56 protein-coding genes and 1 rRNA gene (1 of these 57 running past the window's edge) are annotated in these 57671 nt (G+C 43.1%); 30 read left to right on the top strand and 27 right to left on the bottom strand.

Annotated features, from left to right (window positions below; all coding sequences use genetic code 11):
- The 3 genes in view from WC715_02630 to pyrH are tightly spaced (at most 57 nt apart) and all read left to right on the top strand, a layout consistent with a single transcriptional unit that may run on beyond the window.
- Nucleotides 1-421 carry the final stretch of a RecQ family ATP-dependent DNA helicase gene (locus WC715_02630; protein ID MFA6171331.1) on the top strand. 1715 nt of this gene lie to the left of the window's left edge, so 421 of the gene's 2136 nt are visible here — the last part of the coding sequence; its start codon lies beyond the left edge, outside the window; its stop codon occupies nt 419-421.
- On the top strand, nt 414-1139 hold the full coding sequence (locus WC715_02625; GenBank protein ID MFA6171330.1) for a methyltransferase domain-containing protein: 726 nt from the start codon (nt 414-416) through the stop codon (nt 1137-1139). The genes WC715_02630 and WC715_02625 overlap by 8 nt, the downstream gene beginning before the upstream one ends.
- A 57-nt stretch (nt 1140-1196) precedes the next feature.
- Nucleotides 1197-1904: a UMP kinase gene (gene pyrH / locus WC715_02620; GenBank protein MFA6171329.1), complete on the top strand. Its 708-nt coding sequence runs from the start codon at nt 1197-1199 to the stop codon at nt 1902-1904.
- A gap of 66 nt (nt 1905-1970) precedes the next feature.
- Here the strand turns inward: pyrH and WC715_02615 are convergent, their stop codons facing one another.
- Genes WC715_02615 through WC715_02600 form a run of 4 tightly spaced genes read right to left on the bottom strand, consistent with a single transcriptional unit; the run spans nt 1971 to nt 5047 of the window.
- On the bottom strand, nt 1971-3197 hold the full coding sequence (locus WC715_02615) for a lyase family protein (GenBank protein ID MFA6171328.1): 1227 nt from the start codon (nt 3195-3197) through the stop codon (nt 1971-1973).
- A 15-nt stretch (nt 3198-3212) separates the two neighbouring features.
- Complete coding sequence (locus tag WC715_02610) at nt 3213-4478, bottom strand: argininosuccinate synthase (GenBank protein ID MFA6171327.1); 1266 nt, start codon at nt 4476-4478, stop codon at nt 3213-3215.
- A 22-nt stretch (nt 4479-4500) separates the two neighbouring features.
- The gene (locus WC715_02605; protein MFA6171326.1) at nt 4501-4662 is read right to left on the bottom strand and encodes a hypothetical protein; all 162 of its coding nucleotides are present in this window, start codon (nt 4660-4662) and stop codon (nt 4501-4503) included.
- A gap of 34 nt (nt 4663-4696) precedes the next feature.
- Nucleotides 4697-5047, bottom strand: coding sequence for an S-adenosylmethionine decarboxylase (locus WC715_02600; GenBank protein MFA6171325.1), 351 nt, complete (start codon nt 5045-5047; stop codon nt 4697-4699).
- A gap of 139 nt (nt 5048-5186) precedes the next feature.
- Between WC715_02600 and WC715_02595 the strand changes: the two genes are divergently transcribed.
- The 3 genes from WC715_02595 (at nt 5187) to WC715_02585 (ending at nt 8452) form a co-directional block, all read left to right on the top strand.
- The gene (locus WC715_02595; GenBank protein MFA6171324.1) at nt 5187-7802 is read left to right on the top strand and encodes a valine--tRNA ligase; all 2616 of its coding nucleotides are present in this window, start codon (nt 5187-5189) and stop codon (nt 7800-7802) included.
- A gap of 70 nt (nt 7803-7872) precedes the next feature.
- Complete coding sequence (locus WC715_02590) at nt 7873-8106, top strand: hypothetical protein (protein MFA6171323.1); 234 nt, start codon at nt 7873-7875, stop codon at nt 8104-8106.
- 10 nt (nt 8107-8116) lie between these two features.
- Entirely contained in the window at nt 8117-8452 is a 336-nt protein-coding gene (locus WC715_02585; protein ID MFA6171322.1) for a type II toxin-antitoxin system PemK/MazF family toxin, read from the top strand.
- A gap of 25 nt (nt 8453-8477) precedes the next feature.
- On the opposite strand, the gene trpS is transcribed toward WC715_02585, so the two are convergent.
- The 7 genes from trpS to WC715_02550 form a co-directional block, all read right to left on the bottom strand.
- Nucleotides 8478-9473, bottom strand: a complete 996-nt coding sequence (gene trpS, locus WC715_02580; protein ID MFA6171321.1) for a tryptophan--tRNA ligase — start codon at nt 9471-9473, stop codon at nt 8478-8480.
- 68 nt (nt 9474-9541) lie between these two features.
- Nucleotides 9542-10174, bottom strand: coding sequence for a class I SAM-dependent methyltransferase (locus WC715_02575; protein ID MFA6171320.1), 633 nt, complete (start codon nt 10172-10174; stop codon nt 9542-9544).
- A gap of 46 nt (nt 10175-10220) precedes the next feature.
- Nucleotides 10221-10964 (bottom strand): class I SAM-dependent methyltransferase, encoded by a 744-nt coding sequence (locus WC715_02570; GenBank protein ID MFA6171319.1) that lies wholly within the window; start codon nt 10962-10964, stop codon nt 10221-10223.
- Between the two features lie 19 nt (nt 10965-10983).
- On the bottom strand, nt 10984-11712 hold the full coding sequence (locus WC715_02565; GenBank protein ID MFA6171318.1) for a glycosyltransferase: 729 nt from the start codon (nt 11710-11712) through the stop codon (nt 10984-10986).
- 17 nt (nt 11713-11729) lie between these two features.
- Nucleotides 11730-12434 (bottom strand): polyprenol monophosphomannose synthase, encoded by a 705-nt coding sequence (locus tag WC715_02560; protein MFA6171317.1) that lies wholly within the window; start codon nt 12432-12434, stop codon nt 11730-11732.
- A 9-nt stretch (nt 12435-12443) separates the two neighbouring features.
- Nucleotides 12444-13760 (bottom strand): hypothetical protein, encoded by a 1317-nt coding sequence (locus WC715_02555; protein MFA6171316.1) that lies wholly within the window; start codon nt 13758-13760, stop codon nt 12444-12446.
- Nucleotides 13723-15348: a hypothetical protein gene (locus tag WC715_02550; GenBank protein ID MFA6171315.1), complete on the bottom strand. Its 1626-nt coding sequence runs from the start codon at nt 15346-15348 to the stop codon at nt 13723-13725. Before WC715_02550 ends, WC715_02555 begins: the two co-directional genes overlap by 38 nt.
- Before the next feature lie 162 nt (nt 15349-15510).
- Between WC715_02550 and WC715_02545 the strand changes: the two genes are divergently transcribed.
- The 6 genes from WC715_02545 to WC715_02520 all read left to right on the top strand — a co-directional run bounded on the left by WC715_02545 (nt 15511) and on the right by WC715_02520 (nt 18126).
- Nucleotides 15511-15891, top strand: a complete 381-nt coding sequence (locus WC715_02545) for a TrbC/VirB2 family protein (GenBank protein ID MFA6171314.1) — start codon at nt 15511-15513, stop codon at nt 15889-15891.
- An 86-nt stretch (nt 15892-15977) separates the two neighbouring features.
- Nucleotides 15978-16358 (top strand): hypothetical protein, encoded by a 381-nt coding sequence (locus WC715_02540; GenBank protein ID MFA6171313.1) that lies wholly within the window; start codon nt 15978-15980, stop codon nt 16356-16358.
- 94 nt (nt 16359-16452) lie between these two features.
- Nucleotides 16453-16884, top strand: coding sequence for a hypothetical protein (locus WC715_02535; protein ID MFA6171312.1), 432 nt, complete (start codon nt 16453-16455; stop codon nt 16882-16884).
- A gap of 9 nt (nt 16885-16893) precedes the next feature.
- A complete protein-coding gene (locus WC715_02530) occupies nt 16894-17295 on the top strand; it encodes a hypothetical protein (GenBank protein MFA6171311.1) in 402 nt (133 codons plus the stop codon).
- 2 nt (nt 17296-17297) lie between these two features.
- On the top strand, nt 17298-17708 hold the full coding sequence (locus tag WC715_02525) for a hypothetical protein (protein MFA6171310.1): 411 nt from the start codon (nt 17298-17300) through the stop codon (nt 17706-17708).
- A gap of 1 nt (nt 17709) precedes the next feature.
- The gene (locus WC715_02520) at nt 17710-18126 is read left to right on the top strand and encodes a pilin (GenBank protein MFA6171309.1); all 417 of its coding nucleotides are present in this window, start codon (nt 17710-17712) and stop codon (nt 18124-18126) included.
- Nucleotides 18127-18215: 89 nt separating this feature from the next.
- Here the strand turns inward: WC715_02520 and WC715_02515 are convergent, their stop codons facing one another.
- Complete coding sequence (locus WC715_02515) at nt 18216-18704, bottom strand: hypothetical protein (protein MFA6171308.1); 489 nt, start codon at nt 18702-18704, stop codon at nt 18216-18218.
- A 375-nt stretch (nt 18705-19079) separates the two neighbouring features.
- On the opposite strand from WC715_02515, the gene WC715_02510 reads away from it, so the two are divergent.
- The 16 genes from WC715_02510 (at nt 19080) to rpoC (ending at nt 43049) form a co-directional block, all read left to right on the top strand.
- Nucleotides 19080-19580: a hypothetical protein gene (locus WC715_02510; protein ID MFA6171307.1), complete on the top strand. Its 501-nt coding sequence runs from the start codon at nt 19080-19082 to the stop codon at nt 19578-19580.
- Nucleotides 19571-20275 (top strand): CDP-alcohol phosphatidyltransferase family protein, encoded by a 705-nt coding sequence (locus WC715_02505; GenBank protein ID MFA6171306.1) that lies wholly within the window; start codon nt 19571-19573, stop codon nt 20273-20275. Before WC715_02510 ends, WC715_02505 begins: the two co-directional genes overlap by 10 nt.
- Before the next feature lie 125 nt (nt 20276-20400).
- Nucleotides 20401-23334, top strand: coding sequence for an isoleucine--tRNA ligase (ileS, locus tag WC715_02500; GenBank protein MFA6171305.1), 2934 nt, complete (start codon nt 20401-20403; stop codon nt 23332-23334).
- Between the two features lie 54 nt (nt 23335-23388).
- Nucleotides 23389-23751, top strand: a complete 363-nt coding sequence (locus WC715_02495; GenBank protein MFA6171304.1) for a rhodanese-like domain-containing protein — start codon at nt 23389-23391, stop codon at nt 23749-23751.
- 2 nt (nt 23752-23753) lie between these two features.
- A complete protein-coding gene (locus WC715_02490) occupies nt 23754-24956 on the top strand; it encodes a tRNA 4-thiouridine(8) synthase ThiI (GenBank protein MFA6171303.1) in 1203 nt (400 codons plus the stop codon).
- Nucleotides 24957-25062: 106 nt separating this feature from the next.
- On the top strand, nt 25063-25614 hold the full coding sequence (locus WC715_02485) for a LemA family protein (protein ID MFA6171302.1): 552 nt from the start codon (nt 25063-25065) through the stop codon (nt 25612-25614).
- Nucleotides 25615-25922: 308 nt separating this feature from the next.
- Complete coding sequence (locus tag WC715_02480; protein MFA6171301.1) at nt 25923-26852, top strand: M48 family metallopeptidase; 930 nt, start codon at nt 25923-25925, stop codon at nt 26850-26852.
- 48 nt (nt 26853-26900) lie between these two features.
- Nucleotides 26901-27998, top strand: a complete 1098-nt coding sequence (locus WC715_02475) for an MFS transporter (GenBank protein ID MFA6171300.1) — start codon at nt 26901-26903, stop codon at nt 27996-27998.
- A 45-nt stretch (nt 27999-28043) separates the two neighbouring features.
- Complete coding sequence (locus WC715_02470) at nt 28044-29066, top strand: serine hydrolase (protein MFA6171299.1); 1023 nt, start codon at nt 28044-28046, stop codon at nt 29064-29066.
- Nucleotides 29067-29104: 38 nt separating this feature from the next.
- A complete protein-coding gene (locus WC715_02465) occupies nt 29105-30529 on the top strand; it encodes an aminopeptidase (protein MFA6171298.1) in 1425 nt (474 codons plus the stop codon).
- 144 nt (nt 30530-30673) lie between these two features.
- On the top strand, nt 30674-31933 hold the full coding sequence (locus tag WC715_02460) for a U32 family peptidase (protein ID MFA6171297.1): 1260 nt from the start codon (nt 30674-30676) through the stop codon (nt 31931-31933).
- Nucleotides 31930-32499, top strand: a complete 570-nt coding sequence (gene ruvA / locus WC715_02455; GenBank protein MFA6171296.1) for a Holliday junction branch migration protein RuvA — start codon at nt 31930-31932, stop codon at nt 32497-32499. Before WC715_02460 ends, ruvA begins: the two co-directional genes overlap by 4 nt.
- Before the next feature lie 9 nt (nt 32500-32508).
- Nucleotides 32509-33507: a peptidoglycan bridge formation glycyltransferase FemA/FemB family protein gene (locus tag WC715_02450; GenBank protein ID MFA6171295.1), complete on the top strand. Its 999-nt coding sequence runs from the start codon at nt 32509-32511 to the stop codon at nt 33505-33507.
- A 37-nt stretch (nt 33508-33544) separates the two neighbouring features.
- Complete coding sequence (gene murE, locus WC715_02445; protein MFA6171294.1) at nt 33545-34942, top strand: UDP-N-acetylmuramyl-tripeptide synthetase; 1398 nt, start codon at nt 33545-33547, stop codon at nt 34940-34942.
- Between the two features lie 489 nt (nt 34943-35431).
- Entirely contained in the window at nt 35432-38983 is a 3552-nt protein-coding gene (locus WC715_02440; GenBank protein MFA6171293.1) for a DNA-directed RNA polymerase subunit beta, read from the top strand.
- Nucleotides 38984-39053: 70 nt separating this feature from the next.
- The gene (gene rpoC, locus WC715_02435; GenBank protein ID MFA6171292.1) at nt 39054-43049 is read left to right on the top strand and encodes a DNA-directed RNA polymerase subunit beta'; all 3996 of its coding nucleotides are present in this window, start codon (nt 39054-39056) and stop codon (nt 43047-43049) included.
- Nucleotides 43050-43105: 56 nt separating this feature from the next.
- Here the strand turns inward: rpoC and WC715_02430 are convergent, their stop codons facing one another.
- The 13 genes from WC715_02430 to WC715_02370 form a co-directional block, all read right to left on the bottom strand.
- The gene (locus WC715_02430; protein ID MFA6171291.1) at nt 43106-44470 is read right to left on the bottom strand and encodes a hypothetical protein; all 1365 of its coding nucleotides are present in this window, start codon (nt 44468-44470) and stop codon (nt 43106-43108) included.
- Nucleotides 44471-44473: 3 nt separating this feature from the next.
- Complete coding sequence (locus WC715_02425; GenBank protein MFA6171290.1) at nt 44474-45394, bottom strand: thiamine pyrophosphate-dependent enzyme; 921 nt, start codon at nt 45392-45394, stop codon at nt 44474-44476.
- A gap of 13 nt (nt 45395-45407) precedes the next feature.
- The gene (locus WC715_02420; GenBank protein MFA6171289.1) at nt 45408-45626 is read right to left on the bottom strand and encodes a DUF2283 domain-containing protein; all 219 of its coding nucleotides are present in this window, start codon (nt 45624-45626) and stop codon (nt 45408-45410) included.
- Between the two features lies 1 nt (nt 45627).
- On the bottom strand, nt 45628-45846 hold the full coding sequence (locus WC715_02415; protein MFA6171288.1) for a hypothetical protein: 219 nt from the start codon (nt 45844-45846) through the stop codon (nt 45628-45630).
- A complete protein-coding gene (locus tag WC715_02410) occupies nt 45843-46115 on the bottom strand; it encodes a type II toxin-antitoxin system mRNA interferase toxin, RelE/StbE family (protein ID MFA6171287.1) in 273 nt (90 codons plus the stop codon). Before WC715_02410 ends, WC715_02415 begins: the two co-directional genes overlap by 4 nt.
- The gene (locus WC715_02405) at nt 46112-46345 is read right to left on the bottom strand and encodes a hypothetical protein (protein MFA6171286.1); all 234 of its coding nucleotides are present in this window, start codon (nt 46343-46345) and stop codon (nt 46112-46114) included. Before WC715_02405 ends, WC715_02410 begins: the two co-directional genes overlap by 4 nt.
- A 63-nt stretch (nt 46346-46408) precedes the next feature.
- Nucleotides 46409-46954: a hypothetical protein gene (locus WC715_02400; GenBank protein ID MFA6171285.1), complete on the bottom strand. Its 546-nt coding sequence runs from the start codon at nt 46952-46954 to the stop codon at nt 46409-46411.
- 4 nt (nt 46955-46958) lie between these two features.
- Complete coding sequence (locus tag WC715_02395) at nt 46959-48293, bottom strand: hypothetical protein (protein ID MFA6171284.1); 1335 nt, start codon at nt 48291-48293, stop codon at nt 46959-46961.
- A gap of 14 nt (nt 48294-48307) precedes the next feature.
- Nucleotides 48308-49522: a pilin gene (locus WC715_02390; GenBank protein ID MFA6171283.1), complete on the bottom strand. Its 1215-nt coding sequence runs from the start codon at nt 49520-49522 to the stop codon at nt 48308-48310.
- A gap of 42 nt (nt 49523-49564) precedes the next feature.
- Complete coding sequence (locus WC715_02385) at nt 49565-50338, bottom strand: pilin (GenBank protein MFA6171282.1); 774 nt, start codon at nt 50336-50338, stop codon at nt 49565-49567.
- Nucleotides 50319-50825 carry a crossover junction endodeoxyribonuclease RuvC gene (gene ruvC / locus WC715_02380; GenBank protein MFA6171281.1) on the bottom strand — a complete coding sequence of 169 codons (507 nt, stop codon included), beginning with the start codon at nt 50823-50825 and terminating at the stop codon, nt 50319-50321. Before ruvC ends, WC715_02385 begins: the two co-directional genes overlap by 20 nt.
- Nucleotides 50822-51352: a hypothetical protein gene (locus tag WC715_02375; protein ID MFA6171280.1), complete on the bottom strand. Its 531-nt coding sequence runs from the start codon at nt 51350-51352 to the stop codon at nt 50822-50824. The genes ruvC and WC715_02375 overlap by 4 nt, the downstream gene beginning before the upstream one ends.
- Before the next feature lie 6 nt (nt 51353-51358).
- Nucleotides 51359-52084, bottom strand: coding sequence for a YebC/PmpR family DNA-binding transcriptional regulator (locus WC715_02370; GenBank protein ID MFA6171279.1), 726 nt, complete (start codon nt 52082-52084; stop codon nt 51359-51361).
- Between the two features lie 127 nt (nt 52085-52211).
- Here WC715_02370 and WC715_02365 point away from each other — a divergent pair, with 127 nt between their 5' ends.
- Nucleotides 52212-53132 carry a hypothetical protein gene (locus WC715_02365; protein ID MFA6171278.1) on the top strand — a complete coding sequence of 307 codons (921 nt, stop codon included), beginning with the start codon at nt 52212-52214 and terminating at the stop codon, nt 53130-53132.
- Between the two features lie 93 nt (nt 53133-53225).
- Here the strand turns inward: WC715_02365 and WC715_02360 are convergent, their stop codons facing one another.
- Nucleotides 53226-54596, bottom strand: a complete 1371-nt coding sequence (locus WC715_02360; protein MFA6171277.1) for a mannose-1-phosphate guanylyltransferase/mannose-6-phosphate isomerase — start codon at nt 54594-54596, stop codon at nt 53226-53228.
- A gap of 43 nt (nt 54597-54639) precedes the next feature.
- Nucleotides 54640-55701 (bottom strand): Fic family protein, encoded by a 1062-nt coding sequence (locus WC715_02355; protein MFA6171276.1) that lies wholly within the window; start codon nt 55699-55701, stop codon nt 54640-54642.
- A gap of 457 nt (nt 55702-56158) precedes the next feature.
- Between WC715_02355 and WC715_02350 the strand changes: the two genes are divergently transcribed.
- Nucleotides 56159-57671: ribosomal RNA gene (locus WC715_02350) — 16S ribosomal RNA — on the top strand; the annotation flags it as partial.

Genomic DNA, 57671 nt, shown 5'->3' with positions numbered 1-57671 from the left:
AAAAAATTCAGCGCCCAAAAGAGAGCTAAAAAGCGGCAAAAGCCGCGGGGACAGGCGCGACTTCCGGGAAAGTGATGGTTCGAAATCGTCCGGCCGCGAGCCAGCGGTGAAATTGGAAACTAAATTGACCCAGCTAACGACTTATGATTTATATAAAGAAGGGAAAACGATAGAGGAGATCGCTAAAGAGAGGGAGCTCGCCGAAGAAACTATCGAAAACCACGTTTGTTTTTTAATCGACCGGGGAATGATTAAGGAAATAAAAGAATGGGTGGGAGACCGGGCGCAAAAGAAAATTTTAGCGGCTATAAAAACAGCCGGACCGGAAAAGATGAAGCCGATAAAAGAGCTTTTGGGGGAAGAGGCGAGCTACCGGGAAATAAAATTTGTTTTATCCAAATACAAAAAAGACCATGAATGAAGACGCGCAAAAAAAATTACTGAAAATCGTGAAAAACAACTACGAAGAGATCGCTGATGAGTTCCACCAGACCCGGATGAAAAATTGGCAGCCGCTTTGGGGCGAAGTGGTTAAATTCGCCAGCCGCGTTAAAGATGGCGAGAGTATTTTAGATCTTGGCTGCGGCAACGGGCGGGTTTTAAACGCTTTGGCCGGAAAAAAAATCAGTTATATCGGCATTGATAATTCGTCAAAAATTATCGAACACGCCAGATCCAATTATCAATTATCAATTATCAATTATCAATTTATTGTCGGCGATATTCTTGGGCTGGATAAAATAAAAGAGGTCGCGGACAGGAAGTTTGACTATATTTTTTGCGTGGCGGTATTGCACCATATCCCGGGCCAAGAGCTGCGGATTGGATTTTTGCGCCAAGCCGAAAAATACCTCAAACCGGGCGGCAAGATGCTCTTAACCAGCTGGAATATCTGGGAACAAAAAAGATTTTACCTTGTACTGGCAAAAAGCATTCTTTTAAAGCTGGCCGGGCGCTATGAGTACGACTTTGGCGACATTCTTTTTCCCTGGAAAGGGAAAAATTTAAACAGCTTGCGCTATTACCACGCTTTTACCAAGGGAGAGCTGAAAAGATTAGCGGAAAAATCCGGATGCGCGGCGGAAAGGATTTTTAAGGACAAATTTAATTATTATCTGGTTATAAGCAAAAAACCCTAACTTTACGTAAAAATCTAAATTTGATATACTGAAAAAAATAATAATTAGACTTGGCTTATGGATGAAAAAAAAACTATCGTAATTTCCTTAGGCGGATCTTTAATCGCGCCCAAGGAAGGAATTGACTGGAAATTCCTAAAAAAATTCAGGAAGTTAATCATTGAAAGGATAAAAGAAGGCGAACGCTTCGTAATAGTAACCGGCGGCGGCAATACCTGCCGCGAATACCAGAAAGCGGCTTCAAAGGTAACCAAATTAACCGACGACGACCGCGATTGGCTCGGAATCCACACTACCCGCTTAAACGCCCATCTTATAAAAACAATCTTTCGCAATTACGCCCATCCGCGGATTAATAAAAATCCGAAGACCAAGGAAGATTTAAAGAGGCATTTTTCCAAGGGCGAGGGGATTATGGTGGCGGCCGGCTGGCGGCCGGGCTGGTCAACCGATTTGGACGCGACAATTTTGGCCGAACGGCTGGGAGCCAAAACTTTAATAAACCTATCGAACATTTCTTACGTTTACGACAGGGATCCCAATAAGCATAAGGGCGCGAAAAAAATTGAAGAGATATCCTGGCCGGAATTTAGAAAAATAGTCGGGACTAAGTGGGATCCGGGCTTAAACGCCCCCTTTGATCCGGTGGCTTCCAAAAAAGCCCATGATATCGGCATGCAAGTTGTAATCATGAACGGAAGAAATTTGGCTAACTTAAAAGATTGTCTGGAAGGAAAGAGGTGCAAGGGAACGATAATAAAATAAATCAGGTTAATAAAAATACAGCCCGCGCGGGCTGTATTTTGTCTGCTATAATATTACTTGAGAAAACTAGCTGTTTTTTTCTTTGAATTTATTTTTAATTTCAAGATACGCGTCCCTAAACGGCCGGCCCTTTTTTACCAGCTCATACACCTCGTTGGTGGCGTAAAGGTCGGCGGTCATGGCTTTTTTCAGCCGGTTCTCGTTTAATCTTATATTCGGCATTGCCTTGGCCAGTATTTCTATCGTATCTATGCAAAGATTAATCCCGAGGACCAGAGGTTTTTTTGTTAAGGTCAGATCCCGGTGATAACCCGAACCAAGCGAGGAAATTATTTCCTGGATTCGCGCCTGGTAGGAATGGAAAACTTTGGCATTGCCCCGCATAATTTCAAAAATGTCATAGTTCCTTTTTTGGGGCATGATTGATGATCCGGTAGTAAAGCTATCAGGCAGGGAAAAGAAGCCAAATTCCTGGGTGGTAAAGATTACCATGTCAGAAGCGAATCTGCCCGCGATAATCATAATTTGGGATAAAGCCTGCAGGACTATGTTTTCGAAATATCCGCGGGAAAATCCGCAATACATGGGGTTTTTTTGGGTTTTGGCAAATTTGAGTTTTTTCGTCGTAAGTTCCCGGTTTAAAAATAAATTATCGATGCCGTAGCCGGACGCCGAGCCTAAGGGATTTTGGTCGATTAAGTTTCTTGCCGCCTTGAGCATGGGGATAAAATCTTTGATGGCCGCGAGGTAAGAATCAAGCCAGACGCCAACGGTTGTCGGCATAGCTTTTTGCATGTGGGTATAGCCGGGCATAGGAATATTTTTCGCCTCTTTAATTTTAGCCTGAAAGCTTATGGCCAATCTTTCGGTTAATTTAGCTATTTCGGTTAAGCTGTCTTTCATGAATAAACGAACCATAACCAGGGCCTGATCGTTCCGGCTCCGGCCGGTATGGATTTTTTTTCCGATATCGCCGTAATGGGCGGTCAGATATTCTTCAATGGCCATATGGCCGTCTTCCTGGCCTTGCCGGATAATAAAATTGCCTTTCTTATATTCGGTTAGAATTTTATAAAGCCCCAGCCTGGCCTTTTTTAATTCCGGGCCGGACAATATGCCAATAGTTTTTAGCATTTCCGCGTGAGCCAGGCTGGCTTCGATATCGTAGGGCAATAAAAGCTGGTCCATTAAATAATCATCGCCGACCGTATAGGCTTCAACCATTGAATCCAGCTCATCTCCCGTAGTTTGCCAAATCTTTTTGCTTTTTGCGGCAATTGTTTTTCTCGCCATATTGTTGGATAATAATTACTCTTTATCATCGTAGTTAAAAACATTAAAAGAGGTTTTTTGCGCCAGGTTGTAAATTTCAATAAATCCGGCCGAGGCGTTTTGGTTAAAGGCGGCGTTCCGGTCAAAGGTGGCTAAATTATGATCGAATAAAGAATAGGGAGATGATAACGCAACGACCGTTATATTTCCTTTAAATAGACGGATTTTTACTTTGCCCGTCACTTTCCGGTTTTGTGAATCAATGAAGGCGCGGATATGGTACATAACCGGATCAAACCACTTGGCGGCGTATGCGAGATAGCCCCACTTAATATCCATTGACGCTTTTAACTCGTTTTCTTCCCGGTTGGAAACCAATTTTTCCAGTCTTCTATGGCCTTCAATCAAAATGGCCGCGCCCGGATTTTCATAAACCCCTCTGACTTTCAGCCCCACGAGGCGGTCTTCAATTAAAGGAAAAATTCCAACGCCATGCTTGGCGCCGGCCGCGTTGCATTTCATAACCAGCTGGCTTAACTTCATAGCTTCGCCGTTCAATTTAACCGGTATGCCTTTTTCGTATTCCACTTCAATTATTTCTTCGGCGTCCGGCGCGTCTTCCGGCAATTTGCACCACTGCAGGATATTTTTTAGCGGGGGAATTAGTTCCGGATTTTCAATTTCGCCGCCTTCGCCGGTATTGCCCCACATGTTTTCGTCGTAAGAATATGGCCTGTCAGTTTTTTGTTTTACCGGAATGTTATGCTTTTCCGCGTACTCGATTTCTTCCTGGCGGCCCATGCCCCATTCCCGGACTGGTGCGATAATTTTTAAGGCCGGGTTAAGGGTAGTGATGTAGCTTTCGAAGCGCACCTGGTCATTGCCTTTTCCGGTTGAGCCGTGGGCAATGACATCGCAATTATATTCTTTAGCGAATCTTACCGCCGCTTTGGAAATAATTACCCGCCCCAAAGGCGTCGATAGGGCGTAGCCGCCCTGATAATCGGCGTTGGCTTTGATCGCGTGCGTTAATAATGTGTCGGCAAATTCATCCTTAGCGTCGTAAATAATCGCTTCTTTGGCGCCTAGATTTATGGCTTTTTGTTTGATTTCATCCAAATTATCAGCGGTCTGACCTAAATCAATCGTCAAAGTGACAATTTCGCACTCATATTCTTCCTGAATCCATTTTAACATTACCGAAGTATCCAATCCGCCGGAATATAGTAAAAGGCATTTTTTAAATTCCCCTTTTTTCGCTTCATGCGAAGCCACTTTTACGTAAGAAGTTTCTTTTTGCATAGTGTTAAATAGGCAATTAATTTTATTTTTTTAAATATGAAAGCAGTGCCATGGCAGAATATACCCGAAATTCGGCTTCGTCAAAAATAATGGATTGTTCCGAGCGCATGATATCTTTGGCAATTTCCCGGCCGGGATGGGCGGGCAGGCAATGGAGTATTAAGAGGCTGTATTTTGCTTTCATATTCCTTCATTAAAAAAGTTTTATCAAATATGTATTAACCCCACCAAACCTCTTTGGCGCGGAATTTCGTTTTTCGGGTGCCGAAATACTCCTGGCAAACCGCCTGGATCTTTTCTTTGTCATAGGGCTTGCAGGAAAAGACGTCGATTAATGCTTCGTTATGCTGGGTAAAGGTGTGGATGGAGATATGGGAAAAATCAATGATGGCCAAAGCAGAAAGTCCCGGATTATGCTCGGCGCCGTCAGCGATAATCGGTCCTTCTAAGATGCTCATGTCCGCCACCTCCGCGATTTTTTCAACAAAGTCGCGCAAGATTTTACGGTCGCCGATTTTTTCATTGCAATTTTCCATGTCGAAAATGTTGTGGAATCTTTTTACGTTCATAGGTTTTATTTATTTCTAATTGACTCTTTGGCTAAAATTAAATAGAATAAGTTTAATGAGTATGCTTAACTATATTATATAAGCAAATTATCGGGTTATGCAAATGTAAGCATAAATATTATTAATGATAAGCGCGAATATGAAAAAAGAACTGCCAAAAAATTATAACCCGGCTGAATATGAGGATAAGATTTATGACAAATGGGAAAAGTCGGGATTTTTTAATCCGGACAACCTGGAAGGCGAGCCCTATTCGATCATGATGCCGCCGCCAAACGTTACCGGCGTTTTGCATTTAGGGCACGCTTTGGAAAATTCGTTAATGGACGTTGAAGCGCGCTATCAAAGAATGCGCGGCAAAAAGGTTTTACTGCTTCCCGGAACAGATCACGCGGCCCTGCCAACCCAAGCCAAAGTGGAAAAATTATTATGGGAGAAAGGCATAAAGAATCCAAGGCAAGAGCTGGGGCGGGAAAAATTGGTGGACGAGATTAGAAAATTTGCCGAAGAATCAAAGGCCACCATCTTGAGCCAAATTAGAAAAATGGGCACTTCCTGCGACTGGTCGCGATTGGCCTATACATTTGATGAAGCGCGCAATCTGGCGGTGAATACAGTTTTTACCAAGATGTTTAACGATGGTTTGATCTATCGGGGAAAAAGGATCGTGAACTGGGACGCTAAATTACAGACAACAATTTCTGACGATGAAATTGTCTGGCATGAAGAAAGCGCGCCTTTTTATTATCTCCAATACGGCCCCTTTACTATCGCGACTGCCCGGCCGGAAACCAAGTTCGGCGATAAATACGTAGTCATGCATCCGGACGACAAGCGCTACAAAAAATATAAGCATGGCGAAAAGTTCGAATGCGAATGGATAAACGGCAAGGTGACGGCTACGGTAATAAAAGATGAGGCAATTGATAAGGAATTTGGCACCGGCGTGATGACTATCACTCCTTATCATGATATGACCGACTTTGAAATTGCCGAAAGGCATAAATTACCCGGCGAACAGATTATTGATTTTAATGGAAAGCTTTTGCCAGTGGCCGGAGAGTTCGCGGGAATGGAAATTTTGATAGCCCGGCCGAAAATTGTTGAAAAACTTAAAGCCAAAGGGTTGCTCGTTAAGGTGGAAGATGATTACATTCATAGAGTAGCCAAGGGCGACCGCAGTAATGGATTAGTTGAACCGCAAATAAAAGAGCAGTGGTTTGTTGATGTTAATAAGAAAATACCCGGAAAGAAAAAAAGTTTGAAAGAGCTGATGCGCGAAGCAACCACTACGGGTTTAGACGGAAAAAAAGATCAGCTGGTAAGAATAACGCCGGATCGGTTTCAGAAAATATATTTAAACTGGATTGATAATCTGCGCGACTGGTGCATTTCCCGGCAAATTTGGTGGGGGCACCGGATACCGGTTTGGTATAAAGGAAGTGAAGTTTATGCCGGATTGGAAGCGCCGAAAGGTGAAATGTGGAAACAAGACGAAGATACTTTAGATACCTGGTTTTCCTCGGCTCTTTGGACATTTTCCACATTAGGATGGCCTAAAAAAACTGATGACATGAAAACTTTTCATCCATCAAACTGGATGCAGATGGGGCATGAAATATTATTTTTTTGGATGGCCCGGATGATTTTAATGTCCACCTATGTTTTAGATGAAATTCCGTTTAAAGATGTGTACATTCATGGCATGCTCCGGGACGAAAAAGGCAAGAAATTTTCCAAATCGGCCGGGAACAATATTGATCCCTTGGATGTCATAAAAGAATTCGGCACCGACGCTTTGCGCTTGAGCTTACTTTTAGGAATTTCGCCGGGAAGCGATTCGCGTTATTATGAAGAAAAAATAATTGGCGCCCGGAATTTTATAACCAAGCTTTGGAATATTTCCCGCTATATTGAAATGAGCCGGAAAGATGGAAATAGCGAAAAATTAGAAGAAGGTAGCCTTGAGGATGAAGCTATTTTAACGAAGTTAAGGAAGCTGGTAAAAGAAGTAACCGAGGATATGGAAAATTACCGCTTTGCCCAGGCCGGAGAAAAACTGCGCGAGTTCACCTGGTTTGAGTTTGCCGACTGGTACGTTGAAGTCGTAAAAGCCAAGAACAGGACCGGAATGATTGATTTGGTTTTTGGGACGATTTTAAAGCTTTGGCACCCTTTTATTCCGTTCGTTACTGAAGTAATTTACGAAGGCTATTTTAGCGGTCTCGATACGAAGAAAAAAGAGGATTTGTTGATAGTCCAGGATTGGCCGAATGTCGATGATATCGCGTCCAAGGATTATAAAAAGGCGGAAAAGCAATATGATTTAGTAAAAGATATAATTTCCGCTATTAGAAACGCCCGATCGGAAAATAAGGTTGAGCCGTCAAAAAAAGTTAAAGCCGTGATTTACGCCGGAAGCAAGCTGGAGCTCGTAAAATCCCAGGAAGTGTTAATCAAAGGGCTTCGCACCGGGATTAATGAACTGGAGATTTTAAAAAGCGGCCCGGAGATAGAAAAGGCTATCCACGCGGCGGTCGGCGATATCGAAGTTTACTTAATCGGCGCGGTGGATGAGAAAAAAGAAAAGGAAAGGATTAAAAAAGAAGTGGAGCGTCTCCAAAAAATTATTTCCGGGATTGAAGGCCGGCTAAATAATGAAGAATTTGTCGCCAAAGCGCCGAAAGAAGTGGTGGAGAAAGAAAAGGAAAAATTGAAAAATCTAATGGCGGAAATGGGTAAGCTGGAGGGGTAGGGGATGAAAGCAAGGGTGGGCTTGACATGTGTATTACTAAATAGTAATATTAAATAGTAATACTAAAAATATGAGTGTATATTCAAAAAATTTAAGAATTTCGGCAATATTGCCGGCTTACTTGGTTGATGAAATAAGGAACATATCGTCGATGGAGAGCGTTCCCCAGAGTTCAATAATTAAGTGGGCGGTAGAGTGCTGGCTCAAGGAGAAATTGAAGAGAGACGCGAAAGCGTTGTCTCGAATGAAATTTGATGATTTGCCTTCGGAGGATGATTGGCTGGTTATTCAGAATGAAGTTTAAAAATTGATATATGTTAATAAAACAAGGAGATATTTTTATTGTTGATTTGAATCCTGTGAGAGGTCATGAACAAGCCGGCTTAAGACCGGTTTTAATTTTACAAAACAATATACTTAATAAGTATTTAAGTACGGTAATTATAGCTCCCATAACTTCTAATCTGGTGGCAAAAGATAAATTGGCCGCCTTTTACCTTGCGAAGGATATCTCAAGGCTATCTAAAGATTCGGTAATATTGCTATATCAGATAAAAACAATAGATAAGAGAAGACTTATGAACAAGATATCCTATTTGAGCGAAGAAATAGTCAAAGATATAAAAGCCCGGCTAAAGTACATCTTTTAACCGGGCTATTTTATAAGTGAAATTTTTATATAATAACACCAATATTTTTTTTCACCTTCCCTATGTTCCTTTTTGCGATCGGCGCTAATTTTTTTGCTCCAGCTTCTAAAACTTTTTTTACTTCCGCATCAGAAATAGCGCTATACTTAGTTTGAAAATCCATTAAAAACCGGACTACTATTTCCGCCAGGTCTTTTTTAAAGTCGCCGTAGCCTTTGCCGGCGTATTTCTTTTCAATATCTTTTGTGTCCATGCCTGCCAGTAAGGAATAAATAACCAATAGATTGGAAATCGCCGGTTTTTCTTCAATATCATGCTTAACCTCCGAACCCGAATCAGTAACCGCGCGCATGATTTTTTTCTTCGCTATTTCGGGCGCGTCGTTTAAAGCAATATAATTCATTTCGCTCGCCGCGCTTTTAGACATTTTCTTCGCGGGATCATCCAAGCCCATTATCAACGCCCCCTCTTTTCTTAAGACCAATTCAGGAATTTTAAAAGTTTCGCCGTAAGTTTGGTTAAACCGCCGGGCTAGAGTCCGGGTCAGCTCAAGATGCTGGGACTGGTCTTTCCCGACCGGCACGACGTCCGTGCCATATAGTAAAATGTCAGCGGCCATTAAAACCGGATAGTCATACAACCCGACGCTTACTGACTCTTCTTTCTTTCCGGCCTTGTCCTTAAACTGGGTCATTTTATTCATATCCGACATCCGGGCGGCGGCGCAATTTAATATCCACGCCAGCTCCGTATGTTCAGCTACGTCTGATTGCTTAAAAATCACTGATTTATTCGGATCAATGCCTGAAGCCATATAGACCTTGGCAATCTCTACAATGCGCTTGTTTAACTCTTCCGGATCCTGGCGAACAGTTATTGCGTGGTAATCCACCACGCAAAAAATGCAGTTATAGTTTTTCTGCATTTCAATAAACTGGGAGATCGCGCCGATATAATTGCCGATATGCAGACTGCCGGACGGCTGGATTCCGGAAAAAAGAGTCTTTTTCGAACTGCTCATGATGATGTTATAACAATGATTAATATTATGATTAATATTAGCAGTTATTTATTCAAAACTCAAGGCAGTTAATTATTAATCCTTTTTGCAACAAAATACCAATTCATTCGAAATGGCTTTGAATAGAACGATATTAATCGAAAGCAGGGAGATAAAAGATCCTCAACCTCTTTTTTATTTCTATGCTTGTGGTAAGGCTCTTCAGCGAAGTATTTGCTGGAAAAAGAAATTTTCCTTAGCTTCCATAGGATTGATTTGCCCGGTACCGAACCAACTAAAACCCCGTCTTTACTTAAAATCCTGCTAATTTCGTCCAGAACTTTTTCAGGGAATAAAAGATGCTCAAGCGTTTCACAGCAAATTACCGTGTTGAATTCTTCGTTATCAAAAGGCAGCCTTTCTTCGATATCATGGAGAACTAATTTTGCCCGAGGGGCGTATTTTTTGGTTTTTTCCAGATTGCGCGGATTTATGTCAACGCCGACTGACCCAGAAGGAAGATGGCGTAAAATTAGGCCGGTGCCGCAACCTAGGTCAAGAAAGCCTCGTTTGCCATATTTTTTTAATAGCCGCACGATTTCTTTTTCGCGGAAGCGATGGAAAAAAGTTTCCGGGCCTATAAATTTATCCGCGGCTTTTGTCCAGTCATAATCTTCTATACGCGAATAATATTTTTTTATATTTCTATTTGTAGCGCTCATATTGGCACCTTATTTTTATACAATCATCCGCCTACGGGCCGCATTATTATTTTTTAGCTATGCCGTAAATAGTTAATCCAAAAGGAAAGGTAAATTTATTCCGTATAAGAACAACTTCAAGGTTTAAAATTGAAAAAAGGAAGGAGTTAATAACCTTCGGGTAGCTAGCCATGTCGGAATTGAATTTCTTTTTCCCTAATAGCCTTACAAGAAATAAATTTTTTAGTATTCTAACCGCCGCTTCAAAAATAAAAAATATAAAATTCCAGTATCCAGTCTTATTTATAGTAAAACCAGCCGCTTTAACTTTGCCGCGTATTTCTTTTCGGCTATAACGCCGGTAATGTCCCAGGGCGAGATCATGAGAGCTATAGAGGGAGGGAAAAGCCGGAACCGTAAAAACGAGAAAACCGCCCTTTTTTAAAGAATTAAAAATATTTTTCAGCGCCTGCCCATCTTCTTTTAAGTGTTCCAATAGATCGAAGCAACACACGCAGTCATACTTGTCTTTTTCCAGGCAATGTTTTTCTATGTCGGCGCATAAAAGGGTTAAGCCGGGACGGGCTTCTATCCGATCCAGGGCTTCTTTACTTATATCCAGGGCAGAAACATCGCCGAAACGAAGAAGTTCATCGATCTCGAATCCAGTCCCGCAGCCAAGATCAAGAATTTTTGCATTTCCGGATTTATTGTCGATATTTCTTAAAAGAAAGGAGATAAGATTCAGCTTCGCCCGGTACCAAAAATTACTGTCACTGCCTTTTAGAGGAATATAATCCTTTAGATCCATAAATTTGTTCTATGAAAACTTAGTTATTTTTTTTCAGCTGTCTGATTCGCTTCTTTAACTTGATGAGGTTGATTACGAATTTAAATGTATCCCTTGCCAGGTTTATCTTACTCTTTCTATTATCGTAGCGGTTTTCCGACCACTCCACGGGAATCTCTTTTATCCTATATCCCAAAACGTTAGCAAAGATAATCAGTTCGGTATCAAAAAACCATTTTTCATCCTCCATAAAAGGATAGATTTTTTTAAAAATATCGCTCCGTATCGCCTTGAAACCGCACTGTAAATCGGAAAATTTATGTTTGCATGTTAAACGCGAAAGGAGATTGTATGTTTGAGAACTGCATTCACGGATGAGCGAGCGTTCGATTTTTGATTCACGGAGCAGTCTTGAACCGATAACCAGGTCGCTTTCTTTGTTAATGACGGGTAAAACCAAATCAATAATATTGTCCAGCGAGACGGCCAAATCAATGTCCATATATAAAACGATATCCGCGCTGGTTTTATTCCAGTAATTTTTAATTGCCTTCCCTTTTCCTTTCGCTAGCTCATTGACAATTTTAATCCTGGGAGAAACTAAATCCCTGCAGATTTCCTCCGATTTATCGCTGGATCCGTTATTTAAGATTACAATTTTCCAGTCAAAATCAAATTTTTTACTATGGCAAAATCGCAGTAAACGATTAATATTTTCTTTTAAAATCTTTTCTTCATTATATATTGGCAAGCAGAATTCAACTTTCATATTTTTAGCCCGAAATGCTATTTCCTTAAAATTGCTCTCCAGGGAGCAAACAATCCCTCCCGAATTATATGGCAGGATATTTTTGACTCGCCGCTCACCCGGTTTTTAAATATAATGGGAAATTCTCTAAAACTGGCGCTGGCTTTATAAAGCTCGTATTTCAATTCAATCTGGAAAGCATAGCCTGACGAACTGATTTTGCTAAGGTCGATTTGCCCTAATTTTTTTGCGTTAATGACATAAAATCCGGCGGTAAAATCGCGGATGGGCAGTCGGCAAATCAGGCGGCAATAAATATTGCCGGAACAGCTTAGGAACCTCCTCCAAGGCTCCCAGCCTTCCACTCCGCCGCCCGGAATATATCTTGAGCCTATAACCACATCGTATTTTTTGCTTTCCTTAATCATAGCCGGCAAGAATTTCGGATCATGGGAAAAATCCGCGTCCATCATGATGATTTTTCGGGCTTCAGGGTGATTCGAAAGAATGTTCTTAAAGCCCGCGAGATAAGCCCTGCCCAGACCTTGTTTTTTTTCGCGGTGAAGTAAAGAGACTTGCGGATAGCGCGAGGCCAGGTTTTTTACTAGGCGGCCGGTCCCGTCCGGAGAATTATCATCAACTACTAAAATATTTGCGTCTTCGATCAACTGAAAAAGCAAGGGGATTAATTGTGAAATATTATCCTTTTCGTTATAGGTGGGAATAATGATAAATATAGGCATGTTGGCCGGCTATCTTAAAAATAAATAATAGCTTATTCCGATAAAGGTGGTGATCATAATCAGAACGCCGCCGGCAAAGCTATTTTTCCGGCTATATGGAGCATACGCGGCGGCGAAGAAAATTAAAATCGTAAAATACCAGGGCATGAGCCAGTTAAAGAAAGTCAGTAAGAAAAAGAGGAAGGTAATTAGGGAATAGCCTATAATTTTTTCCAGGCTTTTTTCTTTAGTGAGGGCGAATTTAATTATTAATATTAAGTAGGCGGCGATAAATATTATCCGGCTTAAGGTTATGGCCGCAGAAGTGCCGCAGAATCCCAATGTGCTGAACATGGAGATTAACGGAGAAACTAAAAGAATAGATTCAAATTGGGAAATCCGATAGAAAGGGTGGATAAGGATCATTTCTCCTTCCCAGAAAGGAAAGTAAAAAAGAAACATTATAAATAAGGAAAAAGCGCCGATTAAAAGGAAAAAGAAAATTCTTTTTTTAGCCCCTTTAACGCGGGACAAAAGCCCTAATAAAATAAAGGGAGAAAATATAAGGCTGGTGATTTTAACAAAAAAGGAAAGTAATATCGCCGCCCAGGAAAGAAAATGTTTTGTCCGGGATAAATGAAAAGCCGCTAAGGCCGCCATGAGGAGGAAGATTATTATAATATCGTTATGGCCGTTTAGCGAAATTTCAAAAAGGATTAAAGGGTTCCAGCCGTAAAGGAGCAGGGCGGTTTTGTCTTTAAAAATTTTATGCATAAGCCAAAAAGTAAGGGCGTTGGCGGCGACAAAGAAAATTTTGAAGGATAGTAAAGTCAGAAGAAGGCTGTGTTTAAAGATTATCGTTAGAAGGCCGGTCAAATAAATAAATAGCGGGCCGTAGGGAGAAAGATGGGATGACCAGCGGTTGTTTATTACGGGGTAAAAATCGTCCATTTTAAATTGGCTGTAACTGGCCAAATAGGGATTGGCATGGTGGACGGAAAAAACCCTCGCCTGATAAATATAAGAATAAATGTCATTAGAGGTGATGGGCGGCACGAACAAGAGAGTTATATTAAAGAGGAAAAAGAAGAAAAAAATTATTTTTACGGGCGGCTGGACCTTTTCTATCTGTAGCCAGGAAAAAATGTACACCAAGAGGCTTAAAGGAAGCAGTAAAATCGCGTAATGAAAAAAAAATTCATTGGCAGTTACCAAGGTTTTTTCTCCCACCCGTTCCTTTAGCGGCCAGACAAAATAAAAAAATAAATAAGTAATTTCGCTAAATATTCCGCAGGCTATCAAAGGATATTTATTGCCTGACAAAAATCGCCGCCACGCTGTCATCATAAATTTGCTTCCAGTTTTTTGAACTTTTTAGAAACTCCAAGAGCTCATTTTTTCCGCCTTCGCCATCTTCTTTGATGGAAAAAAATTTCTTTTCCCAATAATTAAATTTATATTCATTTTCCTTCGGACGGATCAAAACCAGCCGGATATTATATTGGTCAAGCATCCCGGGAAGGTTCTTTTTCGAGTAGAATTTCAAATCCTCCTCCAAAAAACTATGGCCGTTAACGGGGTATTGGGGCAGGCGGCCGTCGATGAATATTTTTCTTTGGGGATAGGCCCAGATTAAATATCCGCCCCAGGCATAGTCATTAAAAATATTCAGGCTGTCGTACTGGGGATGGCTTTTTAGAAAATTGACCGCCGCGTAAGGATAGTCGCCGGAGAATTTTTTAAAAGGGTCCAAGGTAAAGTTGGTCCTTAAAAGAAGGCTTAGGCAGATGAGGATAAAAGTAAATATTAAGAAGGGGCGGGCAATCTTTGAACTGAAATTAAAAAAGTCGTCCTTCCCGTTTAAATCGAAAATTTTGCCGTAATTTTTTATAACCAAAGGAAAGGCGCTGATAAAAAATATTGGGAAATGCCTTTTGGATTTAAAGGAAAGGATCATGAAAAAAACAAGAAGGGAAAGCTCCCAAAGGCTGATTTTCTTTTTCCGGTTATTTTTGTCGATAAAAAATAAGATAATGCCGGCTAAGGAAAAAGATAAAAAAACAATTTGCCAATAGGCCAAAGGCAAATACCAGGAAGGAAGCCATTCGGTAATATGGGTCATGTAAAAAGTATCGCTATAGCCTTTTAAAAATTCATAAAGTTCGAGGCCGTAGGCGGTAACCATAGTCGCCAAAGCGTTTAGAACTATTATTCCCGAAAAAATAAAAATTTGATTTTTGGTTAAAGGCGATCCAAGCTCGAACGGGACAACCGCCTTCGAATCCTTAAAATAGGCTGCCAAAAATTTTTCAAAAATTTTTATTCCCAGCCAGAATACTAGAAGGAAAAGCCCTATCAAAAAGCTGGCGTGAGAGGAAGCCCAGAAATAAAATAAAGGGATTAGCCAAAATAATATCCGATAATTCCTTTTCTTCTCAAAATTGGAAAGTATGGAATATAAAAGCGCCAAGCACAAAATCCCGATCTCCTGCATCCGGACGCCAAGGTGGGGGGACATGGCGATTACTCCCATAGTTAAAAAAAGAACGGTCAGGAGGACATAGCCTGATTGGTCGCCCGCTTCGTCTTTTATCGATCTATGGACGATAAATAAGGTTAAGACTGCTAAAAGGGCAAAGAATAAATTTAAGCCAATATTAGATAAATTATGATAAATCCAATAAGCCGCTACGTTTAATAGCCATTCATGGTCTACCCAAGTTTTTCCTTCTAGGGTATAATTGTAATAGTTGAGATGCGGGACGTGCCCGTCGCGGATGATATCTTTACCGACTTTTAAGTGCCATCCCAAATCAGGGTCAAGGTAGGAAAAAGAATTGTTAAGAAGAAGGCAGAAAAGAAAGATATAAAAAAGCGCCCAGAAAACATTTTTAAAGGAAAATAGCTGGCTTATTTTTTTTGAGGCTGACGGCATGAAATTTTAACGAATAAGCGAGAGCCGGAATTAATTTTTATTGTAGCATAGATGGGCGCATTGCAATATAGAAGAGGGAATGGTAAAATTTACCAAAGGAAACTAAAACCGAACATAAGCGGCTTAAATATTATTTATATACTCTAAAAAGAGCTAAAAATTATGAGCAAATGGACTAAGAAAATAAGCATCGCCCTTTTTGTGATGCTTCTGGCCGTCACCTTGTTGCCGGTCGGGCCGGCCGCGGCGACGACAACTAATTTCGGCCTTGAATACGCCGGGAACCTTGGACTTCAAAACACCAACCCGAAGAACCTGATCGTTAATGTTATCCAGGTGGCCTTGGGGTTTCTTGGGCTGATAGCGGTAATAATCATCATAGTCGGCGGGTTTTATTGGATGACGGCTGGCGGCAATGATGAAAAAGTTACGACCGGAAGAAAATATATAGTTAACGGCATTATCGGCCTGGTAATAATTTTAGCGGCTTACGGAATTACTTCCTGGGTAATTACCACCTTAAACACCGAAGTTCTTACATAATGACGTTCATGTTAAAGGTTAAATTTATTAATTTATTAACAAAGAGATTCCTATTATCTTCTCTTTATCAAGGAAGGGGGTGAATTATGAAAAAAAATTTAGTAAAACTATTGATGATTGTATTTTTAATGCTACCGGTTCTTTCTTTAGCGGCTATGCCGGCCTTAGCAGCGACAGAAGCTAATACTCTTTTTGGGTTAAATACTGGCGAACAAATTGGTCTGGGCAACACCGGTCCGAAAGATATCATTGTTAATCTAGTCCAGGTGGCCTTGGGATTCTTAGGGATTATCGCCGTTATTATTATCTTGATCGGCGGATTCAAATGGATGACCGCCCAAGGGAACGACGATAAAGTCGCCGAAGCGCGAAAATTAATTCAGGCCGGAATAATCGGCTTGGTTATTATTTTAGCGGCCTGGGGAATTACTTACTGGGTTATTCAAACGATTTGGAACGTTACCTAGGTAAAACGGCCTCTTTAGCTTTTTTAAAGGGGCCGACTGCTTTGCGCATGATTAGTTCGTGCCTAAAGCAGTCTTTAGCCAAAATTTTTTGACTATGAAATTTAACCTCTCCATATCTAAATCAGCTTTACCGGCTCTGGTTTTCGTATTTTTCCTTTTTTCCCCGATTCAGTCTTTTTGGCTGGGGGCGGAAAAAGCCTCTGCTGACACTTATGCGAGTAATGCTATGACCGGCCTAAATACCACCGCCGACAATGCTTTTGGAACGGGTTATTCTTCCTCCCAGTCAAGCTTTAACATATATACCGCGGCCGGCAAGTATGTCGGGGTCGCCCTGACTTTTTTAGGGATTATATTTTTAGGGCTAATGATGTACGCCGGGGCCGCCTGGATGATGGCTCGGGGCAATGCCGAAGAATCAAAAAAAGCTATGTCTATGCTAAACGACGCCATGATTGGCCTTATTATCGTCCTCGGCGCCTACGCTTTAACGAAGTTTATCGGTAATATTCTTATCGCGAAGTAAATATATCAAATGAAATATTTATTACTATCCATTTTTATTTTATCAATTTGTTTTTCCGCGGTTTTACTCGCGAGCGCCCCTCGCCTTGAAGCGGCCGGAATTAATGATGCTTTTGACGCCAATTTAAAAAAATTCAATACCGGCGCGGGATTCAAAGAAGATACCGATAAAGACGCTTTATTCAAATATATCGGCAAAGCGGTTAATCTCATGATCGTCGCTTTAGGGATAATATTCCTTTGCCTCATAATTTACGGCGGCTTGGAATGGATGCAGGCGATGGGAAACGACGAAAAGGTAAAAAAGGCCCAGGATATAATGAGGAACGCGGTTATCGGACTGATTATCGCGGTCGGGGCGTACGCTTTGGCTAATTTCGCGACCACCGCTTTGGGATTTTTACTCGAATAGCTATGAAAATATTCAAGAATAAAAAGTTTTTCGCGGGGGTTATTCTTTTTGCTTTTTTCTTGTTCAACTTTTTGCTCATTTTCCCCAGCGCGTCTTTTGCTGAAACGGAAAGTACGAAAAATGTCCTGACCAATAAAATGAAGATAGTGGCGACTAACGCGGGTTATGCCGCGGTTACCAGCGATTCGCTAAAACAAATTTTTGGCGCCGCCATCAAAGCCTTTCTTTCCCTCCTTGGAATATTATTTTTGGTATATGTTATCTACGGCGGCTATAATTATTTGGTCGCCCATGGCGAAGAAGAGAGGATAAAAAAGTCGCTGGCGACAATCCGCCAGGCAATAATCGGATTATGCATTATCGTTGGCGCTTACGCGATCTGGTATTTTATATCCAGCTACTTGATTAAATAAAATGAAAAATTTTCTGTTAAAAATTTTATTCGCCTGCCTCATATTTTTTCCGTCCTCCTGCCTCGCCGCGTCCTTTCTTAATAGCAATTTAAGCGGAGATATAAAAAATTTCGCCCAAAATACTGCTACTTACGGAGGATATGAAACCGGCGGGACAGTAAGCATAGGTTCGGTAATCGCGGCGATCTTAACCGGGTTTTACGCGATTTTAGGCTTGATATTCGTTATTTTGATCGTTTTAGCCGGCTTCAAATATTTAAACGCCCGGGGTGACGAGAAGAAAACCCAGGAGGCCCTAGACCAAATCCGCCATGCGGTAATCGGACTGGTAATAATAGTCGCCGCATACGTAATTACCTATTTTGTTTTCTATTATCTTCCCTGGAGCGGAGGTGTAGGAAACCCTAGTGGAGGATAGTTAAATTAAAAAATTGTTCTCAAAGAAAAAAGGACATCACGCGTGATGTCCTTTTTGAATACAGAGGGTATGGCCCAAGAAAAGGGCTTTTATTGGATGTACTGAACCCAGCCGTATTCTTCCCCCTCAAATTTTACCTTCTTGAGAGGGGTTACATGAAACTTTTCGCCGGCTTTGGCCTCCCGCCCATCTTCCCAGCGAACATAATACCACCCGAAGGGGAGATTGGCGTATTCCTTTCCACCGCCGTCAAGAACAAAAACGGCCACCGGCTCCCTCCCGCCGTTCCTGAAGACCTTGGCGGTCCTAAGGGATGACATTCGGTTGAATACCAGGCCATAGTTGGCCGGGCCCCAACCGCCTTCCTGGCCAGTCGAAAGAGCAGAATGTTTTTCCATCATATCCGCCTCCTTCTTAATCTGATAGGCCCTAGCCATTGACTCGGGATCGAGCGGAGGAGCCAAAAGAGAATAATTTACCTCCTCAAAGGTCGCTCCATTTGATGTTAGATTCAGACGAGCCTCTCTTACTCCGCCACAAGCGGTACAGAGGCAGACAATAGCCAAAATTGCCAACACATTTTTCATTTTCTTTCCTTTTCTGAATGGGTGAAAAAAATGGAATGCCTAAAGAATTACACGGATAGAATGGCCTTCACTAAAGCCGCTTAACCCGTGTGATTCTTAGATATTTTAAAAGATCGAATTTTCTGCCTGTTTTTGATAAAAAATTATCCTCCCGACAAAATATATGGCCAGGAAACATTTTAATATAGCATATTTTAATATAAAAGTCAACTGTTGTGAAAATTCTCAAAATATATTATTTTATAAGCAAGCGCATACGCTAAAATTCGTAAAATAAGCGGTATTGTGCCGCTCTTTTTATATTAAACAGCTTCACGTATCACTCGAGGGGGAGAGATCATGAAGAGAAGAGTATTTTTATGTTGTTTGCTACTCACCATTTTTTTATCCTTTCCTGCTTTTGTCTTCTGCCAGGACGGCAAAGCGCTCATAGCTTTCGGGGACCCCATCGAATACAGTTACGGTGGCAAGCCTTCAAAAGTTATCCCGATTATTGAGTATCAGGATGGCCAGCGCCGATCCGTCGGAACAGAAATCCGCATCACCGGAAAAGAGATTTTCTTTATCAGTTATACTAAGTTCGGATGCCTTCTCGACTTTTTTCCTGGAGTTAATGGCGAGGTAGTGATTATTACCTCGTATGGCATCTTCGCTAAGCGCGACTCCAGTCCGGAAATTTTTGAAGTCTGCAGACTGGGGGCAAAAGAGGAGCTTAGCAGCTTCGTTAACTTTGACCCTGAACATCCAAGGGTGTTTCAGTACACAATCTTGGATGCGTCGACAAATTGTCCCAGGGGCATTATAAAGTACGACCTGGACAGAGGACAATTTAACCGTGAAAAGATTGGGAGGAAGCCATGCAGCTAACGAAAGCCCCGAAAAAGGTTTGGTCATTTTTGGTCTGGTGGCTGGCTACTGACCCAGAGGGTAAACCGGAATATCTTGACCGCTGGCTGACCTGGCCGAACCTCATAACTTTCACCGGCATGGTGTCGGCTGTTGTCCGCTTTGCTCTGGTCGCGGATTCTGGGCTTCAGTGCTCAATAATTACCCTCTGGCTTGTCATCTTCGAGAGTATTACTGACGTCGCCGACGGGCTCGTCGCAAAGTGGACCGGGCAAAAATCCCGAGTGGGAAAGGCGGCCGACCCGATTCGGGATAACTTGACTGCTGGTGTTTCGATTTGCCAGTATGGGATAATTATTGCCTTCGGCTTCTTCCTGTATTGGCAGATAATTGTCATGATCCTGGCGGAGATTAGCATCTGGGCGTTGGGATGCGGCCGCTATATCGCCAGCCATCATATAATGGGAAAAATTCGGAGAGTAATTCAGATAGGGATATTTTCCCTCCTGATTGTCGCCGAGTTTCCGGATTTTCCCTGGCCGTTTTTGCTCCTTCAGTCCGCGGGTTCGTGGTTCGCGGCCAACCCTAACTTCTCCTATTCAGTTTTGATGATTTTTTCTTTGGCTGCGCTGGTCTGCTACCTGAAAAGCAACTGGCGGATAATGCCGAAGAGATTTCATCAAGCGTACACCTTTGTCCGGTCTATCCTGGTTTAGACCGGCAATCGGCTGTGAAGAGTTTTTTCAAAGGCCATCCCGCGGGACTGGCCTTTTTTCTTTGACAATTAGCTAAATTTTCAATAATATAGGATTATAGCAATGAGCTCACTTAAATAATAATTATGGCAAAAGAGGAAAAACCAAAACAGTCGGGCAACCCTTTTCCTAAGATGGAAGAGGAAGTTTTGGCGTTTTGGAATAAATCAAAAATTTTCGAGAAGTCAGTGGAAAATCCGGCGGGCGCTAAACCCAAGGGCGATTATGTTTTTTATGACGGACCGCCGTTTGCGACCGGCACTCCGCATTACGGCCATATCGTCGCTTCGGTTATGAAAGACGCCGTGCCGCGCTACTTCACTATGCAAGGCTACCGGGTGGAAAGAAGATGGGGCTGGGATTGCCACGGCCTGCCGATCGAAAATATCGTTGAGAAGGAAATGGGCTCAAAGAGTAAAAAAGATATTGAGGATATGGGCGTGGCCGAGTTTAACGAAAGATGCCGGTCAAAAGTTTTAGAATACGTGGATGAATGGAAAAAAGTAATTCCCCGCTTAGGGCGCTGGGCTGACATGGAAAATCCTTACAAGACCATGGATTTATCTTTCATGGAATCGGTTTGGTGGGTTTTTAAAGAGCTGTGGGATAAAGGATTGGTTTACGAAGATTACCGCTCCATGCATATTTGCCCGCGCTGCGAGACGACTTTATCGCAACAGGAAGTGGCCGAGGGCTACAAGATGATCAAAGATTTGTCGGCGACAGTTAAGTTTGAATTAGAAGATGAGCCCGGGACTTATGTTCTAGCTTGGACTACAACGCCCTGGACCTTAATCGGCAACGCGGCTTTGGCGGTGGGGGAAGATATTGTGTATGTAAAAATTAAATTGGCCGGCGAGTATTTAGTTTTGGCTAAAGAACGGGTAGAAAAAGTTTTGGAGGGAAAAGAATTTGAGATTGTAGGGGAGATTAACGGCAAGGGATTGGTTGGAAAAAAATACAAACCTCTCTTTGACTATTATTCCAAAAATGATAAATTGGAAAATCGGGGAAACGGATGGAAAATATATTCCGGCGATTTTGTTACAACCGAAGACGGGACCGGAGTGGTGCACATAGCGCCGGCTTTTGGCGAAGACGACATGAATCTGGGCAAAGAGAAAAAATTGCCATTCATTCAGCATGTAAAAATGGACGGGAGCATCAAGAAAGAGGCCGGTGAGTTTGCCGGGATGAACGTAAAACCGATTGAAAATCCGCAGGCCACTGACGTGGAGATTATAAAATATCTGGCAAAGAAAGATTTGCTTTTTTCTAAAGAAAAATTTGAACATAGCTACCCGCATTGCTGGAGGTGCGAAACACCTTTAATAAATTACGCGACGACTTCCTGGTTTGTAAAAGTAACGGCAGTTAAGGACAAAGCCCTAAAGCACGCGGAAAAAATTAATTGGTCGCCCGAGCATATTAAGGAAGGCCGCTTCGGCAACTGGTTAGCCGGCGCGCGCGACTGGTCAATTTCGAGGCAAAGATTCTGGGCTTCAGTTATACCAATTTGGCGATGCGAAAAATGCGAGGAGTTAAAAGTTATCGGATCAATCAGCGAACTGGAAAAATTAAGCGGTCAAAAGATTATCGATATCCATAAGCACATAGTCGACGGGATAACTTTTTCCTGCGAAAAATGCGCGGGAACAATGAAAAGAATTCCGGACGTTTTAGATACCTGGTTTGATTCGGGCTCTATGCCTTACGCCCAGGAGCACTACCCGTTTGAAAATAAAGAAAAGTTCGAAGCCAATTTTCCGGCCCAGTTTATTGCTGAAGGCGTAGATCAAACCCGCGCCTGGTTTTATTATTTGCACGTCATTGCCACGGCGATTAAAAACAAGCCGGCTTTTAAGAACGTCATTGTTAACGGCATAGTATTAGCCGAAGACGGTAAAAAGATGTCCAAGCGTTTGCAAAATTACCCGGACCCGAGCTTGATTTTTGAAAAGTACGGGGCGGACGCTTTGAGGTATTATTTATTAACCTCACCGGTGATGCTGGCTGAAAACCTGAATTTTTCCGAAAAGGGCGTGTCGGACGCTTTGAGAAAAGTGGATATGCTGGTTTGGAATGTCTATAAGTTTTATGAGATGTTTGCCGGAGAGGAAAAAATGGACGCGGGAAATAAAGAGCCGAAGAGTAAAAATATTTTAGACCAATGGATAGCGGCTCGGTTAAACCAGCTTATAGCCGAAGCAACCAAGGCCATGGAAAGCTATAATTTGCCCCAGGCGACCCGGCCGATTGCCGATTTTATCGATGATTTATCAACTTGGTATATTAGGCGGTCAAGAGATCGGTTTAAGGCTGATGATCTGGACGACAAAAACTCGGCTCTGGAAGTGACGCGATACGTTTTGATTCAACTTTCAAAAGTAATGGCACCGTTTACGCCGTTTATAGCCGAAGAAATTTGGCAGAGGGTAGCGGGTAATAATTTTTCCGATGAAAACAGGAGCGTGCATTTGGAAGCGTGGCCCAAGGCGGGAAAAGTTGATGAGAAAATAATTGAAAAAATGCAGGTAGCGAGAAATGTCGTTGAACTGGCTTTAGCCAAACGCGATGAGGCCGGAATAAAAGTCCGGCAGCCTTTGGCGAAATTAGAAGTGGTAAACGCCAAAGTAGAAATTGATGATGAGTATATTGGATTAATAAAAGATGAGGTGAATGTGAAAGAAGTGGCAGTATATGAAGGCCAGGGTAATATGGAAGTTGAGCTCGATACGGCTTTGACACCCGAATTAAAACAAGAAGGCATAAAGCGGGAGATTGTTCGTCTGATTAATGGTATGCGGAAAGACGCAGGGTTAACGATTAAAGATACGATTGAAATATATTATGAAACCGAGGATAAGGAAGCAAAAAAAGCGATTGAAAAATATAAGGACTCTATAATAAAAGAAACTTTGGCCAGCCAAATGGCTGAAGGAAAAAAAGACGGCGTTGACGCCGAGAAAACTGTGAAGATAGAAGATGGGAAGGCCTGGCTCGGAATTAAGAAAAAATAAATAAAGGCAAGTTTAATGAAATATTCGTTAAGCCCAGGCGTCTATTTATTTTGTATGGCAATAAAAGAGATTAAAGCTCGAGAATTATGCCATTTGCTCGACGATAATAAGGAAAAGCTTGAGATTATTGACGTCAGGAGCCCCGATGAGTATGAAATAATCCATATTAAGGGATCAAAGCTCATACCTTTGGATGAAATTAGCGTAAGGATGGACGAAATAGACTGGGAGAAAAAGGTAGTTTTTATTTGCCGGAGCGGGGCAAGAAGCCTGATAGCCGCGAGGATGGCATCAAAAGAAAAGTCCGGGGAAGCCTACAATCTGGGTTCGGGAATTTTGGGCTGTTATTCTCTCGGAAAAAATAAGAATTTAGAAGTTTGCGATAACGAGGATTTGGTTAAAAAATATTTTAGTTAAATATGGCCAATAATAAAAAAATAAAAGCCCTGGTTTTGTTATCCGGCGGGCTGGACTCAATGCTCGCCTGCGAAGTTTTAAAAGATCAGGGGATTTCGGTTACTGGCATTTGCTTTTCCAGTAATTTTTTTAATTGCGAGCGGGCGAGGAAGTCGGCCGGCCAAATCGGCGTACCGTTAATTGAAGAAGATATCTCGGAAAAGATCTTAGAATTAGTAAAATGTCCGAGTTGCGGCTACGGGAAAAACATGAACCCTTGCATTGACTGCCATTCATTGATGATTAAAGAAGCGGCAAAATATTTAAAGACGGAAATAAAAAATGATCCGGCGCTGGTCAATCCTAACACCTTGGCTGGAATGGGAAAAGTAGAAAAGAGCGAAGCGATTTTTGATTTTATCGCCACCGGAGAAGTTTTAGGCCAGCGGCCTTTTTCTCAAAACAAAGAGGCATTGGAAAAAGTTAAAAAGTTAGCCGGGATAGAAGTGCTTCGGCCGTTATCCGCAAAGCTATTACCGGAAACTGAAATTGAAAAAAAGGGACTCGCGAAACGGGAGAGGCTTTTAGATATAAAAGGGCGGTCAAGGGAGGCGCAGATGAAGCTCGCCGAAAAATATGGGATAAAAGATTATCCCTCTCCGGCCGGCGGCTGTCTTTTAACCGACCCGGAAGGAGCGAAGAAAATTTTAGACATTGTTACCCACTGCCCGGCCTGCAAAACCGATGACGTGGAACTTTTGAAAAACGGGAGAGTGTTTTGGTTCAGGTCGGAGCAGAATAACCCCAGTTTAAAAACGCCAAAAGTTACATTGTCCTTAAACAAGGCTTTGAAGTCGCTCGTAGGAAAAAATTTTAAAGATATTAAAGTGCAAGCGGACATAAATTTTCATTGGATAATGGCGATTGTCGGCCGGAATGAAAAGGAAAATAATGAGCTGGAGAAATTAGCAAAAACTGGGGATATTGTGATAAAATTAAAGGAACTGAACGGGCCGACGACTTTAATTCGGAATATGGAAGGAGACTGGAAAATTGATAATAAAGAGCTAAAATTAGCTATTCCTGAAAAGCTGGAATTGAAAAAACTAAAACTGGAAGAAGTTAAGGACGAGCAAGACGTCCTTAAAACAGCCGGGATTCTAACTGGATATTACGCGACAAAGGCCCGAGGAGAAAAAGTGGATGTAAGTTTTAAGATAAAATAATGAAGGAAATGGGAAGTCACTGGATCACGCGGACGGTTCGCTTAAAGAAGAATATTTTAAAGATATTAAATTAATAATTAATAAGTTCTAAAGAACTGATCAAAGTATGACTCCAACTTATATCGTCTTAGGCGTAATCGCGGTTATAATCATAGCGCTTATCGCCCTTTATAACGGATTAATCCGCCTGAAACTTCGGGTAGACGAAGCCTGGTCGGATATTGACGTCCAACTAAAAAGACGGCACGACCTCATTCCGAATTTAGTGGAAACCGTAAAAGGCTATGCTAAACACGAGCGGGAAACTTTGGACAATGTGATAAAGGCGCGCAACTCGGCAATGAGCGCCGGATCAGCTGAAGAAAAAGCTAAAGCCGAGAACGCGCTATCGCAGACTTTAAAATCCATCTTTGCTTTAGCCGAAGCTTATCCGGATTTAAAGGCAAACCAGAATTTTTTGGAATTACAGCGCGAGCTTACCGACACCGAAGATAAAATTATGGCCGCCCGGAGGTTCTATAACGGCAATGTCCGCGACTTCAACACTAAACTTCAAGTTTTCCCGACTAACATGATTGGCAATATGCTCGGCTTTAAGCCAAGAGAATTTTTCGCGGCGAATGAAGAAGAAAAGGCGGAAGTGAAGGTAAAGTTTTAATTCTATGAAACGAAAAACATGGTTTTTCGGCTTGTTTATTGTCTTTTTTCTTATAACCGTATTTTTTGTATTTAGCATCGGTAGCGGTAGAATAAAAATTATTAGGGAAGAGGAAAGCATGCCGCTTATTTGGAATAGAGAATGTGTGGCGGCGGGTGGTGAAAGCAGGGAGGCAAGCGTACCAAGCCATATATTCGGATATGAAATTATCCGCAATTCATGTAAAAATAATGAAAAGAATATCGGCCGAATATATGACGTTTTGTGTTTTTGTTTTTGTTGCATAAAAAAATAATACTAAAATTTTCATGTCTACTCTTTATACGCAAGCGGATTCCAACCGGAGAAAAACCTGGGTTTTGATGACCCTGTTTTTCGCGTTTATCATGATAATCGGTTATGTATTTTCCCAAGCCATGGACAATTCGGCGATTCTCTATATTGCCGTAGCTTTTAGCGTTGTTTCTTCGTTCATAAGCTACTGGTTTTCCGATAAAATCGTCTTAGCTATGAGCCAGGCCCGGGAAGTAAAACACGAAGACAACCCCCAGCTTTATCATATCGTGGAAAACCTCTGCATCACGGCCGGTCTACCAGTGCCGAAAATTTATATTATTGAAGATACGGCGCCAAACGCGTTTGCTACCGGGCGCGACCCCAAGCACGCGGTTGTCGCCGTTACCACCGGCATCCTCCAAAAGCTCGAAAAAGCGGAATTGGAAGGCGTAATTGCCCACGAACTCTCGCACGTCGGCAACCGGGATATTTTAATCGCGACGCTCGTAACCGTCATGGTCGGGATGGTGGTGCTTTTAGCCGATTGGTTCAGACATTGGACTTTTTGGGGCGGCGGAAGGAGAAGAAGTAATAATTCAGAAGGCGGCCAGCTCGGGTTAATTATTATGATCGTAGCGATTGTGCTTTCAATCCTTGCGCCAATTTTTGCCATGCTAATGCAAATGGCTATTTCCCGAAAGCGCGAATTTAAGGCTGACGCGGACGGCGCTTTATTGACCCGCTACCCGGAAGGCTTGGCCCGGGCTTTGGAAAAAATCGCTTACGACCGCGAGCCCTTAGAAGTCGCCAACCGGGCTACGGCCCACCTCTATATTGTTTCCCCGTTTAAAGCTGATATAGCTTCGGATGGGACCCAAAGAGCGAGCCTTTGGGTAAAATTATTTTCCACCCATCCGCCGATTGGTGAGAGAGTCGCGGCGCTACGGGGGATGAGCGTGTAGCTCGCGGCATGATTACCAGGGAAAGCTAATAGGTTAAAGGAACCGGATATGAATAAACAATTGCGGGCGCTTTACGCCATGCATTCAATTGATTGGTTTGCTTCGGTCTTAATAGGAATATTCGTTCCTATTTATTTTTTATCTTTGGGTTTCACGCTGGCGGAAATATTTATCTATTTCATAATCCTTTGCGCCGGGTTTGTTGGCGCTTTTTTTATCGCCGGACAGGTTGCTAACCGCTATGGATTAAAAGAGTGCTTAATAATCCGGCTGCCTTTCAAATATCTCCAGCTGGCTTTGCTTTTCTTTCTTCCCCAGTATAGTTTTTTACTTTACGCTGTCGCGATCATTAATGCCGTTCAGGTAGGATTTTACTGGTTTCCCTTCCACGTAATTTTCGCCCAGAATTCCAGCCGGAAAAAACTTGGAAAAGAAGTGGGAAGAATGGGGGCATTTCCGCAGATGGGGAGCGTGGTCGCTCCTTTGGCCGGCGCGTTTATTACCGCTTCTTTTGGGTTTAATTATTTGTTCCTAGCCGCGGGCATACTTCATTTATTCACTCTTATTCCCTTCTACTACCTGAAGAATTGGCAATCCAGCGTTCGGTTCCATCCGTCAGTCATTTTTGAGATGTTTAAAAAATACAAAAAATTTTTTGGCCTTATGGTTGTCAGCTCCGGGGTGGCGGAGGTCGAGGGCGTAATCCTCCCTATATTCGTTTATTTAACTTTTGCCAATATTATCTCGGTCGGAACTATCGGGGCTTTTGCCGGAGTCGGCGCGGTGTTCTTTACCCTTCTGGTCGGCCGATTTGCCGACAGCTATCGGAAAGAAAAGATTATGAAAATCGGCGCTTCTGTTATGATAGTGATTTGGCTGTTGCGATTTTTTCACGCTGAGATAGCTTTTTATTACATGCTTTCGGTAGTTGCCGGCTTCTTTCTCATATTGATTAACATTCCTTTGGGAACTATATATTATGGTTTGGCGAAAACCGAAAATATCGATGAATTCGTGTTTTTTCGGGAAATTGCCGTAAATTTAGGCCGGGTCATCACCTACTCTCTCGCCCTTGCCATAGCCCTAAAAATTAATTATAGTTTCTTAATGGCCGCCGCCGCCTTATTGGGCTTTTTGTTTATTTGATTTTCATATATAATATTAACAAGATATGTTAATAAGCTCTTTTTTATGTTTTTAGAAAACTTCAAAGAAAAAATAGTAAAAATTATTTCAGTCAGAAGAAATCTAGCCATCATCGCCTTGGCATTATTTTTTATTGGGCTTGGAGCGGGCTGGACGCTTAGGCAGGTGCTTAGGAAAGGTGCCGTCGAAATTTCAAAATTTGAGATGCGCGAGAGCGGCTATAAGTTTATTAACCCTCTTTTAGAATGTGAATACGGCGAGGAACTATTCTCCGCCAACTTTAAAAAACCGGTGAGGGATATTGAGGAAGCTATAAAGCATACCGTTGAGGTAAACAAAGTAAAAGAAGCCTCGGTGTATTACCGGGATTTAAATAACGGACCCTGGTTCGGTTATAACATTGAAGCGAAGTTTTCTCCGGCCAGCCTGTTGAAGGTGCCGATTATGATTGCCTACTATAAAAAGGCTGAAGATAACCCGGAAGCGCTGAAGAAGAAAATCAAATATAAGAAACTTGAAAATGGAGTGCCCCAGGACATAAAGCCTGAAGTAGAGCTAAAGGAAGGAGAGGAATATACAGCTGATGAATTGATAGAAAACATGATAGTATATTCCGATAATAACTGCGCCGACCTGCTTTTAAAGAATATTGACAAAAATTTCCTGATAAAGGTATATAAAGATTTGGGAGTGGCGGTACCGAGGGATGCGGAGCCCGAAAATTTTATGACCGTAAGAGAGTATGCTTATTTTTTCAGGACTTTGTATAATTCATCCTATCTCGAACGGGAAATGTCCGAAAAGGCGCTGGAAGTCCTTTCCAGAACAAAATTCGGCAACGGAATTCGGAGCGGATTGCCGGCCGGGGTTCTTGTAGCCCATAAGTTTGGCGAAAGGAAAATAATAACCGGAGAAGAAGAGGCCGCCCAGCTTCACGATTGCGGCATTATATATTTCCCTAAGCATAATTACCTTCTTTGCGTTATGACCAGGGGGCAGGATTTTAAAACTCTTGAAGGCTTAATAGGCAAGATTTCAGATATCGTTTATGACGAAGTCACCAAGTAAGCTCCGCGTTTTTTCGTGAAGGGATAAATCATAAAAATATGGCAAAAAAAGATTATAAGAAAATTGAAGAACAATTAAAACTGGAGCGCCGGAATGCTTGGAATGTTTGGGATGAAAAAGTAAAAAAGGAAGCATTCTCCTTCGCCGAAGGCTATAAGAAATTTTTAAGCCAGGTGAAAACCGAGCGGGAGGCGGTCGTTTATGGAATTAAGGCGGCCAAAGCCGCCGGGTTTCGCGATATCAAGGAAATGAAGAGCCTTAAGACCGGGGATAAGGTGTACGCCGTTAACCGCGGCCGGAATCTATTTTTGGCCCGGATAGGAAAAAAACCTTTAGCCGGCGGTTTGAGAATGTTAATGTCCCATGTTGACGCTCCGCACCTTGATTTGAAAATTACTCCGCTGTACGAAGATGAAAACGTGGCCTTTTTAAAGACTCATTACTACGGCGGAATAAAAAAATATCAGTGGCCGACTATCGCCCTGGCTTTGCACGGCGTCGTGCATTTGGAAAACGGGAAAGACGTGGAAATCGTGATTGGCGAGAAGGAAAGTGATCCGGTGTTTATGATTACCGACCTTTTGCCCCACCTGGACCGGGCCGGCGGACCGGGAACAGCGCCAAAAAACCGGGAAGTGCGGGGGGAGGATTTGAATTTGGTAATTGGCAGTTTGCCGGTTAAGGACGAGAAGATAAAAGAAAAAGTGAAACTGGCGATTTTAGAGCATTTATACAGCGAATACGGAATCATTGAAGAAGATTTAACCAGCGCCGAGCTTCAGGTCGTTCCTGCGGAAAAAGCCCGCGATTTGGGCTTTGACCGGTCGATGGTCTCCGGCTTTGGCCAGGATGACCGCTCCTGCTCCTACGGCATTTTCCAGTCCATGCTAGATTCCGGCCCGGCCGGCCAGACCCAGATAATGGTTTGGACCGAGCGCGAGGAGATTGGGTCGGAAGGAAATACCGGCGCTAGGTCGTATGCCTTTGAATCTTTTGTTTTAGAAATTTCGCGGCTGGCGGAAAAAAAGACCAGTATGGAGGAAATCTATAATATTTTTTCAGAAAGCCAGGCAGTGTCCGCCGACGTGACGGCCGCGGTTGATCCCGATTACAAAGACGTTTTTGATTTAAGAAATGCCCAAAGGCTGGGATCCGGCGTGGTTATTGAAAAATATACTGGCGCCGGCGGCAAGTATTCGACCTCCGAGGCTTCAGCCAAATTCATCCAGGAGCTCCGGGCGATTTTCAGGAAAAATAAAAATATCGTCTACCAAATCGGCGGCGGAATCGGGAAAGTCGATACCGGCGGCGGCGGAACGATCGCCAAATTTTTGGCTAACCGGAATATGGAGGTTGTGGATATGGGCATTCCGCTTTTTAACATGCACGCGCCGCTAGAGATCTCTTCCAAAGGCGATTTATATTGCTCGTACTTGGCTTATAAGGCATTTTTAGAAGCATAAAGCAATAAAAAGAGTGAAATTTTTTCTTTTTCTCGCTGTGGAACTCGGCTACCATTTCCCAGCCAGCGAAGCGCTGTCTGGGAAAGGGCGCCTCAAACAGTCCTCGCTTCGAAAAAGAAATAAATTTCACTCTTTTTTGAAAAAATGAAAAACGGTAAATTAGAATTAATCGCTCCGGCTGGGAATTTGGAAAAAATGAAAACGGCGTTCGCGTTCGGAGCGGACGCCGTTTATTTAGGCATCCCGGATTTTTCTTTGCGGGCGCGGATTAACGATTTTGATATAAAGTCAATCCTTCAGGCCGCGGCGTACGCGCAAAAGATGGACAGGAAGATTTACGTGACCTTAAATATTTTCGCCTATGAAGCGCATTTCAAAAAATTGCCTTCATACGTCCGTGAGTTAAAGAAAATTAATGTTGACGCCCTGATAATTTCCGATCCGGGCATTTTGGCCGTAGTAAAAAAAATTTGGCCCGGCGCTGTTATCCATCTATCCACCCAAGCTAACTGCATTAATAGCGAGGCGGCTAAATTTTGGTTTGGGCAAGGCGTAAGCCGGGTGATTTTAGGGAGGGAAGCCAGCCTGGAAGACATAAAAAAGATAAAAAGGGCTGTTCCGAAACTAAAGCTGGAATGCTTTGTCCATGGCGCGATGTGCATGGCCTATTCAGGCCGGTGTTTTTTGTCGAAATATTTGTCCGGCCGTTCGGCCAACCTGGGCGACTGCGCCCAGCCATGCCGCTGGCCGTATGCGGTAGAAGATATTGGGGATGGGAGTATGCAAAAAACCATCACTCCTAACGCGAGCGATAAAAGTTTTGATCTTATAGAAGAAAATGGTTATTCGTATATTTTGAATTCAAAAGATTTATGCCTGATAAATTATCTGGATGATTTAGTTAAGGCGGGTGTAAGCTCATTTAAAATAGAAGGCCGGACGAAAAGCGCATACTATATCGCGGCTGTTGTCGGCGCTTATAAAAAAGCTTTGGAAAACCTGCCGGACAAAAAGCTGGCCGCTAGCCTGCATCGCGAGCTAGAGGAAAAAATATATAATCGCGGATTTACAACCGGGTTTATGTTTGACGAAGGGAAGCTGGCGCAAAACCTTAAAACCTCTAAGGAGGATTGTTGCTGGGAGTTTTGCGGGCAGGTGGAAAAATGGATAAAAAGCGGGCATAAATACGATGTTTATGTAAAAGTCCATAATACCTTGCGTACTGGCGAAGAGATTGAAATTGTAGGCCCGATTTATGATATAATGAAAATAAGAATTGAAAAAATGCGGGAAGCGGAAAGCGGCAAATTGATTGACGAAGCCCACGGGGGCAGTGATAAGGTAATTGTCATAAAGTGCGAAAACAGCATTCCTCAATATAGCGTTATAAGGCGGAAAATATGATTTCATACTTAAAAGGAAAAATTTTAGCCAAAGGGCAAGGGTTTGTTATCCTGGAGGTAAACGATGTCGGCTACAAAATTCATGTAAGCCCGCCGATATACGCGGAAATGAAAAATGGCGGATTGATGGAATTTTATATCCACGAGCATGTCCGGGAAGACTGCCTGGATTTATACGGCTTTAAAACTTTCGGCGAAGTGGAGTTTTTCGAACTTCTCCTTTCCATCTCCGGCGTCGGCCCTAAATCGGCCCTGGGCGTTATTTCCATCGCTTCCCCCGAAGAAGTAAAAGAATCAATTTGCCACGGCGACCCGCATCTTTTGACTAAAGTTTCCGGCATCGGAAAAAAAACCGCTGAACGGATAGTCTTGGAATTGCGCGATAAAATTGCCTATCTGCCTGCGGGCAATAAACAAGAAGCCGGCGCCAAAGCGGACGAGATTGATGCATTACTGGCTTTAGGCTATAGTCTAGGCCAGGCGCGCGAAGCCTTGAAGCAAGTGGATACCGGGATAAAAGAATCGGGCGAGCGCATCCGCCAGGCTTTAAAAAAGCTGGGTAAATGATATTAAAAGATGAAAATTTCAAATATTGCCGAACAAAAAGCATGGAACTGTTTTATTGCCGGAAATTGTCCGGCCGAGTTTTTGGAGTCTTGGGAGTGGGGAGAATTCCAAAAAGAGGCTGGTTCCAAAGTAATCAGGCTTAGCGCGGAAAACGATAAAGGCGCGGCCGCCTGCGCGACCTTCATTAAAAAAAAATTGTTTTTGGGAAAAAGTTATTTCTACTGCCCCCGCGGACCGGTGTCTTGCGGCAATAAGGAAGCGGATGGACTGCTTTTTCATGAAATAAAAAAAATTGCTGAAAAAGAAAAGGCAATTTTTTTACGTTTTGAGCCCAGCGGCAATTTAAAAGCGGAAGGCCTGGGGGTGCCGGTTTTAAGGACAATTGACGTCCAGCCTTCAAAAACTTTGATTCTCGACTTGTCGAAAAGCGAAGAAAATATGCTGGGCGAAATGCACCAAAAGACCCGTTATAACATCCGGCTGGCGGAAAAAAAGGGGGTGAAAGTGAAAGAGCTGGGAATGGAAAATTTTGAAGATTTTTGGAAATTAATGAACGAAACCAGGGATAGGGACGGTTTTCGTCTGCATGGCAGAAATTATTATTCGAAAATGCTCGAATGCGCCGGATGCGGCGGCGCGGGTTTGAAAAAAAATGAAATGGCCGTAAAAATGTTCGCGGCGGAATATCAAGGCAAGATTATTTCCGTTAACTTAATCGGCTTCTTCGGAGATACGGTTACCTATATGCACGGCGCTTCGTCTGACGAATATCGGAACGTCATGGCACCGTATTTGCTCCAATGGCATTTGATTAAGCTGGCAAAAAATCTAGGATATAAATATTATGACTTTTACGGGATTGATGAAAAAAAGTGGCCCGGAGTAACGCGGTTTAAAAAGGGGTTTGGCGGAAAGGAAGTTAGTTATCCGGGAACTTTTGACCTGATTTTTGATAAAGCCTGGTATAATTGCTATATTATTTTTAGGAAGCTTAGAAGATTAGCATAAAAAGAGCCTGGGAGAGGGGATAAGCAGGCTAATTATTATGGATCAGATATTAAGGCAAATAAAAAAAATAATTCCTAAAAAGATTTTTCGGTTTTTCCAGCCCGCTTATCATTTTTTATTGGGTTTTTTGGCGGCTTTGGCTTATGGCTGGCCGTCGGAAAAATTAATCGTCATCGGCGTAACCGGCACGACCGGAAAAACTACTTCCGTTTATCTTATTTCCAGGGTGCTTGAAGCCGCCGGCTATAAAGCCGGCTATACTTCCACCGCCATGTTTAACGACGGAAAAAAAGAATGGCTGAATGACAAAAAAATGACTATGGTTGGCCGGTTTTTTACCCAGCGGATATTGAGCGATATGGTAAAAAACGGCTGCCAATACGCGATCGTAGAAACCACCTCTGAAGGCATCGCCCAATTCCGCCACCGCTTCATAAACTATGACATCCTTATTTTTACCGGTCTGTATCCCGAGCATATCGAGTCGCACGGCAGTTTCGAAAAATATGAAGAAGCCAAGGGAAAATTGTTCGCCCATTTGAAAAACTGCAAGACAAAATTCTGCGGCGAGAAGAAGAAAGTCGAGCGGACGCCTTCCAGCCTGAAAAAAATCGAGTTGAAGCGGATTAAAAAGACAATTATCGCGAACGGCGACGACGAGCATGCCGATTACTTTTTAAAATTTTGGGCCGAGGAAAAATTTATTTTTAAGGCTTTCGGAAACAAAAAGACGAACTCTTCCAAATTAAAGGCGGCCGTAATAAAATGCGAAAAGGTATCGGCCGACAGGCACGGAGTTTGCTTTACGGTGGGCAAGCTAAAAATTGATTTGCAGCTATTAGGGAAATTTAACGCTATTAACGCGCTAGCCGCCTGGACGCTCGGAATTTCGGAAGGGATCAGTCCGGAAAAATTAAAAATTGGGCTGGAAAAAATTTCCGGCGTTCCCGGCCGGCTGGAAAAAATTGATGAAGGGCAGAATTTCACTGTAATTGTTGATTATGCCTTTGAACCCAAAGCGGTTATTAAACTTTATGAATTAATAAAATTAATTCCCCATAAGCGCATTATTCATGTTTTAGGATCAGCCGGCGGCGGCCGGGACGCCGCTCGGCGGCCAATGCTCGGAGAAATCGCCGCCCGAAACGCCGATACGGTAATTGTTACCAATGAAGATCCTTATGACGATGATCCGGGAACGATCATCGACCAGGTGGCTTTAGGGGCGGAAAAATCCGGAAAAAAGCTGAATGCCAATCTTTTTAAAGTATTGGACCGGCGCATGGGAATAAAAAAAGCCTTGCGCGAGGCAGGCGAGGACGATTTGGTATTAGTGTCGGGCAAGGGCTGTGAGCAGGCGATCTGCGCGAAAAACGGGGAAAAGATTAAGTGGGACGACCGCCAAGTCGTGCGGGAGGAAATAAAAAACCTTTGACGGCTAACAGCGGATTTGCAAAGCGGGTAATTTTTTCCTTGTGGATAAGAGATTTGGGCATTAAAAATTAAATAGAATTATATTTAATATTAGCGTCATTTTAAACATTATTGTCAAGACTTGCATATTTTTTAAATATTCTATATAATGTCTTGACTTTCATAAAAGTTTTTGTTAATATAAATCTAATTAAAAAGAATCTCATTTTTGGGTTGTTTTTTCGCAAATTTTAAATAATTTAATCGTCATATTTGAAAAGAGGCGGAAAAACGCGTATCGGGAAGGAACTATCAGAAAAAAACGGAATTGAATCCTGCCGCCGGCAGGGAGAAGGAAACCGTTTTTTTTGTGTTTTTGCAAAAAATTGTTAACTAAATTTTCGATATAAATAAGTGTCCAAGGATTTTAGCCTCTTCTTAATTTAATAAGTTAAAGCCAACTCAATTCCATTGCCATCCGTAAGCGGAGGGAAGGGATTGAGCGTATTTTATGTCTAACGAACGAAAATATTTTAACCAATCCCCCAAGATTTCCTTTACGCCTAATTTGATAGAACTGCAGAAAAATTCTTTTGATTGGTTTTTGGCTGAAGGGCTGGCTGACCTTTTTGATGAAATTTCCCCGGTAACCGATTTTATTGGGCGGGATTTGGAATTATATTTTGAGGATTACTATCTGGATGAGCCGAAATTCAATGAAGTGGAATCAAAAGCGAAAAATATCACCTACGAAGCGCCGCTTCGGGTAAAGACAAGATTATCCAACAAGCGGACCGGGCAGTCTTCGACCCAGGAAGTCTTTTTGGGCGACCTGCCGATCATGACCAAAAACGGCACTTTCATTATTAACGGCATTGAAAGAGTAGTCGTATCCCAATTAATCCGCTCGGCCGGCGTAATTTTTTCCTCGGAAAACATCCGCGGGCGGAAGTATTACGGGGCAAAGATAATTCCTAACCGCGGCGCCTGGCTTGAATTTGAAACTGACGCTAATAAAGTAATCTGGGTCAGGATCGACCGGAAAAGGAAAGTCGCCGCCACCGCGCTTCTGCGCGCTTTCGGCTTTGGGTCAGATGAAGAAATAGTGAGCCTGTTTAAGGATATATACAAAGAATTGGACGAATCGCAAGACTATATTGAAGCGACAATCAATAAAGATACTTCCGCCAACGAAGCCGACGGACTCCGGGAAGTCTATAAACGAATCCGGCCGGGCGATTTGGCGACAACCGACAACGCGCGCCAGCTTATTTATTCGATGTTTTTCCGCTTTGACCGCTATGATTTCGGGCGGGTCGGGCGCTATAAGCTGAATAAGCGCTTTAATTTCGACATCCCGATCAATAAAGAAACGAGGATTTTAAGAAAAGAAGATTTGGCGTCCATTATTAAGGAAATCATCCGCCTGAATATTACCCAGAAAAAAGAAGACGATATCGACCATCTGGGGAACCGCCGCGTAAGGGCGATCGGAGAGCTTTTGCAAAATAAATTCCGGGTTGGTTTAGCCCGGATGGAGCGCATTATCCGCGACCGGATGAGTACTATCGACATGGCCGCGCTTACCCCAAATAAATTGATCAATGCCCGGCCGGTAATCGGCGTAGTCCGGGAATTTTTCATGTCTTCCCAGCTTTCGCAATTTATGGACCAGACCAATCCTTTATCTGAACTGGAACATAAGCGGAGGCTGTCCGCCATGGGACCGGGAGGGCTTACCCGGGAGCGGGCCGGATTCGACGTCCGCGACGTGCACTCGACCCATTACGGCCGGATTTGCCCGATTGCCACTCCGGAAGGCCCGAATATCGGTTTAGTAAACCACTTAGCAAGTTTTGCCAGGCTGAATAACTATGGATTTTTAGAAGCGCCTTACCGGAAAGTTTTGCATGATATCGAAAACAACCCGAAAATTACCGAAGGGAAAATCGCCCGGGAAGATATCTACGAAATTAAATTCAAAGAATCAAAAAATAAAAACGAGGACGCGCAAGAAATAAAAGGCAAGCTGATCGTCCGCGCCAAGGAGATTATAACCAAAGAAAAGGCCAAAGAAATCCATGAAAAAGTTCCGCACCATATTACTATCCCTATAGTTCCGGTAGTTACCGGCGAGATAGTTTATCTCGACGCCCTAGAAGAGGAGCGGAAAATCACTACCGCCGCCACCACGCCGATTGACGAAAACGGCCACTTTTTGGTTGAAAGGACTGAAGTGAGAAAATACGGCCAGCCAGCGACGGACGAAGTCGTAAAAATCGATTACATGGGCGTAGCCGCCAACCAGATAATTTCGGTCGCCACTTCGCTTATTCCTTTCATGGAGCACGATGACGGGCAAAGGGCCTTGATGGGAACGAACATGCAGCGCCAGGCCGTGCCTTTGATTACTGCCGAAGCGCCGATTATCGGCACCGGCGTGGAAAGTCTGGCCGCCCGCTATTCGGGCCATATATTAATTGCCGAAGAAGACGGGGAAGTAGCTAAGGCCGACAGCGGTTCGATCGTAATCCGCGAAAAAGGCGGGAAGACCTCCAGCTATAATTTAACAAAATTTTTAAGGTCCAACGCCTCAACCTGCATCAACCAGCGCCCGATCGTATCCAAGGGCGATAAAATTAAAAAAGGGCAAGTGCTTACCGATTCATCCGCGATTGACAAGGGCGAACTGGCGCTCGGAAAAAATGTTTTGGTCGCCTTTATGACCTGGGAAGGATATAATTATGAAGACGCGATAATTATTTCCGAACACATGGTTTCAAATGATGTTTATACTTCGATTTATATAGAGGATTATTCAATCGACGTCCGCGATACCAAGCTGGGTCCTGAAGTGGTAACGTCCGACATCCCCAATATCTCGGAAGAAAAATTAAAGAATTTGGACGAAGAGGGAATTGTCCGGATCGGCGCTAAGGTGTCCTCCGGCGATATTTTGGTTGGAAAAATTACTCCCAAAGGCGAGACTGAACTCTCGGCCGAAGAAAAACTTCTGCGGGCGATTTTCGGGGAAAAAGCCAAAGATGTCCGCGATTCATCTTTATATCTTGAACACGGCGAGCATGGAAAAGTAGTGGACATAAAAATTTTCTCCCGCGAAGACGGCGACAAATTGTCTTCGGGCGTAATTAAAAATATCCAGGTATCGGTCGCTAATTTAAGAAAAATCCAGATCGGCGACAAAATGGCCGGGCGCCATGGAAACAAAGGCGTAATTTCAAAAATTGTTCCGGCCGAAGATATGCCTTATTTGGAAGACGGTACCCAGGTCGATATTATCTTGTCCCCTTTGGGGATTATTTCCCGTATGAACCTGGGACAGCTTTTAGAAACCCATTTCGGCTTCGCGGCGAAAAAACTGGGCTACAAGGTCGCCACTCCGCCTTTAAACGGAATTAAAGAAAAAGTAATCCGCGACGAATTAAAGCGCGCGGGGCTCTCTGATGACGGAAAGGTAATGCTATACGACGGGAAAACCGGCGTGCCGTACGACCACAAAATAACCGTGGGCTATAAATATATGTTAAAGCTGAACCATATGGTAGAAGACAAGGTCCACCAAAGATCAATCGGGCCTTACTCTTTAATTACCCAGCAGCCTTTGGGCGGAAAAGCCCAGTTCGGCGGCCAGCGGTTCGGAGAAATGGAAGTCTGGGCTTTGGAAGGCTATGGCGCTTCGCATACTCTGCAGGAAATGCTGACTATCAAATCCGATGATGTGCCGGGCCGGTCAAAAGCCTACGAATCGATTATTAAAGGCGAAACTATCCGCAAACTGAATGTGCCGGAATCGTTTAATGTATTGGTTCGCGAACTAAAAGGACTGGGTCTGGATGTTGAACTATTGAATGAGGATATGCAAAAGGTTGATTTTGGCGAAGATTATATAAGCGACAAGGATGAACGGCGCGAAGGCGGAGATTTTTCCAGCTACCGAGGGGCAGTTGGAAATAAAGATCGGTCCGGCGCCGATAGAAACGGAGCTCTAAAGGAAAAAGACGCCATGAAAAACGCGCCGGAAAAAGGCGAAGAAAAAGTATAACTAGTCTTGCCTTTGATTCTCTTTAGGCAGGCAAGCCGTCGTCGATTAACAATAAATTATCAATATAAGTATGTTAAATCCAATAAAAACAACCGACTTTGAGGCGATAAAGCTTAAACTGGCTTCGCCCGAAGATATTTTGTCCTGGTCGCACGGGGAGGTTTTAAAGCCGGAGACGATTAATTACCGCACCCAGAAGCCGGAGAAAGACGGTTTGTTTTGCGAGAGGATTTTCGGGCCTTCCAAAGATTGGGAATGCTACTGCGGGAAATACAAAAAGATCCGCTATAAGGGAATCGTCTGTGATAAGTGCGGTGTGGAAGTAACAAGAAGCATTGTCCGCCGGATAAGGATGGGCCATATTCGGCTCGAATCCCCGGTTTCACATATCTGGTTTTTGCGCGGGCTGTCGTCAAAGCTGGGAATTATATTAGACCTTTCCATGCAGTCTCTGGAAAAGGTAATTTATTTCGCCAGCTTCGTAATAATCGATGTTAACGAGCAATTGAAGCAAGATACCATTTCGCAAATCAAAGAGGAGTATAAATCCAAAAAAACCCAGATTGAAAATGATTTTAAAAAGCAGGCTAATGAAGTAAAGAGTAAAAGAGGAAAACTTTTATCGGAGAAGAAAGACGATGAAGCCGCGGTGAATAATATTCTAACTAAGGAGATTGAAGCTTTGGAGAAAATTAAAGAAGAAAAGATAAGCGATTTAAGCCAGGCTTTCGAAAAAGCTAATAAAGAATTGAAAGATTTGAAGCCGATGGCTATAATTTCGGAGAATGCTTATCAGGATTTGAGTTTGAAATACGGCCATATTTTTGAAGCCGGCATCGGAGCCGAAGCGATAAGAAAGCTTTTAGAAAAAATTAACCTGGAAAAAAGCATCAAGCAATTGGAAGAAGAGCTTGATGGCGCGGTTGAATCAAAGAAGGAAAAATTGATCAAAAGATTGAAGCTGTCCAAAAGCTTCCACCATAACGGCATCCGTCCGGAATGGATGATTTTGTCGATAATTCCGGTTATACCGCCGGATTTGAGGCCGATGGTAGCCTTGGACGGAGGCCGGTTTGCCACTTCGGATCTAAACGACTTGTACCGCCGCGTAATCAACCGCAATAATCGCTTAAAACAGCTGATTGAATTAAACGCGCCGGAAGTTATTTGCCGCAATGAAAAAAGAATGCTGCAAGAAGCCGTTGACGCGCTTATAGATAATTCGGCCCGGCATACTAAAACCGTTACCGCCTCTACCGGCCAAAAAAGAAATTTAAAGTCTCTGGCCGATTCATTAAAAGGAAAGCAGGGGCGTTTCCGTCAGAACCTTTTGGGAAAAAGAGTTGATTATTCCGGCCGAAGCGTGATCGTGGTCAATCCGAAATTGCGGCTTTATGAATGCGGCCTGCCGAAAGTCATGGCTTTGGAGCTTTTTAAGCCTTTTGTCATAAGCAAGCTGATTGAAATGGGGCTGGTCCATAATGTCCGGAGCGCGGGAAGATATATCGAAGCCGGGCATAATGAAGTATGGGACATTCTGGAAAACATTATTCAGAAATCGTACGTTCTCTTAAACCGCGCCCCTACCCTGCACCGCCTCGGCATCCAGGCTTTCCGCCCGATATTAATTGAAGGCAAGGCCATTCAGATCCATCCTTTAGTTTGTTCGGCTTTTAACGCCGACTTTGACGGCGACCAGATGGCGGTCCATGTTCCTCTTACCGAAGAGGCAATTACCGAAGCGCGCGATTTGATGCTTTCTTCCCATAACCTCTTAAAGCCGGCCACCGGCGATCCGATTGTCGCGCCTTCCCAGGATATGGTTTGGGGGTCTTTTTACCTTACTAATATTTTAGACGATGCTCCGGCTAAAGACGGAAAAGAAACCAAGAAGATTACGAAATATTATTCCGGCCCCGAAGAAGCTAAACTGGCTTATGAACTCGGATACATAAAACTAAATAAGCTGGTTAAAATTAAAATGGGAAAAGAGCTTATCGAAACCAGCGTCGGCCGGGTAATCTTTAACGAAGTTTTACCGGAAAAATTGCGCTACATCAACGAAGTGGTTGATAAGGGTATGCTAAAAAAGCTGATCCGGAAATGCTTACTCTATTACTCGGAAGATGAAACCGTGGATTTCCTCGACAATTTTAAAAATACCAGTTTTGATTATATAACCAAATCCGGCCTTTCTTGGGGGATTGATGACTTGCCGCCAATGCCGGAACGGGACGAATTGGTAAACGCGGCGGAAAAGCAGGTAGATATAATTCAGGAGCAATATGAGGAAGGGCTATTAACCGATTCCGAGCGCTATTCAAAAATTATCGAGCTTTGGACCGGAGTAAAAGACCGGGTAACTGAAATTTGCAAAGCCAGCCTCCCAATAGACGGCCCGATTTACTCGATGATTGAATCCGGGGCGCGCGGATCCTGGGCCCAGCTGACGCAGATTTTGGGGATGAAGGGATTGGTAACTTCCCCGACCGGAGATATTATCGAATTGCCGGTCAAAGGAAATTTTAAGACCGGGTTTGAAGTTTTGGAATATTTTATTTCCACCCACGGCGTCCGCAAAGGTTTGTCTGACACGGCTCTCCGGACGGCGAACGCCGGGTATCTTACCCGCCGGCTGATTGACGTCGCCCAGGATGTAATTATAACCAAGGACGATTGTGGCGATGATGATGGAATTTTAATTACCAAATCCGAAGGCGATGAGATGGGAACGCCGATGTACAAACGGCTGATCGGCCGGGTAATGGCGGCGGATTTAGTTAACGCCAAAGGCAAAGTCCTTATTAAGAAAGGCGAAATGGTTACCGAAAAAATCTCCGAAGATATTGCCAAAGAGAATGTGCTTGAAGCGAAAATCCGGTCGGTGCTTTCCTGTAAATTAAACCGCGGAGTCTGCGCTAAGTGCTACGGATTTGATTTAGGCTATAATAAATTGGTCCAGATGGGTACGGCGGTAGGGATTATCGCCGCCCAGTCGATCGGCGAGCCCGGCACCCAGCTCACTATGAGAACTTTCCATACCGGAGGAGTCGCGGGACTAGAAGATATTACCCAAGGTCTCCCGAGAGTGGAAGAAATTTTTGAAGCCCGGCCGCCGAAAAGAAAAGCCTATATGGCCGACGTAACCGGCCGGGTCGAAATTGAAACCGGCGAGCGGGTGATTGAGGATGAGCGGGGCAAGATGACCGTAACTAATCCCCAGGTAAAGATATTGAAAATTTATTATGAAGGGACTGATTCGGAAAAATATTATTTTGCCGAAGCCATAAAAGAAGCCGAGTCCGAAAGAAAGAAAGCGGGCAGAATGACAAAAGAGGAAAAAGGGGCGATTAAGCCGAAATTGTCGGTTAAAGACGGCGATGAAGTCAAAGCCAATCAGACCTTATTTACCATCGGCAATAAAGAGGTAAAAGCCAAAAGCGGAGGGGTTATCCAGATTGAGAAAAAATGCGTCAAGGTTAAGGTGGCGGCGGAAAAAGTTAAGGAGTTCCTTATCCCCAAAGGCTTTGGCATCTGGGTTAAAAACGGCGACATAGTCAAAAAGGGCGACCAGCTAACCGAAGGTTCCCTTGATTTGCAGCAGCTTTACCGGCTAAAAGGCAAATACGAAGCCCAGAAAAATATTATTAAGGAAATTCAGTTCGTCTATTCCTCCCAGGGCCAGCCCCTAAACGAAAAGCATATCGAGATAATTTCCAAACAGATGTTTTCCCGTTTGTATGTCCAGGACGCCGGAGACACCGATCTTTTGTCCGGTGAAATCGTTGAAAAGGCGGTTTTTGAACGGGCTAATATTGAGGCTAAATCCAAAAAATCCCGGGAAGCCCAGGGTGAAGTGCTTTTACTCGGTATTACCAAGTCGTCCCTTACTACTAATAGCTTCTTGTCGGCCGCTTCCTTCCAAAACACTTCGAGCGTTTTAATTGACGCGGCGATTAACGGCAAGATTGATTATCTCGAGGGCTTGAAGGAAAACGTAATTATCGGGAGGTTGATTCCGGCCGGAACCGGGTTTAATCCGAAGAAGAAATATATTCATATTTAAAAAATTGAGATAGAAAAACGCCCCGCACTCTGTGGGGCGTTTTTCTATATAGATCATTAAGCCGCTATTTTACTCTTATTTTCCAAGCCAGCTAAAACATTAGAAATGCAGTGAGTATTGCCTTTATTAATATTAGCATAATCTCTCACTGGAATTGGCATGTATCCGGCGGATTTGTAGGCAATAAAAGCGGACGATGCCTTGCCTTGTAAATCCGCTTCATCTATTACTTTCTTGTTATATTTATCCGGTGAAATTTCTCCGGGAAAAACCGGGAAAATTATTTTTCGTTCGCCGGTAATTTTATCGATAAAAGGGATAGCATTGACTGAAGTATAGGAGTTTTCCAGTTCTTCAAGGCTATGGCCGATTTCAATGATTTTATATCCCAAGCTTTCCAGCTGGGATTTTTGGTATCGCAACTGCTTTGCAACCGGCGATTGCGGATTGTCGGTGCACTGACTCATCGCCGCCACTCCGCCGCCAAGCATTACAAACGACTGGTCAATATGATAGCAAACATCTTTTTGCTCTTTATTGCCCATTACTATAATTTCGGCTCCGCCAAATTGGCGTGATACTTTTTTGGCCGCCTCTTCAAGGCTTATATTTATCCCTTTGGCCTGATAATTCGCGACCGTATAAAATATGTCATTGTAGCCGATAAAGACTCTTAGGCCGGAAGGAGTTTGGTCAAAGGACACGTTGCCGCCATCGAAATAAAAATCCGCCTGAATTGTATCCGGTCCGCTGAAGTATTCTTTTAGAAGCTTTTTTCTTGCCCGGTTTCTTTTCACATCCTTCGGGAAAAACTTTTTTTCATCAAACTCCATAGGAATCAAAAAATTCTCCCGCCCATTGGTTTTTATTGCCTCACCAAAGTCCTGCGCCCACTGGTCGACTTCGGTATCTTCTTTTATTAAGTGCCAGTTTACTCTATCAAGCAGGCGAACCCCGTCTTCGCATTCCAGCTCCAGAACCCGGAGCACTTCTTTCGCATAATCAGCTTCATTCTCATTTACTATGATTTCTATCTGTGAATAAGCCGGAAGCTTAATTAATAAATCGTGGAAAGTCCTATAGATTAATTTTTTATGTTCCAGTTCATCGTCTTTTTCTTTATTCCTTGTAGGCATGGAAAGTAAAATTCTCTCAAGTTTTCTATCATACTCCGGCGTTACTTCCACTTTTTCTTTCTGTTCGCTCCTTTCTATTCGTATTTGATCTTCAATCGCTGGTTTTTTTAAAATACTTTGATTTATCTCTGGCTTAGCAAGCCCTCCGACGCCGGCTTCTAGTCTTTTTGCCGCTAATACTCCCGCCGCCGCACCCATAAATTTTAAAAAGCCCCTCCTCGTATATTGTTTTTGAGGGAGGGCTTCTTCATCAGCGGGAGGAAATTTTGGTTGTTCGAATTTCATATTCTAGAGCTGATACTTTCTAATATTTTCGTCCGCGACCAGCTGTAAAAATTCGATTTGTTTTTTTCCGGCCTCGGATTTAAAGAGATGAGAAAATCTTCTTTGCATCTTTAGGTATTCTTCGACTCGGGGCGCCGGTTTTGAGACTTTCATGGAGCCCGATAGCTGGCCGTTAACATATTCGATTACCGGATAAAGGCCGGTTTGGGCGCCTAATTTTCCGAGCTTAATCCCGTCCGCCGGCTCGATTCCCCAGCCCGGAATGCAAGGGACCATAATCTGGATATAGCTTGGGCCGGGCGTTGCCACTGCCTTTTTAACTTTCGCGGCAATGTCAATTGGAAAGCCGGCGGTAGTTTGGGCAACGTACCTTAATCCGTGCGCCAGGGCGACCGCAACCATATCTTTTTTCCTTAGTTCAGATCCGACTGACGCAATGCCGGCCGGCGAGGTCGTCGTATTGGCGCCCGGCGGAGTGGCGCCCGAAGCCTGGACGCCGGTATTGGCGTAAGCTTCGTTGTCATAGCAGATATACAAAATATCTTCGCCCCGTTCCCACATCCCGCTTATGTTTCCGAATCCGATATCAAAGGTTCCGCCGTCGCCGCCCTGGGCAACTACTTTTGGCAAAGGCAAGCCGGTTTGTTTCATCTTGGCTTTGTGGATTAAGGCCGCTTGAACGCCGGAAGCGACGGACGACGCGTTTTCGAACAGAGAATGGATCCAAGGCATGCCCCAGGCCGATTCGGGGTAGGGAGTGGTTGTTACCTCAAGGCATCCGGTCGCGTTCGCGATAATGGTATTCGGGCCCAAAGCTTCGGCCACCGTGCGGGCGGCAATCAATTGCGTGCAACCGGCGCAGGCCCGGTGGCCCGGGGATAATAATTGTTTTGATTTTGGTTTTACGGCTATGGATTTTTGCATAATTGCTTCGAGATTAATTAGGGCTGGGATCGGTTGAAACGGCTTTCAGTTTACCCAGTTCTTTGACTTTTTCAAATTGGCCGATGAAAGACGAGGCGTTTAAAACTTCAATTAAAACCGGCTGGCCGGCCGATGATAAATGGATTATAAAATTGCCGAATTGCCGGGCATTTTTGATCGGGCCTTTGGATATTTCCCAGGAAAGCAAATTGGATTCGGCATCATAAATCATATTAGCATTTTATCGGAAAAAAAGTAATTACCCTGATAATCTCGCCTTCCTTTTTATATATCACTTCCACTCCGTCCTTGCAAGCGGAAAAAAGTTTTCCCTTTTTTTTCGCCTTGTCCGGCAATCTAACCGCCGCTTCTACCTGCTCGCGGGTAATAAAAACATTATGCTTATTCAAAATTTCAAATTTTTGTTCGGCGTATTTGGTAAAGTGGATCATAGGCAGTTATAGATATCGTGTTTTCCGATTGAGATAAACAAGATATCTCCCCCGGGCTGGCGGTCGAATATTATCCGGTAATCCTTATTAATTGAAATGGACCAAACCCCTTTAAGCCGACCGGAAAGAGAGTGAAGCCTCAAAGAAGGATGAAGCGGATTGGCTTTAAAGAGGTCTTCTTTAGCGAAGGCGGTTTTTTGAATTTCCCCCGGCAGTCTCTTTAACTGTTTAACAAACTTCCTTGAATACTCTATATTCTTTACAATCATAATAAATCGGCCATTGACCTGGCTTTGATTGTTTTTCCGGCTTTATATTCTGCCCGGGCTTCTTTCACGGCTTCCACTAGCTCATCTTCAGATATCCAGTCGTCTTCCAAGTCTCTTTCAATCAGGCATTTAACGTATTTGCCGACCGAATCAAAGCCGATGCTTTTTATTCTTTTTTTCAACTCCCGCAAGGTTTCGCCGGGCAGGGAGACGGTTAATATTTCGCGCATACTGATTAATGTTAATATTATAGCAATAGACGTATTGTATTACAATTGTATTACAAAGTCAAGCTACCTGCGGGCGAATAAGATAATTCCGCCAATTATCAGAACGGCGGCAATCAAAGCGGCGGTTAGGGGATTTTTTAGCGTGTTTATAGCCTTTTGAGCAAATGTATCGCTATTAGTGGTCGTATTACTAAACGGAATTCCATTTGGACAGAAGCTTAAGTAATAATTTACTCCGGATAGGCCGCTGTCAACATAATCAGGAACTTCTAAGTCTACATTCAATTTGCAGGCCGCGCTCCGGCTAATTTTTAAGCTTCTTAAAAGTTCATTTTCGGCTTTAGTTCTCGCGCTTCTCACGTCTTTATTTTCAAGCGTTATCAAAAAGAGACTGTCCGGATTAAAATAGCTCAAAGTGAAGTCCTGATTTTGCTTTATAAAATAAGTATTTTTGTCTAGCTTATTATCGGAAAAGGGAAAGAAATTATAGACTTTTACGAAGCCGGACACCCCTTTTATTTCTATCCGGTTTCTTGTATTTGAAAAATAAATTAAAGGAATGGATAATAAAATTGCTATGGAGATAACAAGAATAATTTTTTTAGGCATATTATTATTTGCAATTGTCATTATAATATGACCAGTCGGTAAAACCGCCGCTTGAGCTTTTTAGAATACAGGCTAGCTGAAGGTTTTTACTTACGTTGGTTATGTCGCTTACGCAAGTATTATATTGTTCCGCGGTTCCTTTCATTCTGCAAGCGCTTCCGCTTCCGCTAAACAACCCATTACATGAGCTTGGAAAAGCTTCATTCAATTTTTTATTTTTGCTATTTTGATGATACTTTACATTTATCTGAAACAATCCTAATGAATATGAATATTTTTTTCCATCGTCATTTGTGCAGGAATCGGTGCCGCTTTTAGAGCCGATATTGCCTCCGCTCTCACCCCTGCATACGGCTGAAGCCGTATCAACATCTCCGCAATTCCAGCCGTTGCTGGCTAATGTAGTTGGACTGCAATTTCCTTGAGTTGCTGCCGTGCAGGCCCAGGAACAGCAACAGGTTGTGTTTTCCCCCGACGCAGTTCCCGAACAATTGCCTGAATCCGAGACCTTTCGCGCGTTGCTTCCGCAGGTTGAGTCGCCCCAAGAACAGCCCTTCTCCGTCGCCGAAGCTTTTGAACAGCAACAATGATAATTAGTACTGGTACTTCCGCAGCTGTCGACCGGCGAACTGGTAACTTCGTTTTGGGTTGTGGTATTGCAGGCATCCGATTGCCAGCCGCAACCGGTTGTATTACTTACTTGGCAGCAACAGGTTTTATATTTAGTTAAGTCTTCGCCTTCACCTACATAGTTTCCCATAACGTCCGAGCAATCGCTCATATTACCGGTTGAAACCCTGTCTGAAGAGCAGGTAGTATCAGTCTCGGGTTTGCAGTTGGAATATTTACTACTTGACGAAGTCGGATAGCCCACTGTTTTAACGACCTTTACCCTTAGCGGCTGGAAATTAACCAAATTGGGGTTGATTAGGTTTAGTATAAGAAAAGAAGTTAGGGCCAGTATCAAGCCGGTAACGGCGCCGGTTATCCAGCTTTGGGCGTCTTTGACGCTTGACGGATTGCCGCCGGCGGTAAGCCATCTTATTCCGCCGATCATTATAGCAATAGCGGCGACTATTCCAATCACGCCGATTCCGTATTTATAAATAGCGGCAATATATTCGCCGATCCATTTAACGCAATAAATCGGTTGTCCATCCGTAGCCGTACCGCATTGAGTTGGGGTAGTAAATTCTTCGAGGGTCGGGATTTTTATCTGCAGAGTCGGCGGCGTCCAGGTTGTGGCGGCTTGGGCGGAGTAAATGAAAGAAGAATTAAAAAGCATCAAAAAAATAGAAAAAGATATGAAAAAAATAATAGCTAATACTTTTTTATTCATAACAATTAAAATGTTTAACAACCTTTTCCTCCCCAGACAGAACATCCTTTCCAGGTCATATCCCAATGGCCGCTTTCCTTGGCATAACAAGCACCGTTTGTCGCCTGATACATCTCAGCCCCATCAGACCTATTGTTACTGCATTGGCCATAGCTTTCTATTTTTTTATCCAATTTGTCATTAAAATATAAATCGGCTTTATCGCCTCCACTGTGGCAGGTATAAGAATTTTGGTTTGAGCATAGCGCATGAGTACCTCCCGTTACGCTCATCACTTTGACCGTACAAGAAGAGTTTTCTTTAGCACAGTCTTTATAGAGTTCAACTAAATCGTCTAATACTTTTTGGTTTACGTTTTCTAGGCTTACGCTGTCGGGGACAGTAATTCCTTTACCGGCTAAATATTCTCTCGCATATGAATCAGAAAATTTGGCGCCTGATTTATATGTCGAGGGTGTAGAAGACCAATTACAGCAGCAAGCTTTTCCCTTGCTGGTGTTAGTGCCGCATTTGGTCCGGTTAGAATCTGACATTTTTTCTTGGGTGTTATCGTTGCAGGTTTCGCTAGACGACCAATCGCAACCCGTACTGGCTGATGTAGTGCAGCAGCAAATCGTGTCCCCTGAAGAATAATATGAGGATGCATCCGTTTTTTTCGTCGCGCAATCTGTCCCCTCGGTTCCTAGACTATATCCATAATTTTCATCGCAAGTACCGGCCCAACCACACGAACCAGACGTCGAATAACCCGAAGTCTTTACCACCTTTACATATAAAGGCTTGAAAGAAACAAGGTTGGGATTGACGGTATATAAAATTGTATAGGACATGAGGGCGAGAACTAAACCGAACAAGCTTCCTTTTATGTAGTCCTGGGCTTTACTTACTTGGGTGGCGTTTCCTCCGGCGGTAAGCCAGACGATTCCTCCGGCCATAAGCATGATAGCCGCGACCATGCCGACAACGCCAATCCCATATTTATAAACCCCGGCCAGGTATTGCCCGATCCAGGGGACTTTGCATATTTTATTCCCTCCCGTATCAGTTCCGGAACAGTCAATTTTTGTAGCTAAATTTACCGTTGGGATTGAAATCTGAAGCTTAGGAACTTTCCAGGTCGGGGTCGAGTCGTCCGCGTAAGCGAAGGAAGGGTTTAAAAAGAGAAGGCTAAAGAAAATTGCCATTAAGTATAAAGATAGAAAGTTTTTTTTGGCTTTAGTAATAGACATTTTATTAGCCTTTAATCCATATAAAGCAATCCAGGCTCGGTATTATTGCGAGGTGCAGGTATTATCGCTAGAGCATTTTGCGCCAGTTGAAAAATTTTTATAGGTGAAACCAGTGCAATAGCCGTTGCAAGCAGTTTGGTCCTTTAACCCTTCAGAGCACCCCATTGCATTCCAAGACGCATTGACACAACTGCAGCAAGTTGTACTACTAGACGTTGATGAACTCGTGTCATTTTTCAAAGTTTTAATGCTAGATATCCTAAAATTAACGAGCGCCGGATTAATTAACCCTAAAATCATAAACGACCCTAAAGCGAGGACTAATCCGGTCAGGCTGGCTTTTATATATTCCTGGGCTTGCTTTACCCGTTCCGGCGAACCGCCGGCGGTAAGCCAGACGATTCCGCCGACCATAAGCATTATCGCGGCAACCATGCCGACAATGCCGATTAAATATTTGTAGATAGCTTTAATATATTGGGCAATGGCGGCGGTATTATTATTTATGGTATATGAAGAGCCTTGCTTGAAATCGCTCCCAGGAATAGTGATTTGGGGATTAAATTTCGCGCTTCCCGAATTGTCGTCCGAACCCGATCCGCAGGTAGCGCTAGAACTGGTAGTGATCATTTTTCCCGAACAGGTATAATCATAGCAGTTGCCGTCCTTATCAGAATAGCCGAGAAGGGAAGTTCCGCAACAGCAATAATAGACTTCGGCTTTGGCGGGAGAGGGAAATAAAATTGTCAATAATAACAAGAATCCGAATATGCCTGATACTGAAACGGACAATAGTTTAGAAAGTTTTAGCTGCATATTTAATGGAATTGGCGGCGCAGATGGCGGCGGCTAGGGCATCGGCGGCATCGTCGGGCTTAGGAATTTCTTTTAGGGAAAGAATGAGCTTAACCATCCTTTGCACCTGTAATTTGCTCGCCGCTCCGTAAGAGGAAACAGCCTGCTTGATTTGGAGGGGAGTAAGTTCGGATACCGGAATTTTTTGCTGATGGGCGGCCAGTATAATTACTCCGCGGGCTTGGCCGACTATCATTGCGGTTTTTGCGTTATTGCAAAAAAAAAGTTTTTCGACGGCAATCAATTCCGGCCGGAATTTTTTTATTATTTTTGTGAGTTCGCGGTAAATAATATCCAGCCGTTCGCCTACCTCTATTTTAGCACTTGTTTTAATCGAGCCATAGAGGAGGCAGGAAAGTTGATTCCGTTCGGAACGGCAAACCACCCCGTAGCCGGTGTCGGCGATTCCGGGGTCAATGCCTAAAATTATCGACGCATGGGGCTTCATGATTTGTATATGTAAACTTTGCTTGGCTGGGTGTCTAAAATCTTTACAGGCTGCCAGCCGTGGATTTTGAATCCGTAAGAAACAACCGGCGTTCCGGGGCGCAAATTGGCTTTTAATTTTTTTCCGACCTTTTCCATTATCGAATCAATCAGGAATAAAAAAACGCAATCAGCCTGGCTTAAATCGGCCCGGAAAAAATTGGACCGGATTATATTAACCCGGCTGCCGGTAATGAATTTATTTATTCTCGCTTTTAGGTAAGGATATGGAGAAAGTTCATAGCCGGTAGCCTTGTAGCCCATTTTTTCGGCTAAAAATAGCACATTTCCATCGCCACAGCCCAGATCGTAAATTTTTGAACCGGCCGCTAGGTTCAGTTCATTTAAAGCGATTTTGGCGTTTTTTCTTGGCGTCCGGACAAAAGGCACGCGGGTAAAAACGAGGGTTACTATCGTGAAAAAAGCGAACGCTATAAAAACAATATCAAAAGCGACGACCGCGTATAAAGCATAAAAAAGCCAAGCCATAAATTACTAGATATTAACGTTGGAAAAATAATCGGATACGTCTTCGTTATCTTCCAGCTCAAAAATAAATTTTTCTACCTTTTCCTTGTCCTCGCCGGAAACATTATTTTCTTCCTTAGGGACATACTCGATTTGAGCCGATTCGGCTTTTAATCCCTTGGCTTCCAAAAACTCCTTAACTTTTTGCAAGGCTTCCAGGGGAGTATAAATCGTCGCGCCTTCCTCTTCTTTAATTAAATCGTCAATCCCCGCGTCAATCAGCTCCAATTCAAGATCTTCCAGATTTATGCCCTTACCCTTGAATTCTTCTCCCGCCACCCGGATAACGCCTTTCTGGGAAAAATTCCAGGAAACGTTTCCCAGGCTTCCGCCGTATTTAGTGAAAATATGGCGGATAGTGGAGGCCGAGCGGTTTTTATTGTCGGTTAGGGACTTTACGATAAACTGGGAATTAGCCGGTCCAAAGCCTTCGTAGTATATTTCGGAAATGTCCGCGCCCCCTAACTCTCCGGTGCCGCGCAAAATCGCCCGATCGATATTGTCTTTGGGCATATTGGCGGCCTTAGCCTTATCAATAGCCATGCGCAGCATAAAATTGACGGACGGATCGCCGCCTTTTTCCCGCGCGGCTATGGTTATCAAGTTGCCCATCTTGGTGAAAATCGCCCCTTTTTTCGCGTCTACCACGGCTTTTTGCCTTCTGGTTGTCGCCCATTTGGAATGTCCTGACATAATCAATTATCAATTATTTTTTATATTCAAGCCTACTATAAAATTAACATGTTTGGGCGCCAAAATCAATGTTTACTTAGCGGCAATATGTTAGTATAATTAGGTAAGATTAATAACCAAAACTTTTATGGAAATTATAAATTTAAACCAGGATGTTTTAAAGGGTTTAGAGTTTTTTTCTAAGAATAGGCCGGCTAAGCTGGATTTAAACCAATTTAAAATGCCGTTTGTGGTCGGGTCAGAAGGCGCTTATTTTACCGGCCATAATCTATTTGCCGGGCGGTCGGCCATCCATGCCAATGAAAGCAATTTTAAATCTCTGATCGATTCTTACTCCGAAATAATAAAACAAGGCTTAATAAACGATGCGGTAATAATTTCGGCTTCCGGGGAAAAAGACGCGATTTGGGAAATTGACTACGCTAAAAGGAATAATTTAAAAACCACGCTTTTAACTTGCTCGCCCGAATCGGCTGGAGCGCGAATCGCCGATCAGGTTATTGTTTACAAAAAAATCGCCGAACCCTATACTTATAATTTTTCCACCTACTTCGGGATGGTGATTTCGGTGACCGGGGAAAATCCGAAAAAAATAAAAGATTTTCTAAAAAAATTGAAAATTTCCGGCCATATCAAAAAAAGCAAATATTATTCTTTCATCCTGCCGGATAAGTACGAGTATATCGCCCAGATGCTAAAAACCAAAGACGATGAATTATTCGGGCCGCATTCGATGGTAAGGGCCTATACCGAAGGCAAGGCGCGGCACGCTAAATTTGTCGTCCGTTCCGATAAAGAGCTGGTTATCGGGCTGGGAGTAAAAAATAAATTTTTCGGCCAGCCGGATAAAAGATGGGACATTAAAATCCCGGCTTGGGCCGATACCGGATTTATTACGAGCCTGGGTTATTATATCACCGGCCTGGTACAGGAAAATAACCTGCCTTATTTCAAAAAGCACATAGAAAATTACTGCAAAGATTATGGCCCCAAAGCTTACGGAAAAGATGATAATTTTGATCCGATTGTCCCGGGGAGTAAAGGCTAGGGCGATAATTCCATTAGCCGCAATTTTCTCAATATAAAAATCCGCCCCGCAGAATGCGGGGCGGATTTTTATATTCCGCGCGGCCTAATGTTATTATTTTCTTTTGTAGATATCGTCATACCGCTTAATGTCATCCTCTTCTAAATAATCGCCGGTTTGGACTTCAATCATCTCTAAGGGGCCCTTTCCCGGATTGCCGAGCCGGTGCTTAGTTTTTAGAGGAATATAGGTGCTTTCGTTTTCTTTTAAGCGGATTTTATTTTCCCCGTTTACCACTTCAGCCGTCCCTTTAATTACTACCCAGTGTTCGGCCCGGTGTTCATGGGACTGGAGGCTTAAATAAGCGCCGGGATTAACCGTAATTTTTTTGACTTTATGCTTAGGCTTATCAATTAACACTTCGTATTTGCCCCAGGGCCGGTGGACCAATAGATTGTGCTCCAATTCCTTAAAGCCTTTATCCTTAAGATGCTGGACCACTTTTTTTACGTCCTGGCTCTTGCCTTTTCTTTGTATTAATATGCTGTCGTCGTTTTCAATAATAATCAAATCGTTAACGCCGATAGTGGCAATGAGCTTGTTGCCGGCGCTTTGGGCGTAGATATTTTTTGAATCAATGCCGACGTGGCGCTGGTGGGCCGGGGCGCCGGCTTCGATTAAAGCGTCGAACGAACCGATATCAGTCCAGCCAAAATCTCCTTCAAAAACAATCATCTGCTTTGACTTTTCCGAAACCGCCAGGTCGAATGAAATCGGTTTTAGCTTGGGAAAACCGGATAAAAATTCATTGTAGCTTTTCTCGTAAAGAGAATAAATTTGCGGCGCGTGGAGCCTTAACTCCCGCTCGAGAGTTTTTGGGGTAAAGAGATACATGCCGCCGTTCCAGAGATATTTTTTTGAGGCAAGGTAGGCTTTGGCGGTTTCGTAATCAGGTTTTTCAACAAATTTTTCAACCCGGTAGTAGCTGCCAATTTTTTTTCCTTTTTTGATATATCCGTATCCAGTTTCAATTTTTACCGGCGCGATGCCGATCGCGCCGAGATTGTCGCCAAGTTTTTTCAAGGCATTCTTAGCTACCTGGGTGAACTTATTTTCGTTTTTGATATAATGGTCGGAGTGAACTTCGATAATTGGCTCGTCTTTATTTATACGTTTTACTTCTTTTAAATATTTTACGGCTAAAACGATAGCCGGAGCCGTATCTAAACTCGCCGGCTCGATAATCAGCTGGTCGTCTCTAAAGTTTTTATCAATTTCTTTTATCTGGTTCAAGGCGTTAAACAGGTTTTCCTGGTTGGTAATAAGATAAATATTCCTAACCGGAATGAATTTTTTCATCCTTAAATATGTCTGCTGAAGCAGGGAATGGTCGCCCAAGAGTTTTAAAAACTGTTTAGGGTAATTTTTTCTTGAAAGCGGCCAGAGCCGGGTACCGGACCCGCCGCATAATATTAGGCAGTGCATATATATAAGATATTATCTTTTATCTATTTTTACAAGGCGTCTATCATACTGTCTTTACCGCGTAGTTTTCCGCTGCAAATTCGTATTGTTCAATAAATATTTTTTTCATCGGCAAGATTGAATTTAATTCATAAAATGCCAAAACGGCCGATTTGTATTCTTCTTCGTCAACACTGCGGTAGGAGAGGGGGGCGAGAGAATGAGAAACAAGAAGAGCATTGGCCATCATTCTAGCCGTTCTTTTATTGCCATCTTCAAACGGCTGAATATAACTCAATCCGGCTAAGGCTAAAAGAGCTTTAGCGTAAGGCGTTTTGCATTTGGAGACGGCTTTTGACAAATCCTCTACAGCTTCAGCGAGCTGGTAGATGTTATCCAGTGGCCGGTAAATTGATCCAGTAACACCGACCGAGCTTGTCCTAAAACCGGATTTCACCCTCAAGCCTTTAATAATGACCGAATGAAGATCTTCCAAATTTTTTCTGGTGATAGTCTTGAATTTATGGGCATGGGCACGGATATAGTAAAAGGCGTCTTTATGATTCAAAATCATCCGCGCCTCATTCTTCGCATGACCGGACGCTTCCTTATTTTCTAAAATTAATTTTTCAGTGTCCAGGAGCGTGTAGGTATTGCCTTCAATTTTTGAAGATTTCCAGGACAGCTCAATGACCAGGCGTTCCAGCTCCTTTTTTTGGAGAGCAACGGATAATCCTGCAGTTCTCTTTTTGAACTCCTGGGTAGCGGCATCTAGTCTATTTAATTCTTCTTCCGTAAATATGTCAGCCGGAAAATCGGGAAACAAACGGAAGTTATACCGATTCAATCCATAACGCTTGTCGGGCTCTGCATCTATATATTGTTTAGCGTTGACATTGGCCAAAACTCGTCCGCGAACGCTTATCTCATAGACAGTGGAGCGTCCCCGGCCCGATAATTCTAAAAACCCAATTTGCGCCAGTTCTGATAAGGCTCTTTTAACGGTTATCAGGGACACATTTTCTCCTTCGGCATTCAGCTCCCGGTGCAATTCAGAAGATTGGAGTTTTTCATTTTTGAGGAAAATATTAATGATTTTTTCCTGTTTTGCGGTTAATTTATTCATAATCGTATCATTTTACTATTTTAATCATATCATAATGATACGATAAAAGCAAGATAAAAGCAAGCATTTTGTTTTCGCTTGACAGGACAGAAAGAATGGATTATTATTAAGTAAGATTTCGTAAAATTCAGTTAGATTCCAAACAGTGATATTGGAAAGAACAATGTCCCTGTTTTTTAACTGTCTTCGCACTTTAACAAATAAAGGATCAAAGGTTGATTCTTTCATACCAAGTAGGTAAGGTTTTGCTTTCTCACGTAGCAGCGAGAAAAGCAAAACAAAATATAGTGGTCCTGAATTCGGTTAGTCGACCAAAAATCCGAGTTCAGAAAGTTTTGGTGCTAACAGGCGCCAATTCACGTACTATTCCGAGCCCCGCAAATGCGGGGTTCAAACCAAAACAAAACATAAAATTGAGCTAATCATAATTACTCAATACTCGAGAGCAATCTCGAAACTTTTTGAGAGTTTGATCCTGGCTCAGGACGAACGCTGGCGGCGTGTCTAAGGCATGCAAGTCGAATGGGTTTAGACCCATGGCAAACGGGAGAGTAACACATTGGTAACTTACCTTGAGGTCGCGGATAATCAGCCGAAAGGCTGGATAATACGCGATGGAAATGAGGGGACACAAGTCATTCTCATTTAAAGATTTATCGCCTCAAGAAAGGCCTATGCCCTATCAGCTAGTTGGTGAGGTAAAAGCTCACCAAGGCTACGACGGGTACCGGGTGTGAGAGCATGGCCCGGCTCACTGGGACTGAGACACTGCCCAGACTCCTACGGGAGGCTGCAGTCAAGAATCTTCCCCAATGGCCGAAAGGCTGAGGGAGCGACGCCGCGTGCAGGAAGAAGCTCTTCGGGGTGTAAACTGCTTTTCTTTGGGACGAATCTATGACGGTACCAAGGGAATAAGGGGCTGCTAACCTCGTATATGCAATTGTTAGCAGTAACGTTCGTATTACTAGAGTGCGCGCCTTAATGGAAACATTAAGGGTGAACTCGGCTTATATGCTGGAAACTCTAATCGCAAATAGTCTGTTGCCTAGCGGTTAGACAATCAGCAGGGAAGTTGCTATAATAGAAGAATGAAAATTAGCTTATCTAAGCGACAAAAGTCAATTATTATCGGAAGTATTTTAGGCGATGGATATCTTGATTTTAACGGATACCAGGGAACCAGATTGCAAATAAAGCAATGCCAAAAAAATAAGGAATATGTTTGGTGGCTCTATAATGAATTGAAAAATTTATGCAAGAGCGAACCGAACATGAGAAAAGACGGCAGTCAATGGTTTTTTGGAACACGTTATATAGATGAACTAACGGGTTTGAGGAAGGACTTTTATAGCCACACTGGCAAGAAAAAAGTTCCTGATCAAATTAGTGAAATGTTAGTTGATCCATTATCTTTGGCAATTTGGTTTATGGATGACGGAACGCTTGATTTCCGCCCCAAAAGCCATTTTGCATTCAGCCTGGCCGTTAATTGTTTTTCGCTTAAAGATGTAAAAAAACTTGCCGACGCAATGCTAAAGAATTTTGGGATTACAACATCAATCAATAATTCTTTATGCCGAGGCAAGAGATATCCGCGTTTACATGTCGGTAAAGATGGCCGGATAAAATTTATGTCTATTATTAAGCCGTATATTGTTAGTTGCTTTAGATACAAGCTACCTTCATTATAGTTAACCCTTCAGAGACTTCTTCCTGTCATAAATTGGCGGGAGTAATAGCAGGTACCTGATAATCAGGAATATAAACTGCTATTAGATGCCGAGCACCCCGCAGTTTGCGGGGTGGTGATATAGTCCAAGCTATTAGTAAATACTACTAAATGGCCAGCAGCAGCGGTAATACGAGGGCCCCAAGCGTTGTCCGGATTTATTGGGCGTAAAGGGTACGTAGGCGGTTTATCGCATTTCCTGTTAAATCTCGAGGCTCAACTTCGAGGCCGCAGGAAAGAT

The organism is Patescibacteria group bacterium (assembly GCA_041661505.1).
GTDB lineage: Bacteria > Patescibacteriota > Patescibacteriia > Patescibacteriales > JBAZCA01 > JBAZCA01.
The sequence above is the reverse complement of the archived record's forward strand: the minus strand, read 5'-3'. Positions and strand labels throughout refer to the sequence as shown.

Excerpts from the sequence above, each read along its gene's own strand:
- WC715_02555 (MFA6171316.1), bottom strand. The coding sequence starts at position 13,760 with ATGATGACAGCGTGGCGGCGATTTTTGTCAGGCAATAAATATCCTTTG.
- WC715_02615 (MFA6171328.1), bottom strand. The coding sequence starts at position 3,197 with ATGGCGAGAAAAACAATTGCCGCAAAAAGCAAAAAGATTTGGCAAACT.
- WC715_02585 (MFA6171322.1), top strand. The coding sequence starts at position 8,117 with ATGTTAATAAAACAAGGAGATATTTTTATTGTTGATTTGAATCCTGTG.
- WC715_02595 (MFA6171324.1), top strand. The coding sequence starts at position 5,187 with ATGAAAAAAGAACTGCCAAAAAATTATAACCCGGCTGAATATGAGGAT.
- WC715_02545 (MFA6171314.1), top strand. The coding sequence starts at position 15,511 with ATGAGCAAATGGACTAAGAAAATAAGCATCGCCCTTTTTGTGATGCTT.
- trpS (MFA6171321.1), bottom strand. The coding sequence starts at position 9,473 with ATGAGCAGTTCGAAAAAGACTCTTTTTTCCGGAATCCAGCCGTCCGGC.
- WC715_02395 (MFA6171284.1), bottom strand. The coding sequence starts at position 48,293 with ATGAATAAAAAAGTATTAGCTATTATTTTTTTCATATCTTTTTCTATT.
- WC715_02530 (MFA6171311.1), top strand. The coding sequence starts at position 16,894 with ATGAAATATTTATTACTATCCATTTTTATTTTATCAATTTGTTTTTCC.
- WC715_02600 (MFA6171325.1), bottom strand. The coding sequence starts at position 5,047 with ATGAACGTAAAAAGATTCCACAACATTTTCGACATGGAAAATTGCAAT.
- WC715_02540 (MFA6171313.1), top strand. The coding sequence starts at position 15,978 with ATGAAAAAAAATTTAGTAAAACTATTGATGATTGTATTTTTAATGCTA.
- WC715_02565 (MFA6171318.1), bottom strand. The coding sequence starts at position 11,712 with ATGAAAGTTGAATTCTGCTTGCCAATATATAATGAAGAAAAGATTTTA.
- WC715_02440 (MFA6171293.1), top strand. The coding sequence starts at position 35,432 with ATGTCTAACGAACGAAAATATTTTAACCAATCCCCCAAGATTTCCTTT.
- WC715_02460 (MFA6171297.1), top strand. The coding sequence starts at position 30,674 with ATGAAAAACGGTAAATTAGAATTAATCGCTCCGGCTGGGAATTTGGAA.
- WC715_02525 (MFA6171310.1), top strand. The coding sequence starts at position 17,298 with ATGAAAATATTCAAGAATAAAAAGTTTTTCGCGGGGGTTATTCTTTTT.
- WC715_02355 (MFA6171276.1), bottom strand. The coding sequence starts at position 55,701 with ATGAATAAATTAACCGCAAAACAGGAAAAAATCATTAATATTTTCCTC.
- WC715_02625 (MFA6171330.1), top strand. The coding sequence starts at position 414 with ATGAATGAAGACGCGCAAAAAAAATTACTGAAAATCGTGAAAAACAAC.
- WC715_02550 (MFA6171315.1), bottom strand. The coding sequence starts at position 15,348 with ATGCCGTCAGCCTCAAAAAAAATAAGCCAGCTATTTTCCTTTAAAAAT.
- WC715_02470 (MFA6171299.1), top strand. The coding sequence starts at position 28,044 with ATGTTTTTAGAAAACTTCAAAGAAAAAATAGTAAAAATTATTTCAGTC.
- WC715_02365 (MFA6171278.1), top strand. The coding sequence starts at position 52,212 with ATGGAAATTATAAATTTAAACCAGGATGTTTTAAAGGGTTTAGAGTTT.
- WC715_02410 (MFA6171287.1), bottom strand. The coding sequence starts at position 46,115 with ATGATTGTAAAGAATATAGAGTATTCAAGGAAGTTTGTTAAACAGTTA.
- ruvA (MFA6171296.1), top strand. The coding sequence starts at position 31,930 with ATGATTTCATACTTAAAAGGAAAAATTTTAGCCAAAGGGCAAGGGTTT.
- WC715_02480 (MFA6171301.1), top strand. The coding sequence starts at position 25,923 with ATGTCTACTCTTTATACGCAAGCGGATTCCAACCGGAGAAAAACCTGG.
- WC715_02415 (MFA6171288.1), bottom strand. The coding sequence starts at position 45,846 with ATGATCCACTTTACCAAATACGCCGAACAAAAATTTGAAATTTTGAAT.
- WC715_02535 (MFA6171312.1), top strand. The coding sequence starts at position 16,453 with ATGAAATTTAACCTCTCCATATCTAAATCAGCTTTACCGGCTCTGGTT.
- WC715_02560 (MFA6171317.1), bottom strand. The coding sequence starts at position 12,434 with ATGCCTATATTTATCATTATTCCCACCTATAACGAAAAGGATAATATT.
- WC715_02375 (MFA6171280.1), bottom strand. The coding sequence starts at position 51,352 with ATGGCTTGGCTTTTTTATGCTTTATACGCGGTCGTCGCTTTTGATATT.
- WC715_02465 (MFA6171298.1), top strand. The coding sequence starts at position 29,105 with ATGGCAAAAAAAGATTATAAGAAAATTGAAGAACAATTAAAACTGGAG.
- WC715_02495 (MFA6171304.1), top strand. The coding sequence starts at position 23,389 with ATGGCAATAAAAGAGATTAAAGCTCGAGAATTATGCCATTTGCTCGAC.
- WC715_02490 (MFA6171303.1), top strand. The coding sequence starts at position 23,754 with ATGGCCAATAATAAAAAAATAAAAGCCCTGGTTTTGTTATCCGGCGGG.
- WC715_02590 (MFA6171323.1), top strand. The coding sequence starts at position 7,873 with ATGAGTGTATATTCAAAAAATTTAAGAATTTCGGCAATATTGCCGGCT.
- WC715_02420 (MFA6171289.1), bottom strand. The coding sequence starts at position 45,626 with ATGATTTATGATGCCGAATCCAATTTGCTTTCCTGGGAAATATCCAAA.
- WC715_02450 (MFA6171295.1), top strand. The coding sequence starts at position 32,509 with ATGAAAATTTCAAATATTGCCGAACAAAAAGCATGGAACTGTTTTATT.
- WC715_02370 (MFA6171279.1), bottom strand. The coding sequence starts at position 52,084 with ATGTCAGGACATTCCAAATGGGCGACAACCAGAAGGCAAAAAGCCGTG.
- ruvC (MFA6171281.1), bottom strand. The coding sequence starts at position 50,825 with ATGAAGCCCCATGCGTCGATAATTTTAGGCATTGACCCCGGAATCGCC.
- ileS (MFA6171305.1), top strand. The coding sequence starts at position 20,401 with ATGGCAAAAGAGGAAAAACCAAAACAGTCGGGCAACCCTTTTCCTAAG.
- WC715_02520 (MFA6171309.1), top strand. The coding sequence starts at position 17,710 with ATGAAAAATTTTCTGTTAAAAATTTTATTCGCCTGCCTCATATTTTTT.
- WC715_02570 (MFA6171319.1), bottom strand. The coding sequence starts at position 10,964 with ATGGATCTAAAGGATTATATTCCTCTAAAAGGCAGTGACAGTAATTTT.
- WC715_02430 (MFA6171291.1), bottom strand. The coding sequence starts at position 44,470 with ATGAAATTCGAACAACCAAAATTTCCTCCCGCTGATGAAGAAGCCCTC.
- pyrH (MFA6171329.1), top strand. The coding sequence starts at position 1,197 with ATGGATGAAAAAAAAACTATCGTAATTTCCTTAGGCGGATCTTTAATC.
- WC715_02425 (MFA6171290.1), bottom strand. The coding sequence starts at position 45,394 with ATGCAAAAATCCATAGCCGTAAAACCAAAATCAAAACAATTATTATCC.
- murE (MFA6171294.1), top strand. The coding sequence starts at position 33,545 with ATGGATCAGATATTAAGGCAAATAAAAAAAATAATTCCTAAAAAGATT.
- WC715_02485 (MFA6171302.1), top strand. The coding sequence starts at position 25,063 with ATGACTCCAACTTATATCGTCTTAGGCGTAATCGCGGTTATAATCATA.
- WC715_02505 (MFA6171306.1), top strand. The coding sequence starts at position 19,571 with ATGCAGCTAACGAAAGCCCCGAAAAAGGTTTGGTCATTTTTGGTCTGG.
- WC715_02575 (MFA6171320.1), bottom strand. The coding sequence starts at position 10,174 with ATGAGCGCTACAAATAGAAATATAAAAAAATATTATTCGCGTATAGAA.
- WC715_02605 (MFA6171326.1), bottom strand. The coding sequence starts at position 4,662 with ATGAAAGCAAAATACAGCCTCTTAATACTCCATTGCCTGCCCGCCCAT.
- WC715_02405 (MFA6171286.1), bottom strand. The coding sequence starts at position 46,345 with ATGCGCGAAATATTAACCGTCTCCCTGCCCGGCGAAACCTTGCGGGAG.
- WC715_02385 (MFA6171282.1), bottom strand. The coding sequence starts at position 50,338 with ATGCAGCTAAAACTTTCTAAACTATTGTCCGTTTCAGTATCAGGCATA.
- WC715_02360 (MFA6171277.1), bottom strand. The coding sequence starts at position 54,596 with ATGCACTGCCTAATATTATGCGGCGGGTCCGGTACCCGGCTCTGGCCG.
- WC715_02475 (MFA6171300.1), top strand. The coding sequence starts at position 26,901 with ATGAATAAACAATTGCGGGCGCTTTACGCCATGCATTCAATTGATTGG.
- rpoC (MFA6171292.1), top strand. The coding sequence starts at position 39,054 with ATGTTAAATCCAATAAAAACAACCGACTTTGAGGCGATAAAGCTTAAA.
- WC715_02610 (MFA6171327.1), bottom strand. The coding sequence starts at position 4,478 with ATGCAAAAAGAAACTTCTTACGTAAAAGTGGCTTCGCATGAAGCGAAA.
- WC715_02400 (MFA6171285.1), bottom strand. The coding sequence starts at position 46,954 with ATGCCTAAAAAAATTATTCTTGTTATCTCCATAGCAATTTTATTATCC.
- WC715_02390 (MFA6171283.1), bottom strand. The coding sequence starts at position 49,522 with ATGTCTATTACTAAAGCCAAAAAAAACTTTCTATCTTTATACTTAATG.